Source organism: Ereboglobus luteus (assembly GCF_003096195.1).
Classification (GTDB): domain Bacteria; phylum Verrucomicrobiota; class Verrucomicrobiia; order Opitutales; family Opitutaceae; genus Ereboglobus; species Ereboglobus luteus.
Map to the genome: position 1 here is coordinate 1,814,914 of NZ_CP023004.1, position 57,671 is coordinate 1,872,584.

Annotated in this window: 43 protein-coding genes and 3 tRNA genes (2 of these 46 only partly in view); 33 read left to right on the forward strand and 13 right to left on the reverse strand. The window is 59.4% G+C overall.

All coding sequences use genetic code 11. The annotated features are described in order from the left end of the window. Both mutS and CKA38_RS06775 read right to left on the reverse strand, forming a co-directional pair. A protein-coding gene (mutS, locus tag CKA38_RS06770) for a DNA mismatch repair protein MutS (RefSeq protein ID WP_108824802.1) crosses the window boundary here: on the reverse strand, positions 1–1,636 show its 5' portion. Its footprint begins 968 nt before the window's first position; 1,636 of the gene's 2,604 nt are visible here — the first part of the coding sequence; it begins with the start codon at positions 1,634–1,636; the stop codon falls past the left edge of the window. Between the two features lie 541 nt (positions 1,637–2,177). Beyond that, positions 2,178–3,530 carry an alginate lyase family protein gene (locus CKA38_RS06775; RefSeq protein ID WP_108824803.1) on the reverse strand — a complete coding sequence of 451 codons (1,353 nt, stop codon included), beginning with the start codon at positions 3,528–3,530 and terminating at the stop codon, positions 2,178–2,180. 231 nt (positions 3,531–3,761) lie between these two features. On the opposite strand from CKA38_RS06775, the gene CKA38_RS06780 reads away from it, so the two are divergent. Next, a complete protein-coding gene (locus CKA38_RS06780; RefSeq protein WP_108826463.1) occupies positions 3,762–4,589 on the forward strand; it encodes an alpha/beta fold hydrolase in 828 nt (275 codons plus the stop codon). Between the two features lie 63 nt (positions 4,590–4,652). On the opposite strand, the gene CKA38_RS06785 is transcribed toward CKA38_RS06780, so the two are convergent. Beyond that, positions 4,653–6,068 (reverse strand): hypothetical protein, encoded by a 1,416-nt coding sequence (locus CKA38_RS06785; RefSeq protein WP_108824804.1) that lies wholly within the window; start codon positions 6,066–6,068, stop codon positions 4,653–4,655. Between the two features lie 87 nt (positions 6,069–6,155). Continuing rightward, a complete protein-coding gene (locus CKA38_RS06790) occupies positions 6,156–7,490 on the reverse strand; it encodes a mechanosensitive ion channel family protein (protein ID WP_161554780.1) in 1,335 nt (444 codons plus the stop codon). A gap of 374 nt (positions 7,491–7,864) precedes the next feature. On the opposite strand from CKA38_RS06790, the gene CKA38_RS06795 reads away from it, so the two are divergent. From CKA38_RS06795 to CKA38_RS06805, 3 genes are all read left to right on the forward strand, one after another. Continuing rightward, complete coding sequence (locus tag CKA38_RS06795; RefSeq protein WP_161554781.1) at positions 7,865–12,100, forward strand: autotransporter outer membrane beta-barrel domain-containing protein; 4,236 nt, start codon at positions 7,865–7,867, stop codon at positions 12,098–12,100. Continuing rightward, the gene (locus CKA38_RS16655) at positions 12,085–12,411 is read left to right on the forward strand and encodes an autotransporter outer membrane beta-barrel domain-containing protein (protein WP_108824807.1); all 327 of its coding nucleotides are present in this window, start codon (positions 12,085–12,087) and stop codon (positions 12,409–12,411) included. Before CKA38_RS06795 ends, CKA38_RS16655 begins: the two co-directional genes overlap by 16 nt. A gap of 163 nt (positions 12,412–12,574) precedes the next feature. Next, the gene (locus CKA38_RS06805) at positions 12,575–13,153 is read left to right on the forward strand and encodes a Fur family transcriptional regulator (protein ID WP_108824808.1); all 579 of its coding nucleotides are present in this window, start codon (positions 12,575–12,577) and stop codon (positions 13,151–13,153) included. Between the two features lie 309 nt (positions 13,154–13,462). On the opposite strand, the gene pepF is transcribed toward CKA38_RS06805, so the two are convergent. Next, positions 13,463–15,388 (reverse strand): oligoendopeptidase F, encoded by a 1,926-nt coding sequence (gene pepF / locus CKA38_RS06810; protein ID WP_236919210.1) that lies wholly within the window; start codon positions 15,386–15,388, stop codon positions 13,463–13,465. Positions 15,389–15,670: 282 nt separating this feature from the next. On the opposite strand from pepF, the gene CKA38_RS06815 reads away from it, so the two are divergent. From CKA38_RS06815 to CKA38_RS06870, 12 genes are all read left to right on the forward strand, one after another. Then, a tRNA-Thr gene (locus CKA38_RS06815) sits at positions 15,671–15,746 on the forward strand. A gap of 91 nt (positions 15,747–15,837) precedes the next feature. Further along, positions 15,838–17,028 (forward strand): elongation factor Tu, encoded by a 1,191-nt coding sequence (tuf, locus tag CKA38_RS06820; RefSeq protein ID WP_108824809.1) that lies wholly within the window; start codon positions 15,838–15,840, stop codon positions 17,026–17,028. Between the two features lie 84 nt (positions 17,029–17,112). Beyond that, positions 17,113–17,188, forward strand: a tRNA-Trp gene (locus CKA38_RS06825). A gap of 99 nt (positions 17,189–17,287) precedes the next feature. After that, entirely contained in the window at positions 17,288–17,494 is a 207-nt protein-coding gene (secE, locus tag CKA38_RS06830; protein WP_108824810.1) for a preprotein translocase subunit SecE, read from the forward strand. 42 nt (positions 17,495–17,536) lie between these two features. After that, positions 17,537–18,118 carry a transcription termination/antitermination protein NusG gene (gene nusG, locus CKA38_RS06835; RefSeq protein ID WP_108824811.1) on the forward strand — a complete coding sequence of 194 codons (582 nt, stop codon included), beginning with the start codon at positions 17,537–17,539 and terminating at the stop codon, positions 18,116–18,118. 117 nt (positions 18,119–18,235) lie between these two features. Next, entirely contained in the window at positions 18,236–18,661 is a 426-nt protein-coding gene (rplK, locus tag CKA38_RS06840) for a 50S ribosomal protein L11 (protein ID WP_108824812.1), read from the forward strand. 210 nt (positions 18,662–18,871) lie between these two features. After that, entirely contained in the window at positions 18,872–19,567 is a 696-nt protein-coding gene (rplA, locus tag CKA38_RS06845; protein WP_108824813.1) for a 50S ribosomal protein L1, read from the forward strand. A 16-nt stretch (positions 19,568–19,583) separates the two neighbouring features. After that, positions 19,584–20,117, forward strand: a complete 534-nt coding sequence (gene rplJ / locus CKA38_RS06850) for a 50S ribosomal protein L10 (RefSeq protein ID WP_108824814.1) — start codon at positions 19,584–19,586, stop codon at positions 20,115–20,117. A 204-nt stretch (positions 20,118–20,321) separates the two neighbouring features. Beyond that, the gene (rplL, locus tag CKA38_RS06855; RefSeq protein WP_108824815.1) at positions 20,322–20,702 is read left to right on the forward strand and encodes a 50S ribosomal protein L7/L12; all 381 of its coding nucleotides are present in this window, start codon (positions 20,322–20,324) and stop codon (positions 20,700–20,702) included. Between the two features lie 214 nt (positions 20,703–20,916). Further along, positions 20,917–24,708 (forward strand): DNA-directed RNA polymerase subunit beta, encoded by a 3,792-nt coding sequence (rpoB, locus tag CKA38_RS06860; RefSeq protein WP_108824816.1) that lies wholly within the window; start codon positions 20,917–20,919, stop codon positions 24,706–24,708. A gap of 85 nt (positions 24,709–24,793) precedes the next feature. Then, positions 24,794–28,960: a DNA-directed RNA polymerase subunit beta' gene (rpoC, locus tag CKA38_RS06865; protein ID WP_192881154.1), complete on the forward strand. Its 4,167-nt coding sequence runs from the start codon at positions 24,794–24,796 to the stop codon at positions 28,958–28,960. A 183-nt stretch (positions 28,961–29,143) separates the two neighbouring features. Next, positions 29,144–29,746 (forward strand): hypothetical protein, encoded by a 603-nt coding sequence (locus CKA38_RS06870; protein WP_108824818.1) that lies wholly within the window; start codon positions 29,144–29,146, stop codon positions 29,744–29,746. Between the two features lie 89 nt (positions 29,747–29,835). On the opposite strand, the gene CKA38_RS06875 is transcribed toward CKA38_RS06870, so the two are convergent. Beyond that, positions 29,836–30,255 (reverse strand): type II toxin-antitoxin system death-on-curing family toxin, encoded by a 420-nt coding sequence (locus tag CKA38_RS06875; RefSeq protein ID WP_108824819.1) that lies wholly within the window; start codon positions 30,253–30,255, stop codon positions 29,836–29,838. Beyond that, positions 30,252–30,479 carry an AbrB/MazE/SpoVT family DNA-binding domain-containing protein gene (locus tag CKA38_RS06880; RefSeq protein WP_108824820.1) on the reverse strand — a complete coding sequence of 76 codons (228 nt, stop codon included), beginning with the start codon at positions 30,477–30,479 and terminating at the stop codon, positions 30,252–30,254. The genes CKA38_RS06875 and CKA38_RS06880 overlap by 4 nt, the downstream gene beginning before the upstream one ends. A 202-nt stretch (positions 30,480–30,681) precedes the next feature. Here CKA38_RS06880 and CKA38_RS06885 point away from each other — a divergent pair, with 202 nt between their 5' ends. Continuing rightward, the gene (locus tag CKA38_RS06885; protein ID WP_161554782.1) at positions 30,682–31,377 is read left to right on the forward strand and encodes a tetratricopeptide repeat protein; all 696 of its coding nucleotides are present in this window, start codon (positions 30,682–30,684) and stop codon (positions 31,375–31,377) included. A 157-nt stretch (positions 31,378–31,534) separates the two neighbouring features. On the opposite strand, the gene CKA38_RS06890 is transcribed toward CKA38_RS06885, so the two are convergent. After that, positions 31,535–31,611, reverse strand: a tRNA-Pro gene (locus CKA38_RS06890). Positions 31,612–31,750: 139 nt separating this feature from the next. Between CKA38_RS06890 and CKA38_RS06895 the strand changes: the two genes are divergently transcribed. The 5 genes from CKA38_RS06895 (at position 31,751) to CKA38_RS06915 (ending at position 36,448) form a co-directional block, all read left to right on the forward strand. Then, positions 31,751–32,326: a LysM peptidoglycan-binding domain-containing protein gene (locus CKA38_RS06895; RefSeq protein WP_108824822.1), complete on the forward strand. Its 576-nt coding sequence runs from the start codon at positions 31,751–31,753 to the stop codon at positions 32,324–32,326. Positions 32,327–32,436: 110 nt separating this feature from the next. Then, entirely contained in the window at positions 32,437–33,021 is a 585-nt protein-coding gene (locus CKA38_RS06900; RefSeq protein ID WP_108826465.1) for an NUDIX hydrolase, read from the forward strand. Further along, the gene (locus CKA38_RS06905) at positions 33,018–33,635 is read left to right on the forward strand and encodes a methionine biosynthesis protein MetW (RefSeq protein WP_202863975.1); all 618 of its coding nucleotides are present in this window, start codon (positions 33,018–33,020) and stop codon (positions 33,633–33,635) included. Before CKA38_RS06900 ends, CKA38_RS06905 begins: the two co-directional genes overlap by 4 nt. Before the next feature lie 103 nt (positions 33,636–33,738). Next, complete coding sequence (locus CKA38_RS06910; RefSeq protein ID WP_108824823.1) at positions 33,739–36,054, forward strand: OPT family oligopeptide transporter; 2,316 nt, start codon at positions 33,739–33,741, stop codon at positions 36,052–36,054. A 25-nt stretch (positions 36,055–36,079) separates the two neighbouring features. Then, positions 36,080–36,448, forward strand: coding sequence for a hypothetical protein (locus CKA38_RS06915; RefSeq protein ID WP_108824824.1), 369 nt, complete (start codon positions 36,080–36,082; stop codon positions 36,446–36,448). A 93-nt stretch (positions 36,449–36,541) separates the two neighbouring features. Here CKA38_RS06915 and CKA38_RS06920 read toward each other — a convergent pair whose 3' ends face one another. After that, entirely contained in the window at positions 36,542–38,311 is a 1,770-nt protein-coding gene (locus tag CKA38_RS06920) for a hypothetical protein (RefSeq protein WP_152032713.1), read from the reverse strand. A 902-nt stretch (positions 38,312–39,213) separates the two neighbouring features. Here CKA38_RS06920 and CKA38_RS06925 point away from each other — a divergent pair. The 3 genes from CKA38_RS06925 (at position 39,214) to CKA38_RS06935 (ending at position 45,292) form a co-directional block, all read left to right on the forward strand. Beyond that, on the forward strand, positions 39,214–41,964 hold the full coding sequence (locus CKA38_RS06925; RefSeq protein WP_108826467.1) for a family 78 glycoside hydrolase catalytic domain: 2,751 nt from the start codon (positions 39,214–39,216) through the stop codon (positions 41,962–41,964). Between the two features lie 234 nt (positions 41,965–42,198). Next, on the forward strand, positions 42,199–44,613 hold the full coding sequence (locus tag CKA38_RS06930) for a carboxy terminal-processing peptidase (protein ID WP_152032714.1): 2,415 nt from the start codon (positions 42,199–42,201) through the stop codon (positions 44,611–44,613). 331 nt (positions 44,614–44,944) lie between these two features. Further along, entirely contained in the window at positions 44,945–45,292 is a 348-nt protein-coding gene (locus CKA38_RS06935) for a hypothetical protein (RefSeq protein WP_108824827.1), read from the forward strand. A 131-nt stretch (positions 45,293–45,423) separates the two neighbouring features. On the opposite strand, the gene CKA38_RS06940 is transcribed toward CKA38_RS06935, so the two are convergent. Beyond that, a complete protein-coding gene (locus CKA38_RS06940; protein ID WP_108824828.1) occupies positions 45,424–46,653 on the reverse strand; it encodes a DUF2851 family protein in 1,230 nt (409 codons plus the stop codon). A gap of 131 nt (positions 46,654–46,784) precedes the next feature. Here CKA38_RS06940 and CKA38_RS06945 point away from each other — a divergent pair, with 131 nt between their 5' ends. Continuing rightward, positions 46,785–47,594 (forward strand): prohibitin family protein, encoded by an 810-nt coding sequence (locus tag CKA38_RS06945; RefSeq protein ID WP_152032715.1) that lies wholly within the window; start codon positions 46,785–46,787, stop codon positions 47,592–47,594. A gap of 48 nt (positions 47,595–47,642) precedes the next feature. On the opposite strand, the gene CKA38_RS06950 is transcribed toward CKA38_RS06945, so the two are convergent. Next, positions 47,643–48,173 (reverse strand): YchJ family protein, encoded by a 531-nt coding sequence (locus tag CKA38_RS06950; RefSeq protein WP_108826468.1) that lies wholly within the window; start codon positions 48,171–48,173, stop codon positions 47,643–47,645. Between the two features lie 137 nt (positions 48,174–48,310). Between CKA38_RS06950 and CKA38_RS06955 the strand changes: the two genes are divergently transcribed. From CKA38_RS06955 to lipA, 5 genes are all read left to right on the forward strand, one after another. Beyond that, positions 48,311–48,640, forward strand: a complete 330-nt coding sequence (locus CKA38_RS06955; RefSeq protein ID WP_108824830.1) for a hypothetical protein — start codon at positions 48,311–48,313, stop codon at positions 48,638–48,640. Between the two features lie 64 nt (positions 48,641–48,704). Beyond that, a complete protein-coding gene (locus tag CKA38_RS06960) occupies positions 48,705–49,940 on the forward strand; it encodes a pyrophosphate--fructose-6-phosphate 1-phosphotransferase (RefSeq protein WP_108826469.1) in 1,236 nt (411 codons plus the stop codon). Between the two features lie 165 nt (positions 49,941–50,105). Continuing rightward, positions 50,106–52,667, forward strand: a complete 2,562-nt coding sequence (hrpB, locus tag CKA38_RS06965) for an ATP-dependent helicase HrpB (RefSeq protein ID WP_108824831.1) — start codon at positions 50,106–50,108, stop codon at positions 52,665–52,667. A 115-nt stretch (positions 52,668–52,782) separates the two neighbouring features. Beyond that, the gene (gene plsY / locus CKA38_RS06970; protein ID WP_108826470.1) at positions 52,783–53,457 is read left to right on the forward strand and encodes a glycerol-3-phosphate 1-O-acyltransferase PlsY; all 675 of its coding nucleotides are present in this window, start codon (positions 52,783–52,785) and stop codon (positions 53,455–53,457) included. 178 nt (positions 53,458–53,635) lie between these two features. Next, positions 53,636–54,583: a lipoyl synthase gene (lipA, locus tag CKA38_RS06975; protein ID WP_108826471.1), complete on the forward strand. Its 948-nt coding sequence runs from the start codon at positions 53,636–53,638 to the stop codon at positions 54,581–54,583. A gap of 100 nt (positions 54,584–54,683) precedes the next feature. Here lipA and CKA38_RS06980 read toward each other — a convergent pair whose 3' ends face one another. Then, complete coding sequence (locus CKA38_RS06980; RefSeq protein ID WP_108826472.1) at positions 54,684–55,376, reverse strand: metal-dependent hydrolase; 693 nt, start codon at positions 55,374–55,376, stop codon at positions 54,684–54,686. A gap of 369 nt (positions 55,377–55,745) precedes the next feature. On the opposite strand from CKA38_RS06980, the gene CKA38_RS06985 reads away from it, so the two are divergent. Both CKA38_RS06985 and CKA38_RS06990 read left to right on the forward strand, forming a co-directional pair. Further along, on the forward strand, positions 55,746–56,072 hold the full coding sequence (locus tag CKA38_RS06985; RefSeq protein WP_108826473.1) for a cupin domain-containing protein: 327 nt from the start codon (positions 55,746–55,748) through the stop codon (positions 56,070–56,072). 119 nt (positions 56,073–56,191) lie between these two features. Beyond that, entirely contained in the window at positions 56,192–56,938 is a 747-nt protein-coding gene (locus tag CKA38_RS06990; protein ID WP_108824832.1) for a 3-keto-disaccharide hydrolase, read from the forward strand. A 101-nt stretch (positions 56,939–57,039) separates the two neighbouring features. Here CKA38_RS06990 and CKA38_RS06995 read toward each other — a convergent pair whose 3' ends face one another. Then, positions 57,040–57,671: the 3' portion of an RNA polymerase sigma factor gene (locus CKA38_RS06995; protein WP_236919212.1), read on the reverse strand. It continues 124 nt past the right edge of the window; 632 of the gene's 756 nt are visible here — the last part of the coding sequence; its start codon lies off the right edge, out of view; its stop codon occupies positions 57,040–57,042.

Here is a 57,671-nt window from a genome sequence, read left to right on the forward strand (position 1 = left end):
CATTTTCCTCGGCGTGGAAGATTTCCTTTTCCTTTTGCTTGAGCGCCTCGGTGACGTAGCGTTCGCCGCCGACGGTTGTCTGGCGGCGGATGTAGTCGGCGGGGACGAGGTGGAGGTTGGCCTTGGTGACTTCGATGTAGTAGCCGAAATTGCCGGTGTATTTGACCTTGAGGGAGCGAATGCCGGTGCGTTCCTGCTCGGCGCGCTCGAGGTCGGAGAGCCAGGTTTTGTTGCCGGTGGTGAGGGCGCGGAGGCGGTCGAGCTCGGGGTCGTGGCCGGCGCGGATGTGGTTGCCTTCGTTGATGTCGTTGGGGAGTTCGTCGGCGAGGGCGCGGGCGAGGAGGGCGTGGAGTTCGGGGAGGAGGTCGATTTTTTCCTTTTGGATGCGAGTGGTGGTGCCGGGGGCGAATTGCGCGAGGGCGTCGTGGATTTTGGGGAGTTGGGCGAGGGTGTCGCGCACGCCGCCGAGTTCGCGGGGGTTGCGGAGGCGGTTTTGGAGGCGGCCGATGATGCGGGGGATGTCGCGGATGTTTTGGAGGTGGGCGCGGAGGGCGGAGAGCGAGCCGGGCATGGCGAGGAGCTCGCCGGTGATGGTTTGGCGGCGGTGGATTTCGGCGAGGTCGAGCGCGGGGGCGGCGAGCCAGCGTTCGAGGAGGCGCGCGCCGGCGGGGGTGGCGCAGCGGTTGATGGCGTGGTGGAGCGAGCCGTCGCGGGTGCCTCGGGTGGAGTTGAAGATTTCGAGGTTGCGGAGGGTGGCGGGGTCGAGGAGGAGGGTTTTGGCGGGGCGGTATTCCTGGAGGCTGCGCAGGTTTTCGGGTTTGGCGCAGAGGTTTTCCGTTGCGTAATAAACGAGCGCGGCGGCGGGGCCGAGGGCGGGGTGGTTGTTTTCGAGGCCGAAGCCTTGCAGGTTGAGGACGCCGAGCGCGGTGGCGATGGCGGCGGGCGCGGAGTTGAGCTCGAACTGGTAGGGGGCGAGTTCGGTGACGAGGCGCGTGGCGCAGAAGCCGGCGAGCGCGGCAAGCGCGGCGTGGGCCGGGTTGGCGTGGTCGTGCGCGGCGTTTTGCCAGGCGGGGAGGGCGTTTTCGGGGGTGACGATTTCGGCGGGGTCGAGCGCGGTGAGGATGGGGAGGAGGTTTTCTGGGCGGGTGTCGGTGGCGACCTTGAACTCGCCGGTGGTGAGGTCGAGCCAGGCGGCGTGGAGGCCGTGTTTGTCGTGCGTGATGGCGCAGAGGTAGTGGTTGCGGGCGGCGTCGATTTGCGCGGTTTCGAGCGTGGTGCCGGGGGTGAGGATGCGGGTGAGCTGGCGGCGGACGAGTTTGCCGGCCTTGGCGGGCTCGGCTTGGTCGCAGATGGCGACTTTTTTGCCGAGGGCGAGGAGTTTGCCGACGTAGTTGTCGGCGGCGTGCGCGGGGACGCCGCACATGGGGGTTTCCTGGCGCTTGGTGAGGGTGAGGCCGATGAGTTTCGACGCGGTGACGGCGTCGTCGTTGAACATTTCGAAAAAGTCGCCGAGCCGGAAGAGGAGCAGTGTGTCGCGGGGCAGGCCGCGTTTCACGTCAACATACTGCTGCATCATGGGGGTGAGCTTGACGGGGGCGGAGGGTGATGCGGCTGAGCTGGCGGGTTTGGCGGACATGATGCGGCGTGGAAAGGTGTGCGGAAATTGAAAAGCGAAAAGGTAACGGAGGGAGCGGGGGCGGGAAGGAAAAAGGCGATAATTTTTTTAATCGCGGAAGCGCGGAAGGACGGAAGGCGCGGAAATTTTAGGGATGAAGAGAGGAACACAAGGGACTCAGCGCGGCGCAGCCGCAAGCGAAAGGAATGGATGCAAAGAGGCGCTTTATGAGTCCGCGAGCGGCCTGACAAGGGATCGGAATTTTTGGCCGCAAAAAGGCGCAAAATTTCCGTCCGGCCATTCAGTGTTTCGAGGCGCCTATAGGCGCGCGTAAAATTTCAGCCGGGGCGGGGATTGTTTTCGTTCCTTTTGTCAGGCTACTCGCGGACTCGTAGAGTGGCTAAATGGATTGGTGGTATGAACGCCTTTTCGCATAGGCGAATCATACGTTTCAGCGGTGAACTTTTCGGGATTGTTTGCGGAGATCCACGGAGTTTTGGGAGGCCTGCACGTTTTCGCGCGCACCAACGTTCTTTCGGTTTTGCCGGCTTGGGATGCGTTTTTAATACCAGAGCACGGGGTGGCGTATGGGGAAGTTGCGCTGCACTTCCTCGACCATGCAATCGGGGTCGAGCTGCTTCCATGTTGCGAGCCAGGTTTCGTTGCCCGCGGACATCGCGCCAAAGAGGAGCGCGGGCTGGCGCACCGGCCAGTCGTTCCAATACATCACGTCGGGCTTGAGCGGCCATTTCGATTTGTCCGCCAAATGGGGCGCGAGGTAGGCGACCGCCTTGATCATGCCACGATCATCGGTTGCGGAGACGCGCCATGCCATGTAGTTGTTACCTATTGTCACCGAACTGGTGGAACTTCTGTCCGAACGTTTTTCAATATCGGTTATGATAGTGGGTGTGCTCAGCACGCGCGCGAGCGCGCACATGACGTCGAGGTTGAAGATCGAGTAGCCGTAGGGTTTGGTGCGCGCGAGTTCGCGCGGGAAACTTCCGTCGTCGGCCATTTGGTTTGGGATGTGGAGCGTCACGAGCCGCGCGCGGCATTCGTCGAGCACGGCGGTGTCGCCGGTCACGCGCGCGAAGCACGCGGCCTGCAATGTCCAGCAGGTGCCGTGGTTGTTTTTGGCGTTGCTCTCGTCGATGCCGTATTTGTGCGTGCGCATCCAGCGCAGGTAGTCGCGAAACCACGCGGTCACCGCGGCGTCGGTTTCGGGCGTGAAGGCCACCGCGTTGTCCAGCTGTTCCGCGCCCGCGCCGCGCAACGCGACGACGGCCATCGCCACCTCGGCGAGGTGCAGCGTGTCGATGACGCCGATGCCTCGCCCGGTGTGGCGGCCCTTGATCGACTGCGCGTATTCGAGCGACGGGTTCATGCGCGTCTCCGGCGTCACGAACCACGCGCGCAAGTGCTCCACCGCCGCCGCGCCGTAGCGCTCCTCGCGAGTCAGTTTGTAGGCGGCGGCAAGCGCGGAGACGTTGCGCGAGAACTCCATCATCAAGCGCCGGTGTGCGACAAAGTTGTCCGGGTTTGTCATGCCGTCGCGCTGCACGTAGGGCGCGTCGGGGTTTTTCGGATCGGGCCACCAGTAGTCGCCCTCGGAGGAAAAGTCGTGCGCGCCGCCGGCGCTGCGCGGGTTGCGCGCCGCGACGATTGTCGCCGGTTCGGCGGCGAGCGCGGCGTCGGCGAGGCGGAGTGTGCGCGCGTATTCATGGCGCGCGAGGTCGAAGCCGGGCAGCGCGGGCGTTGTGATTGAGACGACCGGTTCGGAGCCGGCCGCGCGCGCGGTTTCGACGGGATGATTGCGCGCGCCGTCGTCGCACCCGGCGCAAATCAGCAGACATGCGAGCAAAGATAAAAGCGAGATGGATGCGGGGTGCGGGGCGGCGGGTTTTTGGGACATGGCGCGGAATGGGAGTTAAAAAAAGAAAAACGAAAGACTGATGATGGAGGCGGGGGAGGGAAGGGGAAAGGCGTTTTTTTTGATCGCTAAAACGCGGAAGGGCGGAAGGCGCGGAAGTTAATGAGGTGTGTTGCCGTGAGGGGATCGTTTTCGCGGTTTTTGTTTCTGCGCATTTTCGTGGTTGGTATTTTTTTGCGTCTTCACGTTTTGCGGTTCAACAACAATGCCAAAATGAACAGCACGAACACCGTCGATTTATTCTGCCGGGATTTGGGTGGCGAGGGAAGGCCGCCGCTGGTGGTGCTGCACGGGTTGCTGGGGGCGTCTCGAAACTGGCAGACGACGGGCGGCGATTTGGCGAGGGCGGGCGCGGGACATGTGCTGGCGCTGGACTTGCGCAATCACGGACGTTCGTCGCACGCGGACGAGATGAGCTATGATGCGATGGTCGCGGATGTGCTGGCGTGGATGGATGCGCGCGGGTTGCGGCGCGTTTCGCTGATGGGGCACAGCATGGGCGGCAAGGTGGCGATGGCGATGGCGTGTCGTCATCCGGAGCGCGTGGAGCGGTTGATTGTGGTGGATATTGCGCCGAAGGATTATTTGTCGATTGCGCATCGCAACGAGTTCGCGGCGATGAACGAGCTCGACTTGCGCGCGCTTTCGTCGAGGGCCGAGGCGGAGATGCGCTTCGAGGCGCGCGTGGGCGATTGGGCGATGCGGAAATTTCTCACGACAAATCTTGAGCGTGATGAAGCGGGCGGCGCGAATGGCGGAGGTTGGAAGTGGGTGATCAATCTGCCCGTGATCACGGCGGCGTTGCCGGAGCTGGAGGCGAATCCGCTTCGCGAGGGCGAACGGTTTGATGGCGGCGCGCTTTTTGTGACGGGAGGCAAATCAAGCTACGTGAACACCGCGGAGGGATCGGATGATCGCCGAGTGATCGCGCGGCATTTTCCGAATGCGCGCATCGAAACCATCGCCGCGTCCGGCCACAATCCGCACATGGAAACCCGCGCGGAATTTGTGCGCCTGGCGGAATCGTTTTTGAGGGAGTGACGACACGCGGGGGCGCGTTGCAAGCGACGCTCCCGCGGGAAGTGTGGCTTTGCTTTTTTGGGCCTACTGCAACCCGAGCACTTGTTTCGCCTGCTCGACGAGCGGAGTGGCGGCGAGTGAGGGCGCGCTGGCGGGAAGCGCCTCGTTCATGCCGATGCGTTGCGCGCGGTCCACGAGCGTGAGATAGGCGAATGTTTCGCGCTCGGAATCAGCTGCGTGTTTGGCGGCGAGTGCGAGCGTCTCGGCGGGCATGGAAACCTGCCCGGCGGGAATCGCGTTTTTGTCCGCGAGGAAAAAGCTGAGCGAGGCGCCAAGCGTCTGGCACCAGGCTTCGGGGCGCGCGGGCATCGTGCAGGCGGGCGCGCCGGGTTCCTGCTGCCATTCCATGAAGAGGCGGATTTGTTCGTGGAGTTTGGCGAGCTCGGTGTCGGCGGTGGCGGAGGTCCACTTGGTGTGGAATTGTTTTCGTTCGCGCATTTTTTTCACCTCCCACACGCGAAGAAGTATCTCGGTTGTGTCGTCCTTTTTTTCAACCGCGCCGGTGATGACATAATCGAGCTTGCCGTTGCTGGAGGCGACGAGTTGCTCGATGTTGGACTTGGTCCATTCGACGGGGAAAATGGCGTAGTAGTCCTTGTCGAAGAGGGCGAGCGCCGCGATGGGGTTGTAGTGGGGGCTGTAATAAAATGTTTCCGAGAGCCAGAGGGGGAAGCCGCGCGTGAAGCGGGCCAGTTCGTCCTCGGGCTGCTTTGATTTTTCGAGGGCGTCCTCGGTCTTGATGCCGAGGATGGAAAGTTGCCCGAACGCGATGTGCCGCAGTTTCGGGTTTTGCTTGGGCGACGGGAGCACGCCGGGAAGCTCCTCGATTCCGTAGGACCAGATCGGGCGCGAAATGCTGACGAGGTTGATGGTCTTGCGCGTGTTTGCCGGGTTTCCGTCGGGGCTGTGCGCGGGCGCGGGAAGATCGCCGCGTTTTTCGGCTTCGATGAGCTCGGCGAGGGCGTTGGAAAAGCCGTGAAGGCGCTCCTCGAGGTCGGCGCGGTTGAGCGCGAAGAGGATGTCGAGCACGTGTTGCGCGGCGGCGGTGTTGTTGGTGGCGAGGTAGGCTTGGAGGAGGTTGATGCCGGTGGCGGGGCCGTGGCGCTCGGCATCGTAACGCGGCGCGACGAGCTCGATGATTTGCGGAATGTAGCCCGCGGTGCCAAGGTCGGCGGAGATTGTCACGAGCACGTCGGCGCGGTCGCCCGCGGTTTGGAGCAGCTCCTCGTAGACGGCCATCGCGCCGGGGAGATCGCGCGCCTGCAATTTCTCATGGGCGGCGAGCAACCGGGTTTTAATTGTGCCTTGCAAAACGCTTTCCGGCGAGGAGGGGGCGGGCGCGGGTGTTTCGCCGTCAACGGGCGCGGCGGCGGGCGTGGGCGCCGGCGTGGTTTCACCGGAATTGTTTTTCTTGGAGGTAAAGCGGTCAAAAAATCCCATGCCGCGAGAAAAGCATCGGCGGGGCGCAGGGCGAAGCTTTTTTATCGGGACGGATTGTTTTGGCTCGAAACGGCGTTATGGCGGGCGTCACTGGTTTTTCCCGAGCGCCTTCATCGCGGAGGGCGCGAGGTCGATTGTCTGGGTGGGGAAGGCGAACGAAAGCCCGCGCGCGGCGGCGGCGCGCATGAACGCGAGGTTCAACCGCTGGCGCAGCGCCATTTGTTTTGCGAAGTCCGGCTCGCGGGTCACGTAAACGATCCACATGTCGAGCGACGATGCGCTGAAGTCGCGGAAATACACCATCTCGGAATTGGGCAGCACGTCGGACTCCGCTTTTATCAGCGCGCGGATGTCGTCGACGATTGCCGCCATCTGGTCGGGCGTGCTGTCGTAGGTGAAGCCGAGCACCTGCTCGACGCGGCGGTTGGTGAACTTCGAGAGGTTCACAATCGATTCCGACGCCACGGTTTTGTTGGGAATGATGACGAGCGCCTTGTCGGGACGGCGCAGTTTCATGGAGCGGATTCCGATGTCCTCGACCGTGCCGGAGTGTCCCGCCAGTTGCACGGACTCGCCGATTTTGAAAGGCTGGTCGACCGCGACCACCGCCGCGCCGAAGACATTCGCGACGGTGTCCTGCGCCGCGAGCGCGAGCGCGAGACCACCGATGCCGAGGCCGGCGATGAACGCCTGGATTTCCAGGCCGAACACGTTTTGCGCGATGGTCAGCACCGAGGCCACGGCGAAGATGCCCACGAGCGTTTTTCGAATCCACGGCATATACAATGCGATGCCCGCGCCGCGTTGGGCCGCCTTCGTGTGCATGTAGTCGAGCCCGGCGTTGAGCAGGCGCAGCAACAGCCAGAAAAAAGTCACCGAGAAAAGCAGCGTGGCCGTGCTGCCGATGGCTTTGCTCACCGGGGGCGCGTAGTCGAGCGTGAGCACCGCCACGTAAATGCCCGAGAGCATCAGGAAGAGCGCGGAGGGCGGTTCCGCGGCGTCGACCACCCTGTCGTCAAACGTCCATGTCGTGCGCCCGGCCAGTTTTTTGAGCAGAAAAAACACAGCCGGCAGCAGCAGCCGGCGCATCAGGTAAAAAGCGACGATGATCGCGGCGGCGAGCACGAGGCGCTGCCAGGAGTTGCCGGTTTTTTGAACGTCGAAAAAGGCAAGAATCGTGTCGGCCGTTTCCCTGATGAACTCGGGCAGCTCCGTGTCCACGTAGCCGCCCGCGACGGCCGCGGCGGCGGCATCATTGCCGGATGCTGCTTGTTGCGCCGCCGTCGTCGCGGAAGGCGGGGGCTCGGGTTCCGGCACGCTGCGGCTTTGCCCGAAAACCACAACCCCGGCAAATAACAAGCCGAAGGAAAGGAGCAGCGCGGGCACGGCCAGGCGAAAACGGCTCAAGTGGCGTTTTTTCATGATGAAGCGTTTTTGCAGCCGAGTGCCGCGGCCTGTCAAGGCGCAGTGGCGGGCCGGCCATTTTTGCGCGCCGCCCAAAAAACGCGGAACAAGTTTTCGCGCCCTCCTATCACATTTCAATTTGCCACAAACGATTCGCGCATGCAGTTCCTGCAAAATCCATATTGCGTTTTTCAACTCTCGTCTTTGTTTTCCACCGAACATGTCCGGTCGCATCGCCACCAGTTTTCCGCCAGTGCAATCACACGCCGCATCAAAAGGCGCGCCTCGAGTGATTGCTCCCGCGCGCGTGAATGAGGCATAACCCGCCGTCACGCCAACAACCGCCTCCGCACCGGACCAGCACTGCAATTGCCCGCACCCATCCTATTTTTATGAGACAAACCTCGCATCGATTCGTCCGTTTTGCCGCCTTCGCGCGCGCCTCTCTCGCCGCGGTCGCCGGCCTTGCCTTTTTCCTGGCCGCCGTCCCCGCCTTTGCAGCGGACACCGTCATCTGGACCCCGCCAAGCGGCACCGACGCATCATGGGCGTGGGATCTCTCGGCGGAAAACTGGACCAGCGCCAGCACTGGAAGCAGCGCCAAGTTTGCCGACGGCGACGCGGTGGTGTTCGGCGTCGACGCCGACGGCACGGTTACCGGCACGGGTTATCGTGTTGTGATTTCGAGCTCGGGCGTCACGACCGGTGCCAGCGGCACCAATCCTGGGATGATTATCGCTTCCGGTTCGTGGCATTTTAGCGGTGGCGCGATCAATGACGGCTCTTTTTTGATTACTGGTTCGTCGGAGTTGACGCTTGCCAGTAATAGCGCCAGCGGGGGGCAGCGTGATTTTTTGGATCAGCGATTTGAAGTCGCGGACAATGTTGATTTTGCATTCCGCACGGAGGACAACACTGTCGTTACATTCTCGGGTTCGACATCCGGCACATTGGCCGGTGGCGCTTTTCATACGGGAAGCGATTCAAATCTCACTTTTGGAGTCTCCGGCACTTACGGTGGAATGTATTTCCTGACCAACACGACTAGCGCGCAAGGCGGCGCCATCGCCACCGGCGGCGATTTTAATGCCATTGTCCCGGCCAGCGGAAGCAACAACTGGATCAACCTCGTGTTCATCTACAACAATGCCGGGCAGCAAGGTGGCGCCATTTACAGCGAAGGCAATGTAAGCCTTGGCGATGTCACGGGCACCAACATACGCTTCACAGGCACTTTTTACGGCAACCAATCCGGTGCCGAAGGTGGCGCGATATTCGCTTTAAAAGACGCCGATATTAAGGGTTCGATGACATTTGTCAGCAACACCGCGGCCGCTTCCGGCGGCGTGATTTATGCTGGCGGTGATGTTTCGCTGGATGGCGCCATGACCTTTGCTGACAATGTTTCCGGATCAAATGGCGGTGTGATTTATGCCGGCGGTGATTTTAACATCACTACGTCGACGTCCACAGGCACGGTTGCCGCGATTTCGGGAACCTTCATCAATAACACAGCCAAAGGTGAGGGCGGCGCGATTTATGCTGGCGGTGATGTCTCGCTGGATGGCGCCATGACCTTTGCTGATAATGTTTCCGGATCAAATGGCGGTGTGATTTATGCCGGCGGTGATGTCACCATGTCAGGCAGCGTGACGATTACCGGCAACACTTCCGGCACCGGTTCACTCGGCGGCGCCATTTACACAAAAGGCAACCTCGTAATGTCGGGATCGGAGAGCACGATCACAATCTATAGAAACACGATTTCCGGAAGCAATGCTCCGCAGACATCCTCCGCGGCCTACGTCGGCGGCACGGTGACGCTTTCCGATTATTCCACGCTCATGGTCGATGGCGGTATCGTCGCCCAATCCTTCATTGTGGAAAGCTCCACCATTGCGATCAGTTCGAACTATGGCTCCGGCACCCTGGCGCTTACAACAATCGACAGTAATGGTGATGTAACTGGCGGCGCGGGCAAAATCCGTTTTGATGATACCACTCTCGTCGCCTATTACGGCAGCATTTCCGCCACCCCGGACAGTGCTGTGGAAATCACCGGCACGTTTAAGGTCAACGCCACCGGCACCGGGGCGCCCGCCGCGTTTGACACGGCCACGAAACTCGACGTCGACCTTGTTGGCGCCGGAGAGCTCTACAAAACGGGAGCCGGACTTCTTGAGCTTACAGGCAGCAACACCTACACGGGACCCACCACAATCGACGCGGGCGCCCTCATCGGCAACATTACCGACAATTCCACGCTCAATATCATCGGCACGGGCGTCTATCGTTCGGGCTCGGCTAACCGCACCATTGCCAGCCTAAACGGTGTCGGCACCATAGACATGCAGGGATACGATCTCACCCTGGTTTCGGGCGATTTTACGGGCACCATCCGCAACACCGTCAATGTTTACAAAACCTCCACAAACATGGCCGTGCTCGGCACCGGAACTGCGGGCAATATTCACATTCAGGAAGGCTCGCTTGCCATCGGCGGCAATAACCAGCTTAAGGTCACCGGCACCCTTGTCGTCGCCGCCGACACCACGCTCAACCTCAGCATCACCGACACCACCGCCCTCGACGTCGGCGAACTCAGCACCACGACGAGTTCCACGATCAATATAGCCGGCTACGGCAATATCAGCAGTTACGACAGGGAGGCGACGCACACCCTCGTTGTTTCCGGCACTACAATCGAGCGCAACTACGCGCTCGTCGTTAACAACGTCTCCCTTGACGCTGTCGATGAGTCGAAATTTCTCGTTTTTACTGACGTTTCCACCAGTGGCACTGATTACGAGAATCAAATTGTCCTCAAGTCATCGCTCGTGTGGGAAAGCACCGCGAATCAAAGCGCGCACGGCACGTTTTATGTCGACTCCGGCACCTTCACCCTTGCCTCCAGCCTTTCGGACAACGATGTCTCCACTGCTTGGTATAACGGCTGGGATGGCAAAACCCTCACCAAGACAGGCACGGGCACCCTCGTATTGACCGGCACAAACAACATCTACACCGGACAGACCATTGTGGAGGAGGGATTGCTGGTGAGCGATGTTTCTTCTGTGATCGGCGGCGGAACTGCGGGCAGTCTTGGGATTTACGTCAAGCCCTCCGGCACCATGCTCCACACAGGCACCCTTTACGGCAATGTCGTCAACGAAAACGTCTTCATTTTTGAGAATTCAATATCCGAGGATGACTCTGACGAAGATGAACCAAATCGTTCAGCCCGGCCTGAAATCAAAGGCAACATCCTCACCAGCGGCACTTTTATCTTCAACACCGCCGTCGATTATACCTTTAGCGGATCGCTTGCTGGTGACGGCGTCATTGTCAAAACCGGCACCGCTGAAGTCACCCTTGACGGTGGCAGCACTTACTCGGGCACCGTCCAGATTAGCAAGGGCACGCTCATTTCTGGCGCGGCCAACAATTTCGACAGCATCGGCGCTTTTAATATCGAAACTGGCGCCACTCTCGACCTCGGCGGTTATAATCAAAATATCAAAAACGTGATGAATCACGGCGTGTTACGCACCGGCTCCTCCTTCCCCGAATCCGGCTACATCCCTTCCTCGGTGCATATCACCAATTTCGTCGGCACCACCACCAATGCGGTTACGGGCACTATTTTTGTCCGTTCCGATTACAATTCCGGCATAGCTGACAAACTCATCCTTTCCGGCACCCTCGACGGCGAGTATGTTGTCAAGGCCATCAACATTGACAAGGTCACTCCCGACAAGACCCGCAAATCCCTTGTGATTATCGAGCTCGATGAAGGCAATTATACCATCAGCAACACGCTCACCTTTAGCGGCACCACTGAAGTGGGCATGGGGCGCCTCATGGTCAGGCAGGGCGTCGGCGGCCTGCTCACGCCGGAAAATCCCAATGTCTGGTATCTCGCCGCCACGGATGAGTTGAGCAACCTTGGCGACGCGGTTCTTTCCACCGCCAGCGTCGCGGGGCTTGAATGGCACTACCAGCTCGACTCCGTCCGCCAGCGCATGGGCGATTTGCGACAGGAAGCGCTCATGGCTCCGCCCGAAAAACGCCAGTCCCCGCTCGCCTATACCACCGTTACTTCCAAGGGCGGCAACATGTGGCTGCGCGCCAATGCCTATAACCTTGAAGCCGACATCAGCGTGGCCACCGATCCCTTTGATGAAACCGTCGCGGGAATTGCCTCCGGCTACGACAAGACCTTCCGTTGGGAGGACAACCAATACCTCCTTGGCGCCTATGCTGTCATTTCCAATGTTGATCGCGACTTCGACATCCGCGGTGACGGCGAAACCAACAGCGTCGGCCTCGGTTTCTATTTCAGTTACCTCAAGGACAACGGCTGGTATGGCGACACCTCGCTGCTCATTACACGGAACAGTAACAAAATCCATGCCCGCGCTCTCGACGGCCAGCAAACTAGCGTCGAATACAACAACGCGGCTTGGGGGCTTTCGCAGGAGGTCGGCAAGGTCATAAGATTTAAAAACTCCGGCTGGTGGGTTGAGCCTTCCGCGCAACTCTCCATCGCCGTCATCAATGGCAAAACCTATAATACTATTCCCACGAGTCGCAGCTTGGCAACGCCGACCCGATGGAGGTCAAGATAGCTGACGCCAATGTCAGGCAGGCTCGCGCCGCCATTCGGACGGGATACGATCGCCCCGGATCAAAACTCAAGCCCTACATCCGCTTGGCCGCGGCCAGCACATCCACAAAAGGCGGACGCATCCGGGCCGGCAGCCCCGGATACCCGCAATATTACACCGCTGACTTGGACGGCACCCGCTACGAGGCCGGCATCGGTTGCTCGTGGGTTATCAACCGAAAGAGCCAATTGTATCTTGATTACGAATATGCCAAGGCTCAGGACTATAAACGCCCTTGGGCTATCAACTTTGGTTATCGCAGCACATGGTAAAACAGGGCTTGTTTAAAAAAACTTAAATTTGCTATTAACCATGTATTGTGTTGACTAGCAATGCGATAAGGTATTTTGTGGTTGACGATTTCCTTTTATACAAAATTATTGCATTGCTTTTTCAAATAACTGCACAACACATAATACGCTTTCAATTTCCATCATGATCGCATCCACCCAGACCAATCATCCGCTGGCCATTGCCCAGCCAAGCCAGACATCCAAAACGTCGATTGAGTATGCGTGCGCCCGTCTCAAAGAGGCGGGACTGCGTATCACCCAGCCTCGGATTTCCATTCTCAACTCGTTGATCAACCGCTCCGTTCCGGCCAGCATTGAGCAAATACATGCCGACCTGCCGCCCGACACTTGCGATTTGGTCACAGTGTATCGCTGCCTCGCCGTATTTCAGGAAATCGGCCTCGTGCGCCTCACCTATTTCCACAACGGAGCCAGCGCCTACCAACTCACCCTCACCAGCGACACCGTTCCGCCCTACCACGTTATCTTCAAAAAGGACAACGAAGTGCAGGAGCTTGATGCTGAAAGCGCCGCCGAACTCCGCGCCGTGATCACCAAGATCGAGGACAAGCTTCGTGAGTCCGGTCATGGAAAAGTCTCCCATATCGTTGAGTTCTTCGTGGATAACATGCCCCGCGAAGACATCCTGCCCGCCAGAAGGAACATGCAGGAAAACGTGCAGGACATGATTGCTCGCGGCACTTACAACGTGCAGGTGTAATCGATTATCATCAAGGCAGCCTTGCCTGACATTTTCAGTCCCCCGAAAGCCTCCGTGCTTTCGGGGGCTTTTTTATATTGGGTTGCGGGAGCCGGGGCGGGGGAGATGAGCCGATGCCTCCGACAGCGCCGGAGAACATCGTGATACGTGAATCGTTTATGAGTGAGTTTTGATCTTTAACGGGCATGCGCACTCGCTGGGCGCGCCGATAACTGCGAGAGGCAAGCAGGGCGGTTTTGTTAAAACCGCCCTGCCTTCACGAACGCCTAAAGAATGAAGTTCATTCGTAAACGGTATTGCTTTCTGGTATTACTTTCCCGACTCGATCTTTGCGGCTTCGCGTTCGAGTTGCGTGACCAGTTCGTCGAGTTGGTCGACGACCGCTTGCACGGCCTCGGGCTTGGTCAGGTCGACGCCGGCCTTCTTGAGCTGCTCGACGGGATGATCGTTGCCGCCGCTCTTGAGGAGCGTGAGGTAGTTCTCAACGGCGGCCTGGCGCGAGGCGGCGGGGCCGGTTGTCATCTTCTTGTAGATTTGCGCGGAGGAGGCGAAGCAGGTGGCGTATTGATAAACGTAATACGGCGAGTTGAAGAAGTGCGGGATGCGCGCCCAGGTCATGCACTCGAGCTCGTCGGCCGTCATGGCGTCGCCGTAGTAGTCGGCGAGGCACTGGCGGTAGATGCCGGTGAGGACTTTGGCGGTGATGGGGCGGCCTTCCTCGACGAGGCGGTGCGCGCGCAGTTCGTAGTCGGCAAAAACGATCTGGCGGTAGAAGGTGCCGAGGATCGAGTCGACGGCGTGCTGGAGAAGGAGGAAGCGTTCTTTCGGGTCGGTCGTTTCCTTGAGCAGGCGGTCGAGGAGGAAGCGTTCGTTGGTGGTCGAGGCGACTTCGGCGACGAAGATGGTGTAGCCGGCCGTGGCGAAGGGCTGGTTCTCGGCGGAGAGCATGCTGTGCAGGGCGTGACCGGCCTCGTGCGCGTAGGTGAAGGCGGCGTCGAGCGTGTCGTTGTGATTGAGGAGCACGTAGGAACCAACTCCGTAGACACCCATGCTGTAGGCGCCGGAGCGCTTGCCTTCGTTTTCATAGACGTCGAGTTGCTTGCTGTTGGCGAACTCGCGGAATCGTTTTCCGTATTCGGCGCCGAGGGGCTCGATGGACTCGATGGCGAGGCGGCGCGAGTCCTCGTAGGAGTAGGTTTTGTCAACGTGGTAGATGGGAACGTAGTTGTCGTAAATGTGGTAGGTGTCGAGGCCGAGGAGTTTTTTGCGGAGCTTGAGGTAGCGCTGGAGCGGCTTGTTGCCGGCGCGCGCGGTGGCGATGAGGTTTTCGACGACTGCGGTGGGGATGTTGTTGCCCTCGAGCGCGGCTTCGAGGGTCGTCGAATAATTGCGGGCCCGCGCGACAAACCAGTCGCGTTGCATGATGCCGTTGTAGATGGAGGCGTAGGTGTTGATGTTGCCGGTGTAGGTTTTGTAGTAGGCGTCGAATGCCTTGGCGCGGTCGGCCTGGTTCATGTTGGTGTTGAGGATCTGCATGTAGGCGCCGGGCGAGAGCGTGACTTCGCCGCCGTCGGAGAGCGTGATGGCGGGGAACTTGATGTCGGCGGTGCTGAGGCTTTGGTAAACGGTGCGCGGGGTGCCGTTGGCCTGGGCGGAGTAGGAGAGGAGTTTTTCGCCTTTTTCGTCGAGCACGTGCTTTTGCTGGCGGTAGGTGTCGAGCAGCGGGAAGCGGTAGGGTTGGAGCGCGGGCGTGGTGGCGATCCATGTTTCCATCGTTGCCTGCGGGATGGTGAGGAGCTCGGGCGTGAACCACGAGGCTTGCGTGCCGAACTTGGCGAAGAGGGCCTGCACGCGCTGGAGTTTGGCGTCCATGGAATTGTCGCGCTGGTCAACGTCGCGCTGGAGGCTGGTGTAGCAATAGGTCTTGTAGCTGAGCTTGCCAATTTCGTCGGAGAGGAGCTGTGCGCGGAGGACGGCCTCGGGGCCGTTGGCGAGCGTGCCCTTGAGGGCGGCGTATTCGTTCATCTTGGCCTCCATGTCCTTCATGGCGGCTTCCCATGCGTCCCAGTTCGGGAAGATGGGCGTGAAGTCCCACTTGTATTGGTCGGGGATTTCGGCGCGGTTGCGAGTGTCGGGTTTGGCGAGTGCGGTTGAGGACATGATGAGGGAAAACGCGAAGGCGGCGGCAAGGCACGCGCGCGACGCGAGGGTGAGTCGGGAGGCTTGTTTTTTCATGTTGTAAAGTGGCACAGGAAACACGGTGTCGCGCACGGGGTCACGCTTGAAAATGCGGAAGGCGGAAAAGGTCCGAGGGCATTCACAGACATGTTGACATTTCAAAAATGCGCGCTTTCCTCCGCGTCCTTCCCGCTCCCAAAGGGCGGGCAAGTTCCAGATTGGAGTATCCGGAACGGGTTAGGTTTCGCACAAAAAGGCCAACTTTTCAGTTGACGACCCTTGGTGCACTCACCACGTTCTCCACTCTTTTTCTCGTTTTTTGACCCATTCTATTGGTATGCCCAGATAGCTCAGTTGGTAGAGCACCTCCTTGGTAAGGAGGAGGTCGCCGGTTCAAATCCGGTTCTGGGCTCCATTGGAAGACGGCCGTCGTTGACTTCTCCGACGCTAATCCAGAGGGTCAAAAACTACAAACTCCAACATCAACAACTTCACTCAAGAACATCATGGCTAAAGGAACATTCGAACGCACAAAGCCGCACGTCAACGTCGGCACCATCGGTCACGTCGACCATGGCAAAACTACGCTTACGACCGCGATTCTCGCTGTCCAGGCTCGCAAAGGTCTCGCGGAGGTCAAGTCCTACGCCGACATCGCAAAGGGCGGCACCGTCCGCGACGCTTCCAAGATCGTCACCATCGCCGTCTCGCACGTCGAATACGAAACCGACAAGCGCCACTACGCCCACGTTGACTGCCCGGGTCACGCCGACTTCGTCAAGAACATGATCACCGGCGCCGCGCAGATGGACGGCGCGATCCTCGTTGTTTCCGCGGCTGACGGCCCGATGCCCCAGACCCGCGAGCACATCCTCCTCGCCCGCCAGGTCGGCGTTCCCACGATCGTTGTCTTCCTTAACAAGGTCGACCTCATTGACGACAAGGAACTCCTCGACCTCGTCGACATGGAAATCCGCGAGCTCCTCAGCAAATACCAGTTCCCGGGTGACACCACCACGATCGTTCACGGTTCCGCCACGGCCGCCCTCGAGGGCACGCCCGAGGGTGAAAAGGCCATCGCCGACCTCATGAACGCGATCGACACCGACATTCCCGAGCCTGTTCGTGAAAACGACAAGCCCTTCCTCATGTCCGTCGAGGACGTCTTCTCGATCACCGGTCGCGGCACCGTCGCCACCGGCCGTATCGAACGCGGCGTCATCAAGGTCAACGAGCCCGTCGAAATCGTCGGCCTCCGCGATACCGCCAACTCCGTCGTTACGGGCATCGAAATGTTCCGCAAGCTTCTCGACAGCGGCCAGGCCGGTGACAACGTCGGCATCCTCCTCCGCGGTGTTGAAAAGGACGGCATCGAGCGCGGTCAAGTGCTCGCCAAGCCCGGCTCCATCACCCCGCACAAGAAGGCCAAGGCCGAGATCTACTGCTTGTCCAAGGAAGAAGGCGGCCGCCACACACCGTTCTTCAACGGCTATCGCCCGCAGTTCTACTTCCGCACGACCGACGTGACCGGCGTTGTGAACCTCCCGAAGGGTGTCGAGATGATCATGCCTGGTGACAACATCAGCGTGGACATCGAGCTCATCGCCCCCATCGCCATGGAAAAGCTCCAGCGCTTCGCCATCCGCGAAGGCGGTCGCACCATCGGCGCGGGTCGTATTACCGAAATCACCGAGTAATCGGTTTTTTGCAACCAACTTAAACGACCTGCCGGGGCTCCGCAAAACGGGCCTCGGCTGCGTCGTCTAAACAACAATTATCACAGGCGTGTAGCTCAATTGGTAGAGTAGCGGTCTCCAAAACCGTCGGTTGGGGGTTCGAGTCCCTCCGCGCCTGCCACTTTAAAAAGACTGTTTCGAACGAAGAGAGAAGCTTGACTAGACAGAAGGGCTGAAAAGCTGAAAGACAGAGAACAAAAACATTCCGAAATCCGCACCCATGAAATTTAACATATTCAGCAAAACCCGCATTTTCGTCATCGAAATGGTCGATGAACTGAAAAAGTGCACCTGGCCCACACGCGCGGAACTCGTCCAGTCCACCGGTGTTGTCATTTTCGCCTCGTTGCTTCTCGGCCTGTTCACAAGCATCTGCGACTTTTCGCTCTACCAACTCATCGCGCTCTGCACCAAGCTCGTCAGCTAAGCTGTCCGCTTCCATCGCCGCCCGCCGCCGCAACCAACACCCATGTCAGACACCGCCACCGTTCCCGCAGACGCCCAATGGTTCGCCCTGCACACACTCTCCGGCCAGGAGAACAAGGTTAAAGTCTACATAGACAAGTTCAAGAAGCAGGAGGAGCTTGATGACTACATCTACGAGGTGCTCCTGCCCACGGAAGTCGTTTCCGAGGTCAAGAACGGCAAAAAGAGAACAATCACCCGCAAACTCTATCCGGGTTACGTCTTCATTCACATGCGCCTCTACGATCAGGATCACAAGCTGATCAACAGGCCTTGGTATTTCGTGAAGGAAGTCGCCGGCGTGATCGGTTTTGTCGGTGGCGACAAACCCTCCGCGCTCCGCCAGTCCGAGGTGGACGAAATCCGGGCGCGCATCGAGGCGGCCAACGGCAAGGAAGTGCCAAAGGTCTCCTATGAAGTCGGCGAGGAAGTCAAGGTCACCGACGGTGCCTTCGCAAACCTCACCGGCCGCATCGACGAAATCGACCCCGAGCGCGGCAAACTCAAAATCTCCGTCTCAATCTTCGGCCGCTTCACCCCGGTCGAGCTCGAATACTGGCAAGTCCAGCGCATGACGGAAAGCTAAACCATCTTCTCACCACCGATATTGATTTAGGTTTTTCCCAAAGCCCGCCTCTAAGCCGCGGCGAAAACCCGACAAATCAAGCAAGCAACTAAAACCAAATCAAAATCATCGCTCATCATGGCTAAGAAAATCCAAGGCTACATCCGCCTCCAACTTCCCGCCGGCGCCGCGAATCCCGCGCCCCCCGTCGGTCCCGCGCTCGGCGCCCAAGGCGTCAACATCATGGCGTTCTGCAAAGACTTCAACGCCCGCACCAAGGATCAAAACGGCATGATCCTCCCCGTGGTCATCACCGTTTACACCGACAAGAGCTTCACCTTCATCCTCAAGTCGCCCCCGGCCGCCGTTCTCATCAAGAAGGCCGCCAACATCGCCAGCGGCTCCGCCCGTCCCAACCAGGACAAGGTCGGCAAGGTCACGCGCAAGCAACTCGCCGAAATCTGGAAAATCAAGCAGAAGGACATGAACGCCCTGACCGAGGAGGCCGGCGTCAAGATCCTCGAAGGCACCGCCCGCAACATGGGCGTCGAAGTCACCGACTAAAGTCGATGACTTGAAGGGCTGAAGGACTGAAAGGCTGAAGGCTGAAAAAAGCCGGAAAGCAGGAAGAACAAAAGCCCGACGTTCCAGACAACCGCAAAAAACCACCGACAATCATTTTCTACTTTCAGCCTTCAGCCTTCGGGCTTTCAGGCTTTTTCCCACAAATCGCGGGAGTCCTCACAAGGACGTTCGCACCGCAAGGAGTCCAAAATGCCAGCAAAACAAAGCAAACGCTACCGCAGCGCCCAAAAGGTCGCTGACCTCACAAAGGGGTATACATTGGCCGAGGCCGTTGAAGTCCTCGCCAAGTTTCCGAAAACCAAGTTCGACGAAACCGTCGAGCTTTCCATCCGCCTCGGCGTCGATTCGTCCCAGGGCGACCAGATGGTTCGCGGCACCACGCCGCTCCCGCACGGTTCCGGCAAGCAAGTCCGCGTGCTCGTCTTCACCGACGCACCCGACGCCGCCATCGCCGCGGGCGCCGACCATGCCGGCCTCGACGACATGATGGCCAAGGTCAGCGAAGGCTGGCTCGACTTCGACGTCGCCATCGCGACGACCGAAGCCATGAAAAAAGTTCGCACGCTCGCCCGCATCCTCGGTCCCAAGGGCCTCATGCCCAACCCGAAGAGCGGCACCGTCACCGACGACATCGCCGCCGGCGTCAAGGCCGTCAAGGCCGGCCGCGTCGAGTTCAAGATGGACAAGACCTGCAACATCGGCGTCGGCATCGGCAAACGCTCCTTCACGCCCGCGCAGATCGTCGAGAACGCGCAAGCCGTGATCGAGGCCGTCGGCAAGGCCAAGCCCGCCTCCTTCAAGGGCCACTACATCAAGACCGTGGCAATCTCCGCCTCCATGAGCCCCGGCGTCCGCCTCGTCTCCACCGAATACAACAAATACTAAAAGGAGCCCGACCACAATGAGAGCCGAAAAACAATATCTTATCACAGAGGTCGAGACACACCTCAAGAAATCCGATTACGTCATCCTCGCCAACTACACGAAGGTGACCGTGTCCGACGTCGCCGAATTGCGCGCCAAACTCCGCGCCGAAAACGCCGAGTTCCACGTCGTCAAGAACAGCTCGCTCAAAGTCGCCGCCAAGGCCCTCGGCCTGCCCGAGCTCGGTGACGACGCCTTCGTCGGCCCGACCGCGATCCTCGTCGGCGGTGAAAATCCCGCCGCCGTGGCGAAGATCATCAAGCAGTTCTTCAAGGAAAAACAGCGCCTGGAAATCAAGACCGGCATCATGGAGAAGAAAGTCGTCACCGCCGACTTCCTCTCGCAGATCGCCGACCTGCCCTCGCTCAACGAGCTCCGCAGCTCCTTCCTCAGCCTGCTCACCAGCAACGCCGCAGCCTTCGTCCGCGTCCTCGACGCCAAGGTCAAGAAGGACGGGGGCGACGCCGCTCCCGCTGCTGAAGCCGCACCCGCCGAGGCGCCCGCCGCCTGATTTTTCCACCGCCTTTTTTCGACTTGAATCGACTCAAATCGATTTAAGTCGACTTAAGTCGATTCAACCAATCCGCAAAACCAAAACCATTTTCGCGCTTCGGCGCCGAAAGACAAAAACCATCAACCGTCCGACCACTAGGGGATACGTCTCTTAAACGCCCGGCCCTGTTTTGCCGGCGCTAGTCAAGGACAGGAGATTACCATGAGCAACATCACCAAAGAACAAGTCATCGAATGGCTGTCCGCGCAGCCCGTCATCGAACTCGCCGCCCTCGTCAAAGACCTCGAGGAAAAGTGGGGCGTTTCCGCCGCCGCCGCCGTCGCAGTTGTCGCCGGGGGAGCCGCCGCGGGTGGCGCGCCCGCCGAGGAGCAAACCGAGTTCACCGTCGTCCTCAAGGAAGCCGGAGCGAACAAGATAGGCGCCATCAAGGAAGTCCGCGCCATCACCGGCCTGGGCCTCAAGGAAGCCAAGGACCTCGTCGAAGGCGCTCCGAAGCCCGTCAAGGAAAACGTTTCCAAAGCCGAAGCCGAAGAGATCAAAAAGAAGCTCGAGGCCGCCGGCGCCAAAGTCGAGCTCAAGTAATAACTTGGTTCGCAACTGGAAGCACCTTTCCATTATTTCAGCACAGGCCGTTCATAAAGGCGGCCTGTGCTTTGCCTTTTCTCAAAATCGTAATCAGTCAGTGCCTGCTGCCACCGCCTCCGCCACCCATGCGCGGTCGCGAGCCAGCTAAATCAATCGCCCCCCGCACACGGGCCGTTTCGTCGTCTCCACTCATATTCAACCGGGAAAAACCATGGCCGACCGCAATAACTTCGGTAAACTTCGTGAAGTAATCCAACCGCCCAATCTGATCGAAATTCAGATCCAGTCCTACATGGACTTTTTGCAGAAGGGCGTGCCGGACAAGCAACGCAAGCCGCAAGGCCTTGAAGCCGTTTTCAAGGAGGTCTTCCCCATCTTCTCCTACGACGAACGCCTCACGCTCGAATACCTCTCCTACAACCTCGGCGAGCCCAAGAACTCCGAGATCGAATGCCTCCGCGAAGGCGTCACCTACTCGGTTCCACTCTACGTGAAACTCCGCCTCCGCGAGGCCGACTTCATCAAGGACGAGGAAATCTACATGGGCGAAATCCCCATGGTCACCGAGCGCGGCTCATTCATCATCAACGGCGCCGAGCGCGTCGTCGTCTCGCAGCTCCACCGCTCGCCCGGCATCGCCTTCGAGGTCACGCCGCACCCGAACGGCAAGCCCCTCCACTCCTTCCGCATCATCCCCGACCGCGGCACCTGGCTCGAGGTGCAGTTCGACAACAACGACCTGCTCTACGTCTATCTCGATCGCCGCCGCCGCCGTCGCAAATTCCTCATCACGACCCTCCTGCGCGCCATCGGTTACAGCGCCAACGTCGACCTCCTCAACCTCTTCTACGAGGTCAAGGACATCAAGGTCTCGAAAGCCCTCGGCATGGAGAACGTCTCCACGCTCGTGCTCGTCGAGGACGCCATCGACGTCCAGCAAGGCGTCGTGCTCGCCCGCGCCTTCGAGCCGCTCACGAAACAAATCGTGCGCACCTTCGAGAAACACGACATCACCACCCTCCGCGTCATCGACACCTCGGTTGACGAAGGCGCAATCATCCGCGCCCTCAAGAAAGACCCGACGCAAAACGAGGAGGAAGCCCTCAAGGAAATCTACAAGCGCCTCCGCCCCGGCGAACCGCCCACAACGGCCAACGCCCGCGCGCTGCTCAAGCGCCTCTTCTTCGATCCCAAGCGCTACGACCTCGGCCGCGTCGGCCGCTACAAGGTCAACCAAAAGCTCGGCCTCAAGGCCGACATCGAGCAGCGCATCCTCGAAAGCGACGACGTCGTCGCCGCCACCAAGTATCTCATCCGCCTCAAGCGCGGCGAGGGTGTTGTCGATGATATCGATCACCTCGGCTCGCGCCGCGTCCGCACCGTCGGCGAACTCCTCGCCAACCAGTGCCGCGTCGGCCTCAGCCGCACCGAGCGCCTCGTCCGCGAACGCATGACGATGTATGATCAAAGCGTCGACTCCATCACGCCGCAAAAACTCATCAACCCGAAGGCGCTCACCACCGTCATCCGCGATTTCTTTGCGCGCAGCCAGCTCTCGCAGTTCATGGACCAAATCAACCCGCTCGCCGAAGTGACGCACAAGCGCCGCCTCTCCGCGCTCGGGCCCGGCGGTCTCAACCGCGACCGCGCCGGCTTCGAAGTCCGCGACGTTCACCCGTCGCACTACGGCCGCATCTGCCCCATCGAAACGCCCGAAGGCCCGAACATCGGCCTCATCAACTCCCTCGCCACCTACGCGCACGTCAACGAATTCGGTTTCGTCGAAACGCCCTACCGCGTCGTCAAGGACGGCCGCGTCACCGACAAGATCGACTACCTCACCGCCGACCAGGAGGAGGGCAAGATCATCGCGCAGGCCAATTCCGACCTCGACGACAAGGGCCACTTCATCGGCAAAGTCACCGTCCGCGACGACAAGGGCGACCCGCTCGAAGTCCCCGCCAGCGAAGTCAACTACATGGACGTCTCGCCGAAGCAGGTCATCTCGATCGCCGCCGGCATGATCCCGTTCCTTGAGCACGACGACGCCAACCGCGCGCTCATGGGCGCCAACATGCAACGTCAGGGCGTTCCGCTCCTCCAGACCGAGGCCCCCTTCGTGGGCACCGGCATCGAGGAACGCGTCGCGCGCGACTCCAAGATCGTCGTCGCCGCCGAGGAAGCCGGCATCGTCGCCTCCGTCGACGGCAAGCGCGTCGTCGTCACCAAGGACGGCGAACTCCCGAAAAACTTCGACCGCAACCCGAAATCCGACCCGAAAAACGGCGTCCGCGTTTACGAGCTGCGCAAGTTCATGCGCTCGAACGCGAGCACCTGCTACAACCAGAAGCCCATCGTCAAGAAGGGCCAGAAGATCAAGGCCGGTCAGGTCATCGCCGACGGTCCCTCGACCGACAAGGGCGAGCTCGCCCTCGGCCGCAACATCCTCGTCGCCTTCATGCCGTGGAACGGCTACAACTTCGAGGACGCCATCCTGATCTCCGAGAAAGTTCTCAAGGAGGACATCTACACCTCGATTCACATCCACGAGTTCGAAGTCACCGCGCGTGACACCAAGCTCGGGCCCGAGGAAATCACCCGCGACATTCCGAACGTCGGCGAGGAAGCCCTCAAGAATCTCGACCACAACGGCGTCATCCGCGTCGGCGCCGAGATCAAGCCCGGCGACATCCTCGTCGGCAAGATCACGCCGAAATCGGAAACCGAACTCGCGCCCGAGGAAAAACTCCTTCGCGCCATCTTCGGTGAAAAAGCCGCCGACGTTAAGGACACCTCCCTCGTCGTCCCCTCCGGCACCGCCGGCATCATCATGGACGTGAAAGTTTCCACCCGCCTCGATTTCGAGCAGGAGAAACTCTCGCCCTCCGACCGCCGCCGCCAGACCAAGCAAATCCAGGAGGAATACAAAACCCAAATCGACAAACTCCGCGAAGGCCTCACCGAGGCGCTGTCGAACATCCTCCTCGGCGAAAAAATCCCGCTCGACGTCGTCAACGGCCAGACCGGCGAAATCATCATCCCGGCCAACCGCAAGATCACCAAGACGCTCCTGCGCAAACTCGCCGCCGTCTCCAAGCACATCGAGATCGACCCGTCCCCGGTTCGCATCAAGATCATGGAAATCATCGGCAGCTACCAGTCGAAGTTCGACGAGCTCGAGGGCGACCGCGAGCGCAAGATCCAGAACATCGAGGCCGGCGAGGACAACGGCAACGGCGCCATCAAGCAGGTCAAGGTTTACATCGCCACCAAGCACAAGCTCGAAGTCGGTGACAAGATGGCCGGCCGCCACGGAAACAAAGGCGTCGTCGCCAAGATCGTTCCCGAGGCCGACATGCCCTTCCTGCCGGACGGCACACCCGTCGAAATTTGTCTTAATCCTCTCGGCGTGCCATCGCGCATGAACGTCGGGCAGGTTCTCGAAACCCACCTCGGCTGGGCCTGTAAAAAGCTCGGCATGAAAGTGGCCACGCCCGTGTTCGACGGCATTCCCGAAAAACAAGTCCGCAATTATCTCAAGGAGGCGCACCTGCCCACCTCCGGCAAATCCGTCCTCTTCGACGGACGCACCGGCGAGAAAATCGACCAGCAAGTCGTGGTCGGCTACATCTACATGATGAAGCTGAACCATCTCGTGTCGCACAAGATCCACGCCCGCGCGGTCGGTCCCTATTCGCTCGTCACCCAGCAACCCCTGGGCGGCAAGGCGCAATACGGAGGACAACGTTTCGGCGAAATGGAAGTGTGGGCGCTCGAAGCCTACGGCGCGGCGCACACCCTGCAGGAACTGCTCACCGTCAAGTCGGACGACGTCCAGGGTCGCACCAAGATCTACGAGTCGCTCGTCAAGGGCGACAACACGCTGCAAGCCGGCACGCCGGAATCCTTCAACGTGTTGATCAAGGAAATCCAGTCCCTCGGCCTCGACATCAAACTCAACCGCCGCGACGCCCTCGGCTTCGGCACCGCCGCCAAAGGCTAAACATCCACCGGCATAAATCGGCCTAACTCGATTTATGCCGGCTTAAGTCGAACGCAAATCACCGCAACCAGCATTTTTAAAAATCATGATTCAACCATCCGAACACGCCGCCGGCGCCATTGAGCGCAACGAAGCCCGCACAGCTCTCGGCACCGAGGAGAATCCCTTCGACTGCGTCTCCATCACCGTCGCCGCGCCCGACACCATCCGCCAGTGGTCCAAGGGCGAGGTCAAGAACCCCGAAACGATCAACTACCGCACCTTCAAGCCCGAGCCCGGCGGCCTCTTCTGCCAGAAGATCTTCGGCCCCGTGCGCGACTACGAGTGCGCCTGCGGAAAATACAAGCGCATCAAATACAAGGACGTCACCTGCGATCGTTGCGGCGTTCTCGTCACCATCTCCCGCGTCCGCCGCGAACGCATGGGCCACATCGAGCTCGCCGTTCCCGTCTCGCACATCTGGTTCCTCAAGTCGATGCCCTCGCGCCTCGGCCTCATGCTCGACATGACCGCCCGCGCGCTCGAGCGCGTCATCTATTACGAGAACTACATGGTCATCGATCCGGGCAAGACCCCGCTCGAAGCCAAGCAGCTCCTCACCGATGTCGAATATCGCCAGGCGCTCGACGAATTCGGAGACGACTCCTTTGTTGCCAAGATGGGCGCGGAAGCCGTCCGCGAAGCCCTCGTGAAAATGGACCTCGACGCCACCGTCGTTGAACTCCACGAGCAAATGCGCGCCACCCGCTCGAAGCAGATCAAGAAGAAGCTCTCCAAGCGCCTCAAGGTCATCCAAGGATTCATCCACTCCAAGTCGCGTCCCGAATGGATGGTGCTCGAAGTCCTCCCGGTCATTCCGCCCGACCTTCGCCCGCTCGTTCCGCTCGAAGGCGGCCGTTTCGCCACCTCCGATCTCAACGACCTTTACCGCCGCGTTATCAACCGCAACAACCGGTTGAAAAACCTCATGCAACTCAAGACGCCCGACGTTATCATTCATAACGAAAAGCGCATGTTGCAGGAATCCGTTGACGCGCTCTTCGACAACGGCCGCCATGGCCGCCCCGTCACCGGCGCCGGCAACCGCCCGCTCAAGTCGCTCTCCGACATGCTCAAGGGCAAGCAGGGTCGCTTCCGTCAAAATCTTCTCGGCAAGCGCGTCGACTACTCCGGCCGTTCCGTCATCGTCATCGGCCCCGAGCTCAAGCTCAACCAGTGCGGCCTTCCGAAGAAGATGGCGCTCGTGCTCTTCGAGCCCTTCATCATCCGCCGTTTGAAAGAACTCGGCTTCGTGCACACCGTCCGCGGCGCGCGCAAGATGATCGAGAAAAAATCACCCGAAGTTTGGGACATTTTGGAAGAGGTCACCAAGGGGCACCCCGTGCTCCTCAACCGCGCCCCGACACTTCACCGTTTGTCGATTCAGGCGTTCGAACCCGTGCTTATTGAAGGCGAGGCCATTCGTGTGCATCCCCTTGTCTGCACGGCATATAACGCAGATTTCGACGGCGATCAAATGGCTGTGCACGTCCCGCTTTCACTCGAGGCGATCATGGAGTGCAAGATGCTCATGATGGCGACGAGCAACATCTTTTCGCCCTCGTCCGGCAAGCCCATTCTCACGCCTTCGCAGGATATTGTTCTCGGCGCCTACTACCTCACGCTCAAGCCGCGCAAGGAACCCGCCAAGAACCAGCGCGTGCCCGTTCTCGCCGGCCTGCAGGAAGTCCTCTTCGCCAAGCTCGAAGGCGCCCTCAAGGTTCACGACTGGGTCGATATTCCCAATCCCGACAAGGGCAAGGAAACCATTTTCGGCAACAAGGACAAGCGCACCATCCGCACCACCGTCGGCCGCGTGATCTTCAACCAAGTCTGGCCCGAAGGCCTCGGCTTCGTGAACTTCCCCGTGCCGAAGGGCAAGCTCGGCGACCTTATTCTCAACACCTACAAAGTGTCGGGCAACTACGTCACCGTCGAAACCCTCGACAAGCTCAAGGAGCTCGGCTTCCAGACCGCGTTCCAGGCCGGCATCTCGATCGGTATCGACGACATGATCATCCCCGAGGCCAAGAAGGACGTCGTCGCCGCCTCGCGCAAAAAACTCGCCGAGGTCGAGGCCCAGTTCAGCAAGGGCATCATCACCGACGGCGAGCGCAAAAACAAGGTCATCGACATTTGGACCAGCGCCACCGACCAGATCGCCAAGGCCGTGTTCGCCAAGCTCGAAACCAACGAGGGTCGCGACGAGGTGAATCCGGTTTACGTCATGATGGATTCCGGCGCCCGCGGTAACAAGCAGCAGGTTCGCCAGCTCTGCGGAACCCGCGGACTCATGGCCAAGCCCTCCGGTGAAATTATCGAGCGCCCGATTCTCTCGTCCTTCCGCGAAGGCCTCACCGTTCTCGAATACTTCATCTCCACCCACGGCGCGCGCAAGGGTCTCGCCGACACCGCGCTCAAGACCGCCGACGCCGGCTACCTGACCCGCAAGCTCTGCGACGTTGCGATGGACGTTGTCATCGCCGAGCAGGATTGCGGTTCCCGCGACGGTGTTTGGAAAAAAGCCATCTACGAAGGCGACGACGAAATCGTCCCCCTCCGCGAGCGCATCATCGGCCGCTTCTCGTCCGACGACGTTGTCGATCCCGCCGACGTCAACAAGGTTCTCGTCGCCTCCGGCGAGCTCATCACTGAGGAAATCGCCGCCGCCATCGAGGAGGCCGGCATCGAGCGTGTCAAAATCATGTCGCCGCTCACCTCCACGAGCAAGAGCGGCATCGACGCCAAGAGCTACGGCATCAATCCGGCCACCAACCGCGTCGCCAAGCAGGGCGATTCCGTCGGCATCATCGCCGCGCAATCCATCGGCGAGCCCGGCACGCAGCTCACCATGCGCACCTTCCATATCGGCGGTGTCGCGTCCGGCTCCTTCAAGCAGCCCGAAATCCGCGTTCGCGCCTCCGGTATTGTCAAATACAAGGGCCTCCGCCTCGTGCAAACCGCCGACGGCGCCGCCATCGTGCTCAACAAAACCGGCAGCGTTGAGGTTGTCGACGAAGACGGCCAGGAACTCGAAACCCACAACATCGTTGTCGGCGCGTTCCTCCACGTCGGCGACGGCGACAAGATCGAGAAAGGCGCCATCCTCGCGCAGTGGGATCCGTATAACGTCCCCGTTCTCTCGGAAAAGGGCGGCGTGCTTGTCTTCAAGGACATGATCCCCGGCGTCACCGTGAAGCGCGAACTCGACGAATCCTCCGGCCGCATCGCGACCGTGGTCGTCGAGCACAAGGAAGACCTCAACCCGCAAGTTGAAGTCCGCGACGCCTCCGGCAAACCGCTCGCGGCCTACGCCATTCCCGTCGGCGCGCAGATCACCGTTAACGAAGGCGACACCATCGCCCCCGGCGCCCTCCTCGCGAAGACGCCCCGCCAGGCCTCCAAGACCAAGGACATCACCGGTGGTCTCCCCCGCATCGCCGAGCTCTTCGAAGCCCGCCGCCCGAAGGAAGCCGCCGAAATGGCGCGCATCGATGGCGTCGTTTCCTTCGAGGGTTCGCTCCGCGGCAAGCGCAAGCTCGTCGTCAAGAACGAGGAAACCGCGCAGGAAGAGGAACACCTCATCCCCGCCGGCAAACACATCATCGTGCAACCCGGCGACGTGGTTTACAAAGGCCAGCACCTCACCGAAGGCGCCGCCGATCCGCACGAAATCCTCGAAATCCTCGGGCCCAGCGCGCTCTACGATTTCCTCATCTCGCAAGTGCAGGAAGTTTACCGCCTCCAAGGTGTGACGATTAACGACAAGCACATCGAAATCATCATCCGCCAAATGCTCCGCAAAGTCCGCATCACCGATCCGGGCGACAGCGAGTATTTCTGGGGCGAGCAGGTGGATCGCACGAGCTTCCTCATCAACAACAAGCGCATCGAGGACGCCGGTGGAAAACCCGCCGAGGCCGAGCCGATCCTGTTGGGCATCACGAAAGCATCGCTCGAGACGGAGTCCTTTATCAGTGCCGCCTCCTTCCAGGAAACGACGCGCGTCCTCACCGACGCCTCGACCCTCGGCAAGGTGGACATGCTGAAAGGCTTCAAGGAAAACGTGATCATGGGGCATCTCATCCCCGCCGGCACGGGCCTTCCCGCCTACAAGCGCCTCAAGGTCACATTGCCCTTGGGCGGCGACATCCCGCAAGCCGCCCCCGAGGAGCAGCCCCCCGCCGCTCCCGGCACCGAGGCTGCTGTGTAAAGCGACAGCAATTCAGCGACACGCCAAACTCTCAACGCCACCCGCAAACCGGGTGGCGTTTTTTTGTAGAAACACGCCGTGCACGTTCCCTCATGCGCGAAACTTGGTTGGATTTTTTCTGATAATCAAAAATAGGGAATTGCAAAGCAACAGTGCGGCTGCCTTCGTCGCCACGCTTTCTTCATGAACAAATTCTCCAAAATCGTCCAACGCACCCTCATTCCGACAGTAATTGCATCAGTTATATTCCTCAGCGGTTGCGCCACCCAAATTCGGCCCGCAGCGACGCAAAACCCGCCACCGACCGAGATATTCAACCAGTTTGCCCGCTTTGAAATGAGCCCCGTCACGCTTGCGCCCGCCTATGCCGATAGCGACACCAATAAAAAGGCTCTGCGTAAAATTCAGGAGCACGTCACCTCCCTTTCGTCCCCCATCCTGAATAGTTGGAATCATATCGGCACCCAGCAACCCGTGGGGCGCACCCTGAGCATCACACCGGTGATTACTGAGATTAAATTCATCGGCGGCGCTGCGCGATTTTGGGTCGGTGCCATGGCGGGTAGCTCCGCAGTCGTCATGCGTGTTACTTTTACGGAAAAGGAAACCGGCAATGTCGTGGCCACACCTGAATTCTACGCTGTCGGCAACGCAATGGCCGGAGCTTGGACAGTTGGCGGCGCCGACAATCAAATGCTCTCACTTATCGCAGGTCGCATGACCGACTACATGGGCAGAAACTATACGGAAGCTGTTGGCGGTCCGACCGGTCTTGGGCAAAAATAAACTTGGTGAAGGAAAAGCGCCGGGGTTGCCATCCCGTGTCATCTTTAAAGGATTTCCCTTCTGCCATTTCGCACAGTTGGTCAGACCATTCAGCGCCGCTTTTTGGGTCCCAGCAGTTTCCCGAGGCGTTTTGCGCATTCGATGCGGTCGATTTTCCCGGCGGCGACATCGAGCACAAACCGTTCCCATGCGTCGGCGGCCTTCGTGGTGACGGATTCGTCGGCAAGAAGCCCGTTGAGATCGAGAAAAACAAGGCACGCGCCGAGCGCGGCGCGCTTGTTTCCGTCGATGAAGGGATGGTTGAGGCAAATATAATGAAGATACGCCGCCGCGATTTCGACGGGGTCTTTAATCATTGGCTCACCGAGCATGGTGGCCTGCGGCGCGAGCACTGCCGACTCTAGCATTCCGCGGTCGCGCAGGCTCGGCGCGCCGCCATGCGCGGCGAGAACCTCGTCGTGAATCGCCTCAACCGCCGCCACGGTGAGGTGGGCAATCTCTCGTTTCATGAGAGACGCCGGAATACCCCGGCGTTCTTGCGGATGAGTTTTTTGGCGGAGACGCGGGCGTCCCCGGCGGTGATTTTTCGTTTGATCGGAGTGATCATCACGGTGCCGCCGTCGTGCACGGTGATGTCAACTTGGTCCCCGACCGCGAGGCGGGCCATGTCAAGCAGGGCGGCGTCAAAAATGATTCCCTGGGAGTTCCCGATCTTGGAAATGGTTTTGATCATGGCGTAAAACTATGTTTTACATCATGGGTGTCAATAATCCGATATCATGCAATGCGGCACTGCTCGCGTTGCATCATGGTTTTTGATGGGGCGGGAAGGCAGTGGTGCTTTTCGCAAACAAATCTTTCCTCCCTTTACACCCGCCTTCGCATTTGTTCTCTTGTGCGCTTTTAACAGCACGAAAGCACACACTTTTCCACCCATGTCGAACCACCCTCCGCACGCACACAACCCGAAGAAACCCGTTGACGAGACGCCTCGCGCGCCCACATCGGACGAGCAGCTCAAGAGCTTTTGGCTCAAGAACGAGAAGAGCATCTACATCGTTTGCTTTGTCATAATCCTCGCAGTGGCCGGCGTCGGCGTCTTCCGCAACATGCAGAAGGAAAGCGCCGACAAGGTCGGCCTCGAATACGCCGCGGCCAAATCCACGGACCAGCTTCGCGCCTTCATCACCGCGCATCCCGGGCACCCCCTCGCCACCGCCGCCGAGCTTCGCATCGCCGACGAGGATTATCAGGCCAAGAATTATTCCTCGGCCGCCGCCGCTTACGACAAGGTGGCCGCCGCCAAGTCCCCGATCTTCTCCGGTCGCGCGCTCATTGGCGCGGCCATGTCGAAAGTGCTCGGAGGCGAAGTTCCGGACGGCGAAGCCCGCCTCAAGCAAATCTCCAACGACACGATCCAGACGCCCATCATTCGCGGCGAGGCCACCTACCATCTTGCCACGCTCGCCGCCGACGCCGGACGCACGGCCGAGGCGATCAGCCTCTACAAGCAGGTTGCCGACATTGCGCCCGACACGGTCTGGGCGGAAAACGCCAGCTACCAAGGCGAGCGTCTTTCCGGCGGCGCCAACACGGCCGCGGCCTCGTCCCCGTCGGTCCAGTTTCAATAATCGCCCGACGATCTTGTTCAATTCCAACTTTGAATGACAAAAACGCCTTCGGTGAACGAAGGCGTTTTTTTTGAGAATTGAGAATTGGCCGACTGAAATTCCGTTGGGATTTTCAAAATTCACCCTTCCTTTACCTCCTCGAATTTTCGGCAAATTTTGGTCGGGGCGGAGAGATTCGAACTCTCGACCTCCTGCTCCCAAAGCAGGCGCTCTACCAGGCTAAGCTACACCCCGTCGGTGATAAAAACAATCGACACACGAACCGCCCGAAACCAACCTGTCAACTTTCTAGCGCAACTGTGAACAACTAATGCACTCTCTGCTTGCTACGGCAACTCATTAACCCTAACGGTAATTCAGCAATCTTTAATCCATGGACACTATTTCCTCGCACGAATCTAATACCAACTACCTGCCGCTGGCCGGGGTTATCACCGGAGGCGTCGCGCTTTTGCTCGCGATTTTTGCCTTCGTGCAAGTCAAGTCGATTAAGAACGACATCAACGACATCAGAAGCCTTTCGGATCGTGTTGCGGGCATTGAGACACAACTTTCCCAGGTCGCCGGCGCCGTCCAGGTTGCCAACAATGCGAACCAGGTTGCCAGCAACACGCACAACAGTCTCATGACCGTGGCGAGGGACACCAACGCATCCTTCAAAAAAGTTAGCGATCAGCTCACCGAACTTCGCGAGCGTGTCGAAAGAATGGGCACCCGCACCACCACCCGCCCTCCGCAACAAGCGGCGGCAGGCGGCACTGCGACCGCCGGAAACACCGCCGCGCCCGTCGAGGCCGGAACGGATGTTTACACCGTCAAGAGCGGCGACAACGGCACCAAAATTTTCCGCGCCACCGGGTTCTCCCAAGCGCAGCTTGAGGCCGTCAACCCCGGCATCAATTGGAGCCGCCTGGCCATCGGCCAGCGCATCGTTCTTCCGAAGAAATAAATTTCACGTCCTGAAAAGGAGCCTCCCGCGCCCCCGGGCCCGGGAGGTTTTTGTATCCAAAAACAAAATACACTGTCGCCCGCGCCGTTCAGCTCTCGCTTTTAAAACTCATGCCGTCACGAAAAACAAAACCAAACCCCGCCGCGCCCGCGCGCTGGGAAAAGGGCGCGGACAAGGTCATCACGCGCACGAGCATCTTCGATTTGCGCGCGGCGCGCTACACTCATCCCTCGCGCAAAACGGAGCGCGATTTCTACGTCGTCAACGCGCCCGACTGGGTCAACGTCGTCGCGCTCACGCCCGACCGCCGGCTCGTGCTCGTGCGCCAGTTTCGTTTCGGCATAAATGATTTTTCACTGGAAATCCCCGGCGGCGTCATCGATCCCGGCGAGACCGATCCCGTCGCCGCCGGCCTGCGCGAACTGCGCGAGGAAACCGGCTACGAAAGCCGCGACGCCCGCCTGCTCGGAAGCATTCATCCCAATCCCGCGTTTTTGAACAACCGCTGCCATCTTGTGTTTGCCGGGCAATGTGAAAAGACAACGGGCGTCGAATGGGACGAGGACGAGGAAATTGAGGTTTCGCTCGCTCCCGTCGACCAGGTTTACGAGTGGGCGCGCACGGGCAAAATCACGCACAGTCTCGTGCTCGACGCGCTGTTCCTTTTTGCTCCATATTGGGAAAAATTGAAATGACACGCACCGCCCCCAAGCCCGCCATCAAGCGCACCGTTGACATGCAAACCATCTCCGAATGGGTGGAGCCGCATTCGCGCGTGCTCGACCTCGGATGCGGGCGCGGCGTGCTTCTCGAGTCGCTTGTGCACTCGAAGGACGTGCAGGCCGTGGGCGTTGATCTCGATGTCGGAAAAATCGCCGCGTGCATACGCCGCGGCATCACGGCGTATCAAGGCGACATGCTCGCGTTCATGCGCGCGTTTCCGGACGGGCATTTCTCGCGAGTCATTTGCTCGCGCACGCTCGAGGAGGTCGGCAATCCCTCGGCGGTGATCGCGGAGGCGTTGCGCGTTGCCCGCGCCGTGGCGGTCGGTTTTGTGAACCACGGTTATTGGAGAAACCGGCTCGATACATTTTTTCACGGACGCAAGCCGCGCAACGAGGTCTACACGACGCCGTGGCACGAGAGCCGTCCGGCGAACCTGGCGAGCATCGCCGACTTCGAGCAGTTTTGCGCGGAAAAAAACATTCGTGTCGCGCGCCGTGTTTTTCTGCGCGGCGACTGGAAAACCCCCTGCCGCGCGTTTCCCAACCTGCGTGCCGGCTACGCGCTCTACGACTTGACGCGCTGAAACGCGTCGCGCCGCCCTCGCTCTGTTGCCCTTCGCTGAAAAGCAGACTTGGCAGTCCGCGCCTTCGCGCGCATGATTCCTGTTCTTCATTTTGCCCACACTCATGTCGCAACACCAAGCCCCCCAGCCGTTCGAGCCCTACATACCCGACAACACCAAGCTCCCCGAGTTTACCCTGCGCGCAGTCCTCACCGGCGCGATTCTCGGCATGGTCTTCGGCGCGTCGTCACTCTATCTCGTCCTCAAGGTCGGTCTCACCGTGAGCGCGTCGATTCCGGTCGCGGTCATTTCGCTGGCGCTGTTTCGTGGGCTCTCGAAGCTCGGCGTGCGCGACTCCTCCATTCTCGAAAACAACATCACGCAGACCGCCGGCTCCGCGGGCGAGTCAATCGCGTTCGGCGTGGGCGTCACCATGCCGGCGATTTTTATCCTCGGCTTCGACCTTGAGCTCACGCGCGTGATGCTTGTGGCGATCCTCGGCGGGCTGCTCGGCATCCTCATGATGATTCCGCTGCGCCGCACGCACATCGTCGAGGATCACGGCAAGTTGAAATATCCCGAGGGCACCGCGTGCGCCGCCGTGCTCAAGGCCGGTGCCAACGCGCGGGATCGCGCCGTCGCCTCGCCCTCCGCCCAGGCCGATATGCGCGCCGCCGAGGCCGCCGGGCTCGGCAATGCTCCCGGCGCCATCCAGATTTTCACGGGCTTCGGAATCGGGCTCGTTTACAAAACACTCAATGTCGCCATGCGCGGGTGGCAGGATATTCCGCAGAAAATTTTCGGCAAACCGCTCGCGGGCGGTTCGATCTCGGCGGAGGTTTCGCCGGAGCTGCTCGGCGTCGGCTACATCATCGGCCCGCGCATCTCGGGCATCATGTGCGCGGGTGGCGCGCTTTCGTATTTGGTGCTGATTCCGTTGATAAAATTTTTCGGCGACGGCATCAACGGCATCGTCGAGCCCGGCACCATTCCCATCAGCGAAATGCCCATCGAGGGAGCGAACAGTATTCGCGACGCGTATATCCTTTACATCGGCGCGGGCGCGGTGGCGTCCGCCGGCATCATCAGCATGGTGCAGGCAATGCCGGCCATCTGGCGCGGCATCAAGGCCGGCTTCGCGGATATTCGCGGGATGCCGCGGCCCGGCGAAAACGCCCCCGGGAAAAACGGCTCCACCGCGCGCACGCAGCGCGACCTTCCGATGAAAACCGTGTTCATCGGCATTCTCGCGCTCATCGCGGTCATTTCCCTCGCGCCCTCGCTGCACATGAACGTGCTCGGCGCGCTGCTCATTGTTCTTTTCGGATTTTTGTTTGTCACGGTTTCGTCGCGCATCACCGGCGAGATCGGTTCCACGTCGAACCCGGTTTCGGGCATGACTGTGGCGACGCTGCTGTTCACCTGCCTCGTGTTCCTGATCGTGGGATGGACGGGCAGTCAGTATTACGTGACGGCGCTTTCCGTTGGCGCGATCGTGTGCATCGCGGCGTCGAACGGCGGCACGACTTCGCAGGATTTGAAGACGGGTTTCCTGCTCGGCGCGACCCCGCGCTCGCAGCAACTGGCGATTTTGATCGGTGCGTTTGCGGCGGCGCTCGTGCTCGGGCCGCTGTTGAGTTTGCTCAACAACGGGAGCACGGTTTATGTGCCGGTTGCGCAAGTCGCCCCCGCGGGAATCCAGGTCGATGTCAGCGCGCTCTCGCGCAAGGAATCGCTGCACGGCCCGCAAAGTCGCGACGACTCCGGCGTTTATTACACCTGGCACAACACCGACCCCAAGGCCGGCATCGAGGGCAAGTATTTGGTTAATGAAAAAGGCGTGGCGGTCTGGTTTGTTGATCCGGGCATCAACGGCTCGTTTGACACACGCCCGGACGGCAGCAAGGTGCGCAAGTTTGTCGCCCCGAAGGCGACGCTCATGTCGTATATAATTAAGGGCATTCTCGACCAGCGCCTGCCGTGGGCGCTGGTGCTGCTCGGTGTGATGATCACGGTGACGCTGCAGCTTTCCTTTATTCCCGCGCTCGCGTTTGCGGTGGGTGTGTATCTGCCGCTTTCGTCCACGACGCCGATTCTTGCGGGCGGCATGATCCGCTGGTTGATCGACCGCTGGATGAGCCGGAAGTCCTCCCACGCGAATCTCACGCCGGAGCAGTTTAATGCCGAAAGCGACAAGAGCCCCGGTGTGCTGCTCTCGTCCGGCTACATCGCGGGCGGTGCGATAGGCGGCATTGTGTTTGCGGTGCTGGCGGGCTTTTTCCCCGGCGCGGACAACGCCATCGCAACTTGGGCGCAAAATCACAACCCGCTCTACAACGGCCCTCACGCCGGGTTGCTTTCGCTGATCCCCTTCGCGCTGCTGGCGATTTTCCTCTACGGCGTGGCCAGGGAATGGTTCTTGTCGCCGAGGAAAAAATAGGCGTGGGCATGGGAGATTCTTAATAATGAAAAAACAACTGCTCGATCACATCAGGCGCATGGAGCGGGAGCTTGCCGCGATCGAATCCTCTCCCTGCGAAAACAGGCGCCCCGGGCATCTTCGCGCCCTGCTTGCCTATCACCTTGCGCAAACACAGGCCTTTCAGCACGAACGCCTGATCCATCTGCTCGTAACGCTCTTTTTCGCGATGTTCCTGCTTGCGGCGGCCATTGGCGCGATATTTCTGCCCACCTGGCAAATGCTTGCGGTCACGATTATTCTCACACTCACCGAAATCTGCTACCTGCGCCATTATTACGTGCTCGAGAATAATACCCAAAAACTCTACCCGCTCACACAACGATTGCACGCGCTGCAATCCGGGAAACGGTAATATATAAAAGCGTATCCTAAAATTTGGGGATACGCGCGGTGCAAACGGTGTCCGATGAGATTATCCCGTTTGATTTCACCGGCTGGCGCTGACTCAGCGGATTTTTTCAATCACCTTGCGCAATTCCTCGTTCTCCGGCCACGCGCGAACCCTCGCTGCAAGCATGTCGAGATATTCCTTCGGCAGTTTCACATCCGTGTGCGTCCATACCTGTGCAAATTGCACATACGTCTGTTGCGACGCGCCGTTTTGCTTGAGCGCCTCGGCTAGCGGCTCGATGACGGTGTTCAGTTCGTCTTTCGTCAGTCTATGCTTTTCACCTTTTAGTTCCAAAAGGTTTTCGAGTCGCAGTCGTGAAAGCGTGCGCCATGCCTCGGGGCGCACGACTTGTTTCGACGCCATCGCTTTTTCGAGCATGGCGACCGCGCTGTGTTTCCGCCCGTGTGCGGCTTCGCTCAGGCCAAACGCGGCGACAAACTCCGGATCGTTGCGCGCTTGCGTGGACGCTTCGCTGGCTTTGAGCAGCACCTGGTTCGCTATGTCGCGCTCGCCGCAAAGCACGAACCAATCGCTCAAAATCCGCGCTGTCTCGCTGCGGCGTGATGGGCGAAGCTTCGGCACGGGCGGAATGTCTTTCCGATTAAATTTCGCCACGACAATATCAGGCGGACCCCATGGATTGCGACTGTAATCGGAGTCCTTCCTAGCGATCTCCTTGAAGGAATCATACATGCGCGTGCGAAACGCGTCGTAGTCCACGCCAAAGCACTCCTTGAATACAGACTCGTTCGTTTGTTGTTTCTCCGTGTGCACAACAAACCGCGCAAAGGCTGCGCGTGTTTTGTCATCCGCCATGAACGTGCAATAATACATAAAATCCCGCGTCTCCCGCGTCGTGATGAGCGAGGCCTGTATATTCGCGATGGCATGTCGATCGTGTCTTGTTTTCCTCGACCTTGGTTCGAGAAATTCACCTAGGCTCGCATTTGGTGCGAGTGCGTAATTGCGCCAGATTTTCTTTTGAAGCGCGACAGTTTTCTTGTCGGTTCCTCGTGGATAATCCGATGCATTGCGCAATAGATTGGTTTCACACGAGATGCAATAACGGCCGAAGATCATTTCATGATCGTCAATCGAAAACCATGCAGGTCGGTAGGCATGGGGTGGGGTGGATCGTGTGTATTTGTAGATCGGTGACTCGAAGCTGTCAACTAGGTGCGCTTGGCCGAATCCCCCCGAGTGCCCGCGCAAGCCGTTGAGCGCGGTCGCGAGCCACGGCGGGCTGTCGTGCCCGGTCTGAATCTTAACGCACATGAGTAGATGATTAAGCGCGATGTCGATGGCATTTTCGGTCACTCGTTCCTCAAATGATGTGTCGGCGTCGAGATATGCTTGAGTGATGAGTTTGAGGAACACGGCTTGTTCGCCGTCGTGGAACCCGCGCATGGAAGTTTGCTTTGCGGATTCGGAACTTACACGATCCATGCTGACACCCATCGGCGATCTGTCGTAGGCATGCTGCAGGTCTTCCTTGCCAGTGAGCACAAGGTAGCGGTCGATGCCTTGGTCGTTGATGAAGATGATTTTTGCGGGCAACTCGCGCTGCATGCGAAAGAGCGGGTTGTTCTTTTCGAACGTGCCTATGATTTGCTCCGCGCGCTGCATGATGCGCGAGACGAGTTTGCTGTAGTCGACAGCCGAGAGAATTTCGAAATGCTCCGAGCGTGTGTAACGCCAATCATGCCTCTTGGTGGACACGGTGAGCGTGTCGAGTGTGATGACCTCTTCACCAGCCGCGTGGGCGTGCATCGGCGCGAACACAAACGCCAGTAGAAAAAACAATACGCTCGGGGTTGTTTTCACAAACGGTAGGATGCGTGATGCGTGTGCAAAGGCAAGTGAAATAAGAGTCCTTTGTTCTTCTCAAAGAACAAAAAAATAAAACCGTGCCGCATCCACCCTTAAAACATCAATCATTTTGACCACTGCATCGGATTTTTTAAAGTGCCATTAGTTTACATTTTTATAATCATACTTTTAATCGCATCCACGCGGCTGCCATCTTATTTTTGAACCCGTTTGCTTTCCGTCTCCAATAATATTCAGGTTTTTCACGAGACGGTATCAAATATATTAAAATATCTACTGCTGTCAGCCTGCATTATCTTTCTTGGCCCACAAGCATTGGCGTAGGAGGAGTTTGGGGCGGGCGGCGGAGATGATTATGATACTTTTTTCAATTGCGATTCTGCCGAATATGGAGGCAGTAATTTTCTGTGCGGTAATTGCGTGGACCATGCTTGTCCGGACACCGAGTGTATGGACGGATGTCCCATTTTTGACTACGTTGATTGCAAGTGTTCAAGATGCATCTTTTGTGGCGACTATGTTTGGATGTGTTTCGGTTCCTGTATGGAAGGGTGCCCTTTGTGCGATAGTGACGGAGACTGCTTTACAACTCATCCTTGATGGATTGATCCCGATAACCTCGACCTCGGCCCCGAGATCATTCTTTCCAACCCACCTGTGTACTGCTCCACTTGCGGCAGAAATGACTGTTGCGGGCATAAGGTTTGCAAATAACGGACCGTGTAAAAATATAATCGACATCACGCTTAATTATCTGCTTATGGATCAAGGTGGGCGCGAACGCCTGCCTAGGCGTTTGATGAAAAGAAAAACACAACCCATTTAGTTTTGCACTTTGGCGCATTTGTATTCGACCACGCACAAAACTTTGAAATGTGTCTTTTTATAAACATTCCGTGAAAAAAACATTCTTCTGCCCTTTTCTTGTTTTTCTATTCTGCCTTTTTGTTTCCGGTTTTGCGGGCGCACAATCGGCATGCAGTATCAAGCCGGTTAATTTGCGAACAGAGTATCTCGACAGGCCGGAGGGGCTTGATGAAAGGAAGCCCCGGTTTGGTTGGGCGTTTGAGGCTGCAAACCCCGACGGGCGCGGTCAGGGGCAGACTGCCTATCGTGTGATTGTTAAATGCGGGGAATGCACCGCTTGGGATTCCGACTGGGTTGCATCGAATCGGATGCAGCAGATCGAGTATCAGGGAAAGTCGCTGAAGTCCGACCGTCGTTATACATGGACGCTGCTCGTGAAAGATGAAAATGGCATCGAGGCGCCGCCCGCGCAAAGCGAATGGACGACCGGTTTGTTTGAACAATCGGAATGGAGCGCGAAGTGGATCGGCTCCGATGAGGTTTTTGATTATAAAATCGGCATGAAAAAAGGCGACTGCAACATCGCCGATCCCTGGTTGCGCAAGACATTTATGCTAAATGAAAAACCGGGGCGCGCGGTCCTGTTCGTCGCCTCGGTCGGTTATCATGAATTGTATGTGAACGGGAAACAAATCGACAGCCACCATGTGCTTTCCCCGGCGGCGACCGACCATACAAAGAGGGCGCGATATATCGCCTACGATATTGCCGGGGCGCTTCAACCGGGGAAAAACGCCATTGTCATTTGGCTGGGCGCGTCGTGGTCGATTTTTCCCGGTTATATAACGGAAAATCTTCCGCGCACTCCAATCGTTCGCGCGCAGGCGGATATTTATAAAAATCGAAGCGACACATCGCCCCTTCTTCGCCTGCAAACAGATGAAACATGGAAAACACTTCCAAGCCCGAATAGGCTTTTGGGCTCTTGGGATTTTGGCAACATGGGCGGCGAAATCTTTGACGGCTTGCGGGAGCAGGAGATGGATGATTTCTCCAGTGTTTCCCTTGATGATACAAATTGGAAAAGTGCCACAGTATATAATCCGAAACTTCAGGTGACGGCGCAGCGAGTTGAGAAAAATCGCCTTTTCGACGAAATCCGCCCGGTCGCAATTGAAGATCGTGGCGATGGCGTCTGGCGTGTTGACATGGGGGTAAATTTTGCCGGCTGGACGGAAATCAAAATCGCGGGAAATCCCGGCGACCGGATTGATTTTCTGTTTTCCGAGAGACTGCAGAACGAAATGACTTTCCGGAATCGGAGCGCATATATAATCGGAGCATCGGGGCGGGGCGTTTTTCGCAATCGCTTTAATTATAGCTCCGGGCGCTGGATCACAATTAAAGGCCTCAAGGCGAGGCCGGTGCTTGATGATATTCGCGGGTGGAATGTGCGCACGGATGCCGGGCGCGCAACGACGTTCGAGTGCTCCGATCCCCTGCAAAACTGGATATATGATCGTGTTTGCTGGATATTTGAAAACCTTTCGATTGGCGGGATGGTTGTCGATTGTCCCCAGCGCGAGCGAATGGGTTACGGCGGCGACGCCCATGCGACGGCGGAAACCGCCATGTATAATTATCGCATGGCCGCATTTTATACAAAGTGGCTGGAGGACTGGCGCGACGTGCAGGGAACCGAGGCGATGGTTGGCAGCATGAATGATCCGGATTATGCGCGGAAAGCGGAAACCAGCGGACGGCTTCTTGGAGGCGGCATCATGCCGCACACGGCCCCGACCTATTGGGGCGGCGGCGGTCCCGGCTGGGGCGGCATTTGCGTTGTCCTGCCATGGTATCTTTATCAACACGAGGGGGACGCGCGCGTTCTCGAAACCAATTTTGACATGATAAAGAAATGGCTCGCGTTTCTTGACACGCATGTCGAGGGCGGCCTGCTCAAGCGTTTTGGCGGCAAGTGGGATTTTCTTGGCGACTGGCTCTGGCCAAACGCGACCGCCGAGGGCATGAACAACGACAGCGCGCAAACACTATGCCTTAATAATTGTTATCGCGTGTATAATATTAAAACGGCGGCGAAGATTGCGCGCGTCCTTGGCAGGGAGGCGGAGGCCGCGGAATGGGAAAACCAAGCCCGCGTTTCGAGCCGCGCGATTCATGAAAAATACTACAATGCCGGCGACAGCAGTTATGCCGACGGATCAATGGCGTGCCTGGCAGGCGCATTGCTTGCGGATGTGATGCCTTCGGAATTGCGGGGCGAGGTTATGCAACGCTTGGAGTATGAAATCCTGGTCGTGCGCAAAGGCCGCATGCACGCCGGAATCACCGCGGGTGCGATGCTTTTTAAGGTGCTCCGCGACGAGGACAGGCACGATCTGCTCCATTCCATGACATCGCAAACGGATTACCCAAGCTGGGATTATATGCGGGAAAATGGCGCGACGACACTTTGGGAGATGTGGGAAAAAGACCTGCGCGGGCACTCGCTCCTGCACAGCTCGTATTTGTTTCCGGGCGCTTGGTATGTTGACGGTATTGCTGGAATCAAGCGCGACCCGGAGCATCCCGGCTTTCAGCATTTCATAATACGCCCGCCCCATCCCGGGGATGTTGGGGTGACATGGGCGAAGGCGGCGTTTGATTCGCCCGCCGGGCTGATTCGGTCTGCTTGGGAAATCGACGCAAACGGAAACATGCGGCTGCGCGTCAGCGTGCCCCCGAACACAAGCGCGACCATTTTTCTTCCTGACAACAAACGGTGCCATAAAATCATGAGGGTCGGCGCGGGAAATTACACATTTCAGGCCGGGTTTTAGATGTGTTTTCGGGGTAGAATATTCTATAAACTGTGCCGTGGCACTTGTTTAAATCCCATCAAGCGATTCCGTTTTTTGCAAATTTTCCACGCAATTATCTTCTTTGCTTTGCGCCCGGAGTAATGAAGATGCTTGGCTGACAATTCGTCCTTTTTTACATTCTGCACCTTCGCATCGTTGATGAAGCAGTTCACACATTCTGCCCGCGCATTTTCCTCCCTGTTTTTCACAGTGATGGCCGCGGCGCTTTTTTCACTCGGCTCGGGAGGCTCATGCCTGCGCGCGCAATCGGCCGCCACCGCGCCGCAGGACCGCATTTTCGCGCCGGCTCCCGGGTTCAACCGCGAGGCCGCCAGTGTCGTCGCCCTGCTTGAGCAATTTCACTACAATCGCAACGCCGTCAGGCCCGCCGACTACGCCGAGATCATCCCCAATTTCATGACCGACTTTGACGGGCAGCGCCTCTTTTTCCTCGAGTCCGACAAGGTTGCGTTCACCACCCGTTACAGTCCGCGCTGGGTTTACAACAACCTCACCAGTCTCGGCAAAACCGACCCCGCCTACGATATTTTCAACGTCTATGCCAGGCGCGTCACCGACCGCATCAAATGGGCGCTCGACAAACTCGACGCCATCACATCCGACGACCTTGCCGGAACCGACGGCTACCTCTACGACCGCAAGGACGCCCCCTGGCCCGTCGACATGGCCGAGGCCGACGCCCTCTGGATGCAACGCCTCAAAAACGAAATCATCGGCGAAATGCTCAACGAAAAGAGTCTCGAAGACGCCGGGAAAAACATTCGCAAGCGCTACGAACGCTGGCTCAAAAATCTCGCCGACATTGAGCCGAAGGACATTTCTGAAACCTACCTCACCACCGTCGCCCATCTCTACGATCCGCACACCGCCTACATGTCCGCCGAAACCCTTGAGGAGTTCAGCATCGGCATCAAACTCCAGCTCATCGGCATCGGCGCGGTCCTCTCAATCGAGGATGATTATTGCACCATTCAGGAAGTCGTCGTGGGCGGCCCCGCCGACCTGAGCAAACAACTTCAGCCAAAGGATAAAATCATCGCGGTCGCCGAGGACGGGCATGAGCCCGTTGACGTCATCGGCATGAAACTCCGCAAAATTGTGCAGCTTATTCGGGGCAAAAAAGACACCAAGGTTCACCTCACCGTCATTCCCGCCGCCGACTCCTCCCAGCGCAAACAAATCATCATCACGCGCGATGTTGTCAGTCTCGACGCCTCGCGCGCGCGCGGCGCCATCCACGAGGTTCCCTCTCCCGACGGCAAGGGCACGACGCCCATCGGCGTCATCACGCTCCCCGGTTTCTACGACGCCGGCATCAATGACAAGGGCGAGCCCAGCCCCAGCGCCACGCAGGATATTGCCAGGCTCATCACCCAGTTTCAGCAAAGCGAAACCGGCATTCAGGGTCTCGTCATCGACCTTCGCGGCAACGGCGGCGGCCTCCTCTCCGAGGCCATCAAGCTCACCGGCCTCTTCGTGAAAGCCGGCCCTGTTGTCCAAGTCAAAAATTACTACGGCCAAGTGCAGGTGGACAGCAGCGAGGCGCCCGAGCCCCTTTACACCGGTCCCCTTGCCGTGCTCGTCTCGCGCTTCTCCGCCTCCGCCTCCGAGATCGTTGCCGGCGCGCTTCAAAACTACGGCCGCGCCATCATTGTCGGCGACAGCTCCACGCATGGCAAAGGCACCGTGCAGCAACTCCTCGAAATGCAGCAGCTCGTCCCCGCGCTCGCCCGCCTCAACAGCAAAACCGGCGGCGTGAAGCTCACCATTCAAAAATTCTACCTCCCCAACGGCGACTCCACCCAGCTCAAGGGCGTTGTTTCCGACATCCCGCTGCCGTCGATCGACGACTACCTGCCCATCGGTGAAAAAAGCCTTCCGCGCGCGCTTGCATGGGACGAAATCACACCGAGCAGATACGAGGGTTCCGCTCTCCATCCCGATCTTCTCGAGGCTCTTCGCGAAGCCAGTGAAAAACGCCAGCAATCACTCGAGGAGTTTGGTTATTTCCGCAAAAGCATCGACTGGTTTAAGACGCGCCAGGAGCAAAAAATCCTGTCGCTCAACCTTGATGAACGGCTTGCGCAACAAACCCGCGACAAAGCATTCAAGAAAGGGCAGGACGAGGAGCGCAACCGCCTTGCCGCCGCCGTCGGCTATACTTCCAAGGAGTTTCTCCTCGGTCCGCCAAAGGAAAAAAGGCGCAAGGCCTCGAAGACGCCCTCGGCAAACACCGTCCCTCCCGCGAGCGCCGAGCCCCTCCCCGAATCCACCCCTGACGCCGGGGATGACAAGCAGCCGGCGCTTCCCGACCAAAGCAGCGCCATTCCCAAAACCCTTCCGGACGGTATTCGCTTGGCGGGGACCAGTGTTGCCAGCTCCGGTAATGCCGATGCTCAGCCCGGCGCTGACGCGTCAGCCACCGGAAGCGACGAGGCCACTATCAGCGACGAGCAACTGGAGGAGGATTCCAAGAAACTCGACATCCATCTTCGCGAAACCCTGCGCGTGTTGAACGACGCCATTAACATGGCCAGGCACCCCGGCCCCAGTGTCGCCGCCAACGCTCCCGCGCCCCTGACCGCCGCCGCTGTCGGGCGCCGTTAATTCATTCGCCGGCAATTCGCCTTTTCAAAAAACCGCCAGTGCGCACCATGCCGTCGCGCACTGAAAACCGGGACGCGCTGTGATGCGTCAAGTTGGGCAAAGCTGGCACGAAATTTGCGTTGAAAAATCAATGCGTGGAAACAAAACGCGTTTTTCTAACTGCGTAATTGATTGTATTGCAACGAAATGCGCGGACAAAAAGTCGAGGGTTATTTTATACTGGAACCCGTGCGGAAAAGCCTGTCTGTCAAAGTTCGCGCCGGTGAAAACCTAACTAATCTGGTTTTTCGACCGACGCAAAAAACAAACAATAATCCACCTAACCATCCATATGAAATTCATCTACACTGCAGTTATCGCCCTTGCCGTTCTCGCTTTCGCCGGTTGCGGCGCGAAGAAAGAAGCGCTCCCCTCCACGCAAAACGCGCCCAAGTTTGAAAATGCCGCGACCAACGAATTCGTTAAGGCTTATTCCGACGTGGCCAACGAGGTCGCCGTCGCCTACAAGGCGAAGGACTACACCAAGATCGCATCCCTCTCGACCAAGATGGCTGAAATTACAGGCAAGAGTGCCGACGCCCTCAAGGGTCTCAAGGAAGCCGACACCAAGAAGCTCACCGACTGGATCAACGCTGTCACCCAGGAGCTGGCTGACGCCGCCGCGAAGGCAGCAAAGTAAGTCCTGTATTTTCGGATGAACCGGCGCCGCTCCATGCAACGACGGTTCTCGTTCATTCCGTGACATAACACTAATCCGGGGTGGCCTGTCCGCCACCCCGGTTTTTTTTATCATTCATGCCGCGCCACTCTTCACGCGACGGCATTTTCCGTTTCCAATAAAAAGCCGAGAAGCCCTTGGGCCGCGCCATTGTGATTAGGCGTGCCGGACGCGCCCGTCACACCAAGCGCGCGAAGATACCCGGAAAAACGCGCGGGCATGTCGCCCGCAAACCAGTTCGTCCACACCTCGCGAAGCGTCTCCTCGCGCGCGTGGTTTTGCGCGGCGAGAAGCGGCAGAAAACCGTCGCAAACAAGCGTGTCGAATCGCGAGCCCCCAAGCGCGTCGCCGCAGATTTCCATGCGGATGCGTTTGCGCAGCGAGGCGGCTTTGTTCACGCGTCGCCACTCCGCGACGCTGGCCGGCGGCGGTTCGTTTTTTTGAAATCCCGCGGCAAACGCTCGCAGCAATTGCGGCCACGCGGGGCGCGCTGATGCCCACAAGGCATACTGGCGCAGGCGGGTGCGCGGATGATTTGCCGGGCGGGATGAACGCGGCGCCCATGCGCGGTTGTCAGCCTGTTCGTCGAAAATGCGTTCCGCGAACGAAATGGCGTTTTGCGCGTTCACCGATTGCGGCCAGTTTTCCAGCGGATGCTCCCCGGCAATCGCAATCATCGCGGGGCGGTTGTTCCGGTATCCGAGGATTTCGAGCGCGGTGTGATGGCATGCGTCGTCCCAGCCGAGCCGTGTGACGCGCCTGTGCGCGAAATGAATTTTTTGATGCCAGCGCTTTTGGGCGTGATGAGCGATCGCGGAGGAAAGCTCGGAGAGCGTGAGCGAGGAAAGCTTTTTGCCGGCGTTCGAAAGCGGATGCGCGGCGAGACGCTCGACAGCATCGTCCGCCGCGTATTGCTCAAGGTCGTGGTGCAGGAGCGGGAGAAGCGCGAGGATCGGGATTTCGCGGCCGCCGGCCCCGCTGGTCGTGACGCATTGCGGGGGGAAAAGCACGACGTGCAAAACCACGTTTGCGTGGGCCGGGTCGTTCGCGTGCCGGTGCGCGTGCCAGTCGGCCTCGCGCAAATGCACCTCGACATCGCCGGTGATGATTGTGTTTCCGATCCGCAGGCGCGCGTTTTTAAAATCCGGTCCGCCACCGTGATTCCACTGGCCGGGATGCCCGATGCGCACGCGCTGTCCGCCGGCGGTTGCGGCGTGAAGCGTGTCGAAATCGCGCCGGTCCCAGATTTTCTGGAGCAATGTCTCGGGAAAAGTGAACGGGCCGTAGAGCCCTTGAATTTCTGCGACGGCGGGGGATTTCATGGGGCGTGGAGGTTTTGCGTGAGAGTGAAGCAGAACGCGGCCTGTTTGTTGATTCCAAAGTGCGCGAAATTTTCAGCGGCGGCGCATCGGCGCTTGCACACGGGGGAGTCTGTCCGCTTTTTATACGCATTATGCAACCCGCAAAAGTCATCGGCCCAATCGTTCTCATCCTTGTAATCATCGTCGCGGCGGCGCAGGCCACGTTTGTTGTCGAGCCCGGCTATCGCGGTGTGCTTGTGACGCTGGGAACCGTCAGCAAACAATTTGAGCCGGAGGGGTTCGGCGTGAAAAAACCCTTCATCTCGACGGTGATTCCCGTGCTGACCCGCCAGCAGACGCGCGAGCTGCCGTCGGAGTGCTACTCGTCGGATTTGCAGCAAGTGCAGATGAAGTTGCGCGTGCTTTACCGCATTCCCGAACAATCGGTCGTGAAGATTTACCAGGAATACGCGGGCGACCCGTTCACGAGCCTGATCGCGCCGCGCGTGCAGGAGGCGCTCAAGGAAGTGGCGGCGTTGCAAAGCGCCGAGCAAATCGTGCGCCAGCGCGAGCAGATTAAAAACCATGCGCTCGAAAACGCCCGCAGGAAAATCGGAGACATTCTCAACATCGTCGACCTCGTGATCGAGGACACCACGCTGTCGCGCGAACTGGAGGCGGCGATTGAATCCAAGATGGTCCAGGAGCAGGAGGCGGCCAAGGCGCGCTTCACACAACAAAAGACCGAGATCGAGGCGGCGACGGCGATCATCCGCGCAAAGGGCGAGGCCGAGGCGATCCGCATTCGCGGCGAGGCGCTGCGCGACAACCCGACCCTGATCGAATTGCAGATCGTCGAGAAGTGGGACGGCAAGAGCCCGCTCGTCATCGGCGGCGGAAGCCAGAGCGCCGCAAACATATTGCTGCCGATCAACGTCTCCGCGGGCAATCGCTCAAAGTAAACCGTCCGCGGCGCCGCGCAACAGCCTGCCGCCCGGTGCCGCGTGCTGTCAGAGACAGCAGTGCTTGTATTTTTTCCCGCTGCCGCAGGGGCAGGGATCGTTGCGCCCGACCTTGGGCGTTGCCGAAACCTTGGGCGCGGGACCGGTGCGGATCGGACGCGTGTAAATCCACTCGCCGCCGGTGCGCGTGAACGCGGATTTTTCCTGGAGCGGATGCTCGTTTTTATCCTCGTCGAGGAAGTAGGCGGTGAACTCGACCGTGGACGAGTCGGGATTGCCGTTGACGACGGGTTCGTGCGAGTGAATCACGAGGCGCGTCCATTCCAAGTCGTAGGTGTTTTCCTTTGCGCGGATTTCGTCGTAGGGTTTTTTCGCGGTGCCGGCGTAGGAGAGGTGCAGGTGCTTGTAGTCGCGGACGACGTGCGCGGTGAAGCGCGAGCGCATGAGCGCCTCGGCCGTGGCGGCAGGCCGTTTTCTCTGGAGCACGGGCTGGCAGCATGCGCCAAAAGTTTGCCCGCTGCCGCAAGGGCAGGGGGATTCGGAAGTGATGTCGGCGGGGAGCGCGGCGGGAGTTGTCATGATGAGAATTGGGCGAGGTGTTAAGCGGATCACCCGCGGCGTGCGAGCAAAGAAAATCAGCGTCGGGGGCGGCGCGCGTGTTTTGACCGCTTGCACTTGCGCGGCGGAGGCCTCAAAGTGACCGTTCTTTTTCAACCATGGTCAAAGGACAAAAAGTCGTCTGCATCAATGACACGTTCAACGATTTCATTCGTGCAATCTATCTGCAGCTTCCCGTAAAGGGGAAGACCTACACGATTCGCGAGGTGTTTCTCGGTCGCGAGAAAATCGTGAAGGGCGGCGAATCCGCGACCGTGGGCATCCTCCTTGAGGAGCTGGTAAATCCGCCCGATCCGTTTCACGCGGCCAAGCAGGAACTCGGTTTCACATCGGAACGCTTCGCGCCGCTTGAGGAGCTGCCGCCCGAGCAAGAGGAGGTCGGGGAGGCCGTCGGCGCGGGAGCGGGCGCCGGCTTTGGCTACAACTGACGGGCGGTTGCGCCTTGCATTTTTTGAATCCAAAAAATGCAATCCAAAATCCAAAATTTCCATCATGAGCACAACAAAACCCAAGAAAGTCGCAATCCTCACAGCGGGCGGTCTCGCCCCGTGCCTCAGCTCCGCCATCGGCGGCCTGATTGAGCGCTACACCGAGATTGCGCCCGACATCGAAATCATCGCCTACCGCGGCGGCTACAAGGGCCTGCTGCTCGGCGACAGTTACAAGATCGGCCCCGCCGAGCGCGCCCAGGCGCACGTGCTGCACCGCCACGGCGGCAGCCCGATCGGCAACAGCCGCGTCAAGCTCACCAACGTCAAGGACTGCGTGAAGCGCGGCCTCGTCAAGGAAGGCCAGGACCCGCAAAAAGTCGCCGCCGACCAGCTCATCAAGGACGGCGTTGACGTGCTCCACACCATCGGTGGCGACGACACCAACACCGCCGCCGCCGACCTCGCCGCGTTTCTTGCCAAGAACAATTACGGCCTGTCCGTCATCGGCCTGCCCAAGACAATCGACAACGACGTGTATCCCATCCGCCAGTCGCTCGGCGCGTGGACGGCCGCCGAGCAGGGCGCGCGCTATTTCCGCAACGTCGTCGCCGAGCACGGCGCGAACCCGCGCATGCTGATCGTGCACGAAGTCATGGGCCGCAACTGCGGCTGGCTGACCGCCGCCACCGCTCGCGATTATCGCAAGCTGCTCGACCGCGAGGAATTCGCGCCCGGCCTCGGCCTCACCCGTGCCAACCTCGAAGTCCACGGCGTTTACATTCCCGAAATGGCCGTCGATCTCAAGACCGAGGCCGCCCGCCTGAAGGCCCTCATGGACAAGCAGGACAACATCAACATCTTCATCTCCGAGGGCGCCGGCGTGGAGTCCATCGTTGCCGAAATGGAGTCCAAGGGACAGGAAGTGCCGCGCGATGCGTTCGGCCACGTGAAGCTCGACGCAGTGAACCCCGGCAAGTGGTTCGGCGAGCAATTCGCAAAAATGATCGGTGCCGAAAAAACGCTCGTGCAAAAGAGCGGTTATTTCGCCCGCGCCGCCGCCGCCAACGTGGACGACCTGCGCCTCATCAAGAGCTGCACCGACCTCGCCGTCGAGTGCGCGCTCCGTCGCGAGAGCGGCGTGATCGGCCACGACGAGGACCAGGGCGGCGTGCTCCGCGCAATCGAGTTCCCGCGCATCAAGGGCGGCAAACCCTTCAACATCGACACCCCGTGGTTCACTGAAACGCTCGCCGCCATCGCCCAGCCCAAGGGCGCGCGCGTGGACGTGAAACACTAAGACCCGGGTTTTGTTTTCATCGGCGGAGGCGTTCATTGCGCGCGCCTCCGCCGATTTTTTAAACTGAAACGCCGTTTGTGTTTTGCGGTGCGGGCTTGGCCGCCTTCCGTGGCGCGGCCCGGACGCAATGCCTTTGGCGCTTCCCCGTTTTGTTTTTCCGACATCATGCCGAATCCTCGTGAACTTCCGATTTATGAACTTGAGAGCGCCATTGTTGAAGCTGTGCGCGCGCAGGGGCGGTTGATTGTGCAGGCGCCGACGGGGTCGGGCAAATCGACGCAGATTCCGCAGATGCTGTTGCGTCACGGATTTCTCGACGGGGGCGAGGTTGTCGTTTTGCAACCGCGCCGGCTGGCGACTCGGATGCTGGCAAAGCGCGTGGCGGAGGAAATGGAAACGCCGCTGGGCGACATCGTCGGCTACCAAATCCGGCTGGAATCGCGGTTGAGCAAGCACACAAAAATCCGATTCGTGACCGAGGGGATTTTGCTGCGGCAGATGTCGTTCGACGCGACCTTGAGCGGCGTGAACGTGATCGTGTTTGACGAGTTTCACGAACGGCATCTCTACGGCGACATTTCGCTGGCGCGGGCGTTGCAAATCCAGCAGTCAACACGACCCGACTTGAAGATCATCGTGATGTCGGCGACGCTGGACGCGGGGGCGCTGAAAAATTACCTGTCGCCGTGCGAGGTGCTGGTTTCGCAGGGGCGGAGTTTTCCGGTGAAAATCGAGTATCTGCAAAAGACGGCGGATTTTGAGCGCGAGCCGGTCTGGGATGTGGCGGCGCGCGAATGCGCGCGCGTGGCGGCGCAGTCGGCGGGCGGCGATTTTCTGGTGTTCATGCCGGGCGCGTATGAGATTTCGCGCACGGTGCAGGCCTTGCAGGGCAGCCGCGAATTGCGCGATTTTGTGGTGTTTCCGCTGCATGGCGAGCTGCCGCCGGAGGCGCAGGATCGCGCGGTGGCGCGTTATGACGCGCGCAAGATTATTGTTTCAACAAACGTCGCGGAGACATCGCTGACAATTGACGGCGTGACGGTGGTGATTGATTGCGGGCTGGCGCGCGTGGCGCGGTTCGATCCGCATCGCGGGATCAACACGCTGCTGATCGAGAAGATTTCCGTGGCGAGCGCGGACCAGCGCGCGGGGCGCGCGGGGCGAACGGCCCCGGGTGTGTGCGTGCGGCTGTGGACGGAGCGCGAGCATGCGCAGCGTCCGGCGCAGGAATTGCCGGAGGTGAGGCGGCTCGACCTGGCGGAGGTGGTGCTGACGTTGAAGGCGAGCGGCATCGACGACGTGGCCGGGTTTCCGTGGCTGGAAAAACCCGACGCGAAAGGTTTGGAGCGCGCGGAAATGTTGCTTGAGGATTTGGGCGCGGTGGCGCGCCATGAGAAAGACGCGCATGCGACGATCACCGAAACCGGCCGCAGGATGCTGCGTTTCCCGGTGCATCCGCGTTACGCGCGCATGTTGCTGGAGGCGGATGCGCGCGGGTGCGTGAGGCCGGTCGCGATGATGGCGGCGCTTGTGCAGGGAAGGAATTTTCTTTTGCGGGGCGTGCCGCGCGCGGTGGAGGAAGCGCGCGAGGACTTGCTCGGCGAGGAAACGGAGTCGGATTTCTTTTTGCTCATGCGCGCGTGGCGGTTTGCCGACCAGAATCGCTACTCGATGGACGCGTGCCGGCGGCTGGGAATCCACTCGATGGGGGCGCGCCAGGTGGGGCCGCTGTTTGCGGAGTTTTTGCGGATCGCGGAGCGCGAGGGGCTCGACGCGGGCGAGAAACGCGTCGAGGGCGAGGCTGTGAGCAAGTGCGTGCTCGCGGGATTTTCCGGCCAGCTGGCGAAGCGCCTGGACGCGGGAACACTGCGTTGCGACCTGGTGCACAAGCGGCGCGGTGTGCTGGCGAGGGAGAGCGCGATGCAGCGCGCGCCGTTGTTTGTGGCCGCGGAGGTGAGCGAGGTCGAGGGGCGGGGCGGCGAGGTGAACGTGCTGCTGAGCATGGCGACGGCGGTGCGGGAGCCGTGGTTGAAGGAACTTTTCCCCGACGCTTATTTTGAGGCGACAAGCGTCGTCTATGACGAGTCGGCGAAGCGCGTGATTGCGAAACGCGAGCGCCGGTTTCGCGACTTGGTGCTCGAATCGAGGGCGAGCGCGGACGATGTGCCCTACGACGCGGCGGCGGCGTTGCTGACGCAGCAGGTGCTGGCGGGCAAAATCAAGCTGGAGCAGTGGGATGAAAACGTGGAGCAATGGATCGTGCGCGTGAACCGGCTCGCGGAATGGTTTCCGGAGCTGGAGGTCAACCCGATCACGGACGCGGACCGGGCCACGTTGATCGAGCAGATTTGTTACGGCGAACTCGGCGCGAAGGATGTGCGCGGCAAGCCGGTGATGCCGGTGCTGCGCGACTGGCTGACGGCGGAGCAACTGGCCGTGATTGACGACTACCTGCCGGAGCGCCTCGTGATGGGCAACGGACGCAGGTCGCGCGTGCGCTACGCGAAGGAGGGACCGCCTATATTGAGCGCGCGAATACAGGAGCTCTACGGAGTCGAGGGACGCTTCACGCTCGGACACGGTCGCGTGTCGGTGAAGATCGAGGTGCTCGCGCCGAACCAGCGGCCAATTCAGGTGACGGACGATTTGACGGCGTTCTGGCGCGACATGTATCCAAAGATAAAGGCGGAGCTGTCACGACGCTACCCGAGGCATGAGTGGCGTTAATGGGCGCGTTAAGGCCAATGATTGGCGGTAGGTTGTTCAAAAATTAATGGAACTTTTCCTGTAAAGCGGCCTTGCGCAGCGGGCGGTCGTGTATGCAATCAGTGTCCTCAAATCCATGTTGGTCCCGATTCTAGCTTCGATTGTGGCGGGGTATTTCCTGGGCGCGCTGCCGTTCGGGTATGTGGTTTCGCGCGCGAAAGGCGTTAACATTTTTGAGGAGGGGAGCAAGAATCCGGGCGCGACAAATGTGCTGCGCGTGCTGAGCCAGAAGTTTGGCGAACCGGGCAGGCGGCTTGGCATCATGGTCTTCGTGCTGGACGCGTTGAAGGGGGCCGTGGCGACGGGCTGGCCGTGGATCGCTTTCAAGATGGGCGTGTGGGACGCGGCTTACGAACATTGGGACGTGGTGTCGTTGATCGGCCTCGGGGCGGCGTTGCTGGGGCATTGTTTTTCATGTTTCACGCGATTCAAGGGCGGCAAGGGCGTGGCGACGGGCGCGGGCGGTTTCATGGTGCTGATGGCACCCTCGCTTTTGATCGCGCTGCTTGTGTGGTGGGTGGTTTTCCAGACGACGCGGTATGTGTCGCTGGCGTCGATTCTGGCGACGGCCTCGCTGCCGGTGTCGAGCTGCACCATGTGGTGCCTTTGGGGCTGGCCGCCTTTTTCGGTTGTGATCATCTCGGCGGGCGCGACCGTTTTTGTGGCGGTGCGGCACCGGGCGAACATCGGGCGGCTGATGCGCGGCACGGAAAACAAGTTCGTGAAAAAAACGCCGGAAGAAAAAATGTGAAGGCGCTCGGCGGGGTGCGATGCCGGGCCGGCATGGGGCATCGGACATTGCGCGGCGCAGGGGAGCCTCAAACACAAATCGCCCGGCGTTGTGCGCAGCCCATTTTTTGGCGAAAAAGCCGTTTGCGTATGCCGGTTTATTGTTACCTTGTCGTTTGAAAATTTTGAAAATGGACACAATGGCAAATGCTCCCGCGCGCGATCCCGCCCACGCAGACACATCGCGCAAACCTTCATGGCTCCGCGCCAAGCTGCCCTCGGGCTCGGGTTACAACGCGGTGCGCAAGCTGGTTGACGGGCATCATTTGCATTCCGTCTGCCAGAGCGCGCAATGCCCAAACCTCGGCGAGTGCTGGACGCGCGGCACCGCCACGGTGATGATCCTCGGAAACATTTGCACGCGCTCGTGCAACTTCTGCGCGATCGCCACGGGGCGGCCGACGGAGCTTGATCTTGGCGAGCCGGCGCGCGTGGCCGATGCCGTCGCGAAGATGGGGCTGCGGCATTGCGTGATCACATCGGTGGCGCGCGACGAGTTGCTCGACGGCGGGGCGTCGGTTTGGGCGGCGACAATTCGCGCGATTCGCCATGCGAATCCGAAAACCGCCATCGAGGTGCTCGTGCCGGACTTCAAGGGGAAGATGGAGCACGTTGACATCGTGCTCGAGGCAAGGCCGGACATCTTCAATCACAATCTCGAGACCGTCGAGCGCCTGCAAAAACCCGTGCGTGTGCAGGCGCGCTACGACCGCTCGCGCAGCGTGCTGCGCCATGCGAAAAGCCGCGGCCTCACGACCAAGACGGGCATCATGCTAGGCCTCGGCGAGGAGCCGGGGGAAATCGAGCAAACTTTGCGCGACATCGTCTCGGACGGCACGGACATCGTGACCATCGGGCAGTATTTGCAACCCACACCGCAGCACTGGCCCGTGAAGCGCTGGGTGCCGCCGGAGGAGTTTGCATATTGGAAAAAATTCGGCCTTTCAATCGGCCTTGGTGTTGTCGAGAGCGGTCCGTTGGTGCGTTCGAGTTATCACGCCGACGAACAATCCGAAAAATACACCGGCGCCGACCACCTGAACACCGAGAACAACCTGACCTCAGAAAAAACGCGCCCCGCATCTTGAGCGGAGCGGGCGGTTGTCTCCTCCAGCGACTCGGAACATTTCCGGCTCACCGGGACGGTTCGCCCTACCTGTTAAAACCAGACCAAACTCGTAAATGGTATCAGATCGTCACGCTTTCGCCGGGTTTGAGCGGATGCGCGAGGTGGCCGCGTTGTTTGGCGGCGGCGGCGAAGGCTGAGGCGTCCTGCGCGATCGGGGGCCAGGTGTTGTAGTGCATCGGAATCGCGGCTTTCGGTTTGAGCATGTCGAGCGCGTCAACCGCATCCTCGGGACCCATCGTGAAGTTGTCCCCGATCGGGAGCATGGCGAGATCAAGTCCGGCGCGGCCGATGAGCTGCATGTCGAGAAAGAGCGCGGTGTCGCCGGCGTGGTAGATTCGTTTGCCGTCGGCTTCGATGATGATTCCGCACGGACTGCCAAGATACGGGGGCAGGAGCGGGTCGGACGCGCTGCCGTCCTCACTCGACGAGTGGTGCGCGATGGTGAGCTTGACCCGTCCGAACGGAAACTTGAACGCGCCGCCGGGATTCATGTTGTGAACCTTCGCGCCTTGGGCGGCGAAAAAGTTGCAGATTTCGTGATTCGAAACGATGACCGCGTCGTTCGTTTTTGCGATGTCGAGCGCGTCGCCCGTGTGGTCGCAATGTCCGTGCGAAATCAACACATAGTCGCAACGAATGTCGTCGGCCTTTGCGGTTGCTGTCGGGTTGCCCGTGAGGAAAGGGTCAATGATGAGCTGGGTGGTGGAGGTTTCAACGAAGAAGCAGGAGTGGCCAAGATAAGTGATTTTCATGACACGCCCCTTTAACCATGAATCGCCCGAATTTTCACGGTCTAAATCGCCGGGGCGCGCGATTTGCGCGATATCCTGTTCCGGCCGGGGGATATGATAGCCGGGTGGCAACACTCGCGATTTCAAACAAACGTGTTGGCATAAACTGAAACGCTCCGGTAGCGTTTGTCTTCAACTCTTAAACGTCCTCCCCATTATGAATTGCATCAGTGAGCCCATCCTCGCAACCGTTTGGAACGGGAGCCGGCGCGAGAAACACGACCCGAAGGTTGTCGCGAATTCCCCCCGGTGCATCCATGGGACAATCACCGCGGTGTTGCGGACGCGATATTTCGCCCGCGAAATATTAAAAATTATAAAATAATAATTATGAGCAATATGTTTGAAAAAGGAAAAACACTGGAATTCGCGTCGCTTGCCGATTACTCCGAGGGCGGAATCGTCAGCAAGCAGGTTTTGAAAAACGAGGCGGGCAACATCACGCTCTTTGCCTTCGACAAGGGGCAGGGGTTGAGCGAGCACACCGCGCCGTTCGATGCCATGGTGCAAATCTTGGACGGGGAGGCCGAGATAAGAATCGGCGGCAATCCCTCCGTGCTCAGGAAGGGCGAGGCCGTTATCCTGCCCGCCAACATTCCTCACGCGCTGCACGCCACCGAAAAATTCAAAATGTTATTAACCATGATCAAGGGCTGATGGCCCGGGAAAACCATATTGGCGGCAACGCAAAAACCACCCTGGTGATTTTTGTATAATTACGGACAAGGTAATCTTTACGATAAAACATCAAAAACAAAAAACTCGCCAAATTACCCATGAAATCAGCGCGTCTCATTGCCCCATTGATTATTTTCCTCGGCATGCTCGCTGTATCATCCTGCGGTCATGCCACCGGCAAACCCGCGGCGCCCAATACACTCACAAAAAAGGAGCGGGCCGACGGCTGGCGTCTGCTTTTTGACGGCGCGAGCCTGAGTGGTTGGAGCAACTTCAAATCGGATACCATCCGCCCCGGCTGGCAGGTGCGCGACGGCGCGCTCGTCTGCGTCGATCCAAAAAACGCCAAGGACCTCGTCACCAAGGACGAGTTCGACTGGTTTGAGCTCCAGCTCGAATATAACATCACGCCCGCGGGCAACAGCGGCATCATGTATCACGTCACCAACGAAGGCCGCGCGGCGTGGGCCACCGGGCCCGAAATCCAGCTTGAGGACAACGTGCTCGCCAAGGACCGGCAACGCTGCGGCTGGCTCTACGGCCTCTACCAGCCGCCGATCGATCCGAAGACCGGCAAACCGCTTGACGCCACCAAGCCCGTCGGCGAGTGGAACCATGTGCGCGTCCTCATCACGCCGGAAAAATGCGTCCACGAAATCAACGGCGTGAAATATTTCGAATACGTGCTCGGCAGCGACGATTTTAACGAGCGCGTGGCAAAGTCGAAATTCTCAAAAATGCCGAACTTCGCAAAATCCAATCGCGGTTTCATCGCCCTTCAGGGCGACCATGGGCAAATCTCGTTTCGAAACATAAAAATCCGCCCCATCCCCGCGGCGAAGTGAACGGCAAAGCGTTTTCGCCGGGCGCGAGGCGGTGCGCAAAAGAAATCGGGGAGGTTTCTTTTGCGACGGTTCCGGCTAAACCGGCCTGTCCAAATTAGTTGTCACGCGTAGGCGATCGCCTCGCAGCCGGGCGCGGGGCGGACATGCTCAAAAAAATCCGACGCCTCCGAGGCGCTTGCATATTCCGGCGCGGATTCGGCCAGCAGCTTGCGCAGGCTTTCGCGCGCGCGCGCAATGCGGCTTTTCACCGTGCCCACGTTGATGCCCAGCGCGGAGGCGATTTCATCGTAGGGAAGGTTGAGCACGTTGCGCATTGTCAGGATTTCGCGGTGCCGCGTGTCCAGGCGCTCCATGCAATCGGCGATCAAATTGGTGAACTCCTGCGTCACGGCCTCCTGCACCGGCGTGTGCTCGGTGGCGGCAATCATGTCGCTGAACGCGCTGTCCGAATCATCGCCCAGCTGCATTTCGAGCGAAATGGAATCCTGCCGGCGTCGGCGGAAAAAATACCAGTAGCGATTGCGCGAAAGGTTCAACGCGATGCGATACAGCCATGTGGCCAGCGACGAGTCGCCGCGAAAATTTGCCAGCGCCCGGTGCGCGCGAATAAAAGTGTCCTGCGTGATCTCTTCCGCGTCGGCGGCATTGTGCAGAAGATTGTTCGCCAGTCCGAAGATGCGCGTGCGATAGCGTTCCATGATTTCCGTGAACGCGGACTCTTCGCCCGCCCGAA

What these genes read in the sequence shown, in the direction of transcription:
- CKA38_RS06775 (WP_108824803.1), bottom strand. Translation starts at nt 3,530, where the DNA reads ATGTCCCAAAAACCCGCCGCCCCGCACCCCGCATCCATCTCGCTTTTA.
- CKA38_RS06780 (WP_108826463.1), top strand. Translation starts at nt 3,762, where the DNA reads ATGAACAGCACGAACACCGTCGATTTATTCTGCCGGGATTTGGGTGGC.
- CKA38_RS06785 (WP_108824804.1), bottom strand. Translation starts at nt 6,068, where the DNA reads ATGGGATTTTTTGACCGCTTTACCTCCAAGAAAAACAATTCCGGTGAA.
- CKA38_RS06790 (WP_161554780.1), bottom strand. Translation starts at nt 7,490, where the DNA reads ATGAAAAAACGCCACTTGAGCCGTTTTCGCCTGGCCGTGCCCGCGCTG.
- CKA38_RS06795 (WP_161554781.1), top strand. Translation starts at nt 7,865, where the DNA reads ATGAGACAAACCTCGCATCGATTCGTCCGTTTTGCCGCCTTCGCGCGC.
- CKA38_RS16655 (WP_108824807.1), top strand. Translation starts at nt 12,085, where the DNA reads ATGGAGGTCAAGATAGCTGACGCCAATGTCAGGCAGGCTCGCGCCGCC.
- CKA38_RS06805 (WP_108824808.1), top strand. Translation starts at nt 12,575, where the DNA reads ATGATCGCATCCACCCAGACCAATCATCCGCTGGCCATTGCCCAGCCA.
- pepF (WP_236919210.1), bottom strand. Translation starts at nt 15,388, where the DNA reads ATGAAAAAACAAGCCTCCCGACTCACCCTCGCGTCGCGCGCGTGCCTT.
- tuf (WP_108824809.1), top strand. Translation starts at nt 15,838, where the DNA reads ATGGCTAAAGGAACATTCGAACGCACAAAGCCGCACGTCAACGTCGGC.
- secE (WP_108824810.1), top strand. Translation starts at nt 17,288, where the DNA reads ATGAAATTTAACATATTCAGCAAAACCCGCATTTTCGTCATCGAAATG.
- nusG (WP_108824811.1), top strand. Translation starts at nt 17,537, where the DNA reads ATGTCAGACACCGCCACCGTTCCCGCAGACGCCCAATGGTTCGCCCTG.
- rplK (WP_108824812.1), top strand. Translation starts at nt 18,236, where the DNA reads ATGGCTAAGAAAATCCAAGGCTACATCCGCCTCCAACTTCCCGCCGGC.
- rplA (WP_108824813.1), top strand. Translation starts at nt 18,872, where the DNA reads ATGCCAGCAAAACAAAGCAAACGCTACCGCAGCGCCCAAAAGGTCGCT.
- rplJ (WP_108824814.1), top strand. Translation starts at nt 19,584, where the DNA reads ATGAGAGCCGAAAAACAATATCTTATCACAGAGGTCGAGACACACCTC.
- rplL (WP_108824815.1), top strand. Translation starts at nt 20,322, where the DNA reads ATGAGCAACATCACCAAAGAACAAGTCATCGAATGGCTGTCCGCGCAG.
- rpoB (WP_108824816.1), top strand. Translation starts at nt 20,917, where the DNA reads ATGGCCGACCGCAATAACTTCGGTAAACTTCGTGAAGTAATCCAACCG.
- rpoC (WP_192881154.1), top strand. Translation starts at nt 24,794, where the DNA reads ATGATTCAACCATCCGAACACGCCGCCGGCGCCATTGAGCGCAACGAA.
- CKA38_RS06870 (WP_108824818.1), top strand. Translation starts at nt 29,144, where the DNA reads ATGAACAAATTCTCCAAAATCGTCCAACGCACCCTCATTCCGACAGTA.
- CKA38_RS06875 (WP_108824819.1), bottom strand. Translation starts at nt 30,255, where the DNA reads ATGAAACGAGAGATTGCCCACCTCACCGTGGCGGCGGTTGAGGCGATT.
- CKA38_RS06880 (WP_108824820.1), bottom strand. Translation starts at nt 30,479, where the DNA reads ATGATCAAAACCATTTCCAAGATCGGGAACTCCCAGGGAATCATTTTT.
- CKA38_RS06885 (WP_161554782.1), top strand. Translation starts at nt 30,682, where the DNA reads ATGTCGAACCACCCTCCGCACGCACACAACCCGAAGAAACCCGTTGAC.
- CKA38_RS06895 (WP_108824822.1), top strand. Translation starts at nt 31,751, where the DNA reads ATGGACACTATTTCCTCGCACGAATCTAATACCAACTACCTGCCGCTG.
- CKA38_RS06900 (WP_108826465.1), top strand. Translation starts at nt 32,437, where the DNA reads ATGCCGTCACGAAAAACAAAACCAAACCCCGCCGCGCCCGCGCGCTGG.
- CKA38_RS06905 (WP_202863975.1), top strand. Translation starts at nt 33,018, where the DNA reads ATGACACGCACCGCCCCCAAGCCCGCCATCAAGCGCACCGTTGACATG.
- CKA38_RS06910 (WP_108824823.1), top strand. Translation starts at nt 33,739, where the DNA reads ATGTCGCAACACCAAGCCCCCCAGCCGTTCGAGCCCTACATACCCGAC.
- CKA38_RS06915 (WP_108824824.1), top strand. Translation starts at nt 36,080, where the DNA reads ATGAAAAAACAACTGCTCGATCACATCAGGCGCATGGAGCGGGAGCTT.
- CKA38_RS06930 (WP_152032714.1), top strand. Translation starts at nt 42,199, where the DNA reads ATGGCCGCGGCGCTTTTTTCACTCGGCTCGGGAGGCTCATGCCTGCGC.
- CKA38_RS06935 (WP_108824827.1), top strand. Translation starts at nt 44,945, where the DNA reads ATGAAATTCATCTACACTGCAGTTATCGCCCTTGCCGTTCTCGCTTTC.
- CKA38_RS06940 (WP_108824828.1), bottom strand. Translation starts at nt 46,653, where the DNA reads ATGAAATCCCCCGCCGTCGCAGAAATTCAAGGGCTCTACGGCCCGTTC.
- CKA38_RS06945 (WP_152032715.1), top strand. Translation starts at nt 46,785, where the DNA reads ATGCAACCCGCAAAAGTCATCGGCCCAATCGTTCTCATCCTTGTAATC.
- CKA38_RS06950 (WP_108826468.1), bottom strand. Translation starts at nt 48,173, where the DNA reads ATGACAACTCCCGCCGCGCTCCCCGCCGACATCACTTCCGAATCCCCC.
- CKA38_RS06955 (WP_108824830.1), top strand. Translation starts at nt 48,311, where the DNA reads ATGGTCAAAGGACAAAAAGTCGTCTGCATCAATGACACGTTCAACGAT.
- CKA38_RS06960 (WP_108826469.1), top strand. Translation starts at nt 48,705, where the DNA reads ATGAGCACAACAAAACCCAAGAAAGTCGCAATCCTCACAGCGGGCGGT.
- hrpB (WP_108824831.1), top strand. Translation starts at nt 50,106, where the DNA reads ATGCCGAATCCTCGTGAACTTCCGATTTATGAACTTGAGAGCGCCATT.
- plsY (WP_108826470.1), top strand. Translation starts at nt 52,783, where the DNA reads ATGTTGGTCCCGATTCTAGCTTCGATTGTGGCGGGGTATTTCCTGGGC.
- lipA (WP_108826471.1), top strand. Translation starts at nt 53,636, where the DNA reads ATGGCAAATGCTCCCGCGCGCGATCCCGCCCACGCAGACACATCGCGC.
- CKA38_RS06980 (WP_108826472.1), bottom strand. Translation starts at nt 55,376, where the DNA reads ATGAAAATCACTTATCTTGGCCACTCCTGCTTCTTCGTTGAAACCTCC.
- CKA38_RS06985 (WP_108826473.1), top strand. Translation starts at nt 55,746, where the DNA reads ATGAGCAATATGTTTGAAAAAGGAAAAACACTGGAATTCGCGTCGCTT.
- CKA38_RS06990 (WP_108824832.1), top strand. Translation starts at nt 56,192, where the DNA reads ATGAAATCAGCGCGTCTCATTGCCCCATTGATTATTTTCCTCGGCATG.